This is a genomic window from Pseudoalteromonas sp. 20-92, assembly GCF_030847595.1.
Lineage (GTDB): Bacteria > Pseudomonadota > Gammaproteobacteria > Enterobacterales > Alteromonadaceae > Pseudoalteromonas > Pseudoalteromonas fuliginea.
This window is the reverse complement of record NZ_JANJGQ010000005.1, coordinates 173,014-230,684: the sequence shown is the minus strand read 5'-3', so window position 1 is coordinate 230,684 and position 57,671 is coordinate 173,014. Positions and strand designations below refer to the sequence as shown.

Annotated in this window: 47 protein-coding genes and 1 CRISPR repeat array (2 of these 48 only partly in view); of the genes, 13 read left to right on the top strand and 34 right to left on the bottom strand. The window is 37.6% G+C overall.

Annotated elements, in window-relative coordinates; genetic code table 11:
* The 14 genes from NRL14_RS07535 to NRL14_RS07470 form a co-directional block, all read right to left on the bottom strand.
* A protein-coding gene (locus NRL14_RS07535) for a sigma-54 dependent transcriptional regulator (RefSeq protein ID WP_306724359.1) crosses the window boundary here: on the bottom strand, positions 1-1,371 show its 5' portion. It extends 30 nt beyond the left edge of the window; 1,371 of the gene's 1,401 nt are visible here — the first part of the coding sequence; it begins with the start codon at positions 1,369-1,371; the stop codon falls past the left edge of the window.
* Between the two features lie 79 nt (positions 1,372-1,450).
* A complete protein-coding gene (locus NRL14_RS07530; protein ID WP_008135518.1) occupies positions 1,451-2,911 on the bottom strand; it encodes a SpoIIE family protein phosphatase in 1,461 nt (486 codons plus the stop codon).
* Between the two features lie 7 nt (positions 2,912-2,918).
* Entirely contained in the window at positions 2,919-3,623 is a 705-nt protein-coding gene (locus NRL14_RS07525) for a ParA family protein (RefSeq protein WP_149606307.1), read from the bottom strand.
* The gene (locus tag NRL14_RS07520; protein WP_008135516.1) at positions 3,620-5,701 is read right to left on the bottom strand and encodes an SLBB domain-containing protein; all 2,082 of its coding nucleotides are present in this window, start codon (positions 5,699-5,701) and stop codon (positions 3,620-3,622) included. The genes NRL14_RS07525 and NRL14_RS07520 overlap by 4 nt, the downstream gene beginning before the upstream one ends.
* A gap of 3 nt (positions 5,702-5,704) precedes the next feature.
* Complete coding sequence (locus NRL14_RS07515) at positions 5,705-6,559, bottom strand: OmpA family protein (protein ID WP_306724358.1); 855 nt, start codon at positions 6,557-6,559, stop codon at positions 5,705-5,707.
* Between the two features lie 16 nt (positions 6,560-6,575).
* Positions 6,576-6,884, bottom strand: a complete 309-nt coding sequence (locus tag NRL14_RS07510; protein WP_007375204.1) for an STAS domain-containing protein — start codon at positions 6,882-6,884, stop codon at positions 6,576-6,578.
* A 166-nt stretch (positions 6,885-7,050) separates the two neighbouring features.
* Positions 7,051-8,856: a sugar transferase gene (locus NRL14_RS07505; RefSeq protein ID WP_306724357.1), complete on the bottom strand. Its 1,806-nt coding sequence runs from the start codon at positions 8,854-8,856 to the stop codon at positions 7,051-7,053.
* Between the two features lie 10 nt (positions 8,857-8,866).
* Positions 8,867-9,943 carry a glycosyltransferase gene (locus NRL14_RS07500; RefSeq protein WP_306724356.1) on the bottom strand — a complete coding sequence of 359 codons (1,077 nt, stop codon included), beginning with the start codon at positions 9,941-9,943 and terminating at the stop codon, positions 8,867-8,869.
* 1 nt (position 9,944) lies between these two features.
* Complete coding sequence (locus tag NRL14_RS07495; RefSeq protein ID WP_007375207.1) at positions 9,945-11,438, bottom strand: hypothetical protein; 1,494 nt, start codon at positions 11,436-11,438, stop codon at positions 9,945-9,947.
* Positions 11,439-11,569: 131 nt separating this feature from the next.
* The gene (locus NRL14_RS07490; protein WP_007375208.1) at positions 11,570-12,706 is read right to left on the bottom strand and encodes a glycosyltransferase; all 1,137 of its coding nucleotides are present in this window, start codon (positions 12,704-12,706) and stop codon (positions 11,570-11,572) included.
* A 4-nt stretch (positions 12,707-12,710) separates the two neighbouring features.
* Positions 12,711-13,415, bottom strand: a complete 705-nt coding sequence (locus NRL14_RS07485; RefSeq protein ID WP_306724355.1) for an acyltransferase — start codon at positions 13,413-13,415, stop codon at positions 12,711-12,713.
* Between the two features lies 1 nt (position 13,416).
* Positions 13,417-14,772 (bottom strand): O-antigen ligase, encoded by a 1,356-nt coding sequence (locus NRL14_RS07480; RefSeq protein WP_306724354.1) that lies wholly within the window; start codon positions 14,770-14,772, stop codon positions 13,417-13,419.
* Positions 14,765-16,177, bottom strand: coding sequence for a lipopolysaccharide biosynthesis protein (locus NRL14_RS07475; RefSeq protein WP_033030596.1), 1,413 nt, complete (start codon positions 16,175-16,177; stop codon positions 14,765-14,767). Before NRL14_RS07475 ends, NRL14_RS07480 begins: the two co-directional genes overlap by 8 nt.
* A gap of 8 nt (positions 16,178-16,185) precedes the next feature.
* Positions 16,186-17,337 (bottom strand): glycosyltransferase, encoded by a 1,152-nt coding sequence (locus NRL14_RS07470; RefSeq protein ID WP_306724353.1) that lies wholly within the window; start codon positions 17,335-17,337, stop codon positions 16,186-16,188.
* Between the two features lie 204 nt (positions 17,338-17,541).
* Here NRL14_RS07470 and NRL14_RS07465 point away from each other — a divergent pair, with 204 nt between their 5' ends.
* Positions 17,542-18,462: a glycosyltransferase family 2 protein gene (locus NRL14_RS07465; RefSeq protein WP_096793286.1), complete on the top strand. Its 921-nt coding sequence runs from the start codon at positions 17,542-17,544 to the stop codon at positions 18,460-18,462.
* Positions 18,463-18,546: 84 nt separating this feature from the next.
* On the opposite strand, the gene NRL14_RS07460 is transcribed toward NRL14_RS07465, so the two are convergent.
* Genes NRL14_RS07460 through NRL14_RS07450 form a run of 3 tightly spaced genes read right to left on the bottom strand, consistent with a single transcriptional unit; the run spans position 18,547 to position 22,177 of the window.
* Positions 18,547-19,497: an endonuclease/exonuclease/phosphatase family protein gene (locus tag NRL14_RS07460; RefSeq protein ID WP_306724352.1), complete on the bottom strand. Its 951-nt coding sequence runs from the start codon at positions 19,495-19,497 to the stop codon at positions 18,547-18,549.
* 35 nt (positions 19,498-19,532) lie between these two features.
* Positions 19,533-19,985, bottom strand: coding sequence for a hypothetical protein (locus tag NRL14_RS07455; protein WP_306724351.1), 453 nt, complete (start codon positions 19,983-19,985; stop codon positions 19,533-19,535).
* Complete coding sequence (locus NRL14_RS07450) at positions 19,985-22,177, bottom strand: LruC domain-containing protein (RefSeq protein WP_306724350.1); 2,193 nt, start codon at positions 22,175-22,177, stop codon at positions 19,985-19,987. The genes NRL14_RS07455 and NRL14_RS07450 overlap by 1 nt, the downstream gene beginning before the upstream one ends.
* Before the next feature lie 429 nt (positions 22,178-22,606).
* On the opposite strand from NRL14_RS07450, the gene NRL14_RS07445 reads away from it, so the two are divergent.
* Both NRL14_RS07445 and NRL14_RS07440 read left to right on the top strand, forming a co-directional pair.
* On the top strand, positions 22,607-24,097 hold the full coding sequence (locus tag NRL14_RS07445; RefSeq protein WP_306724349.1) for a SulP family inorganic anion transporter: 1,491 nt from the start codon (positions 22,607-22,609) through the stop codon (positions 24,095-24,097).
* Positions 24,098-24,107: 10 nt separating this feature from the next.
* Positions 24,108-24,959, top strand: a complete 852-nt coding sequence (locus NRL14_RS07440; RefSeq protein WP_306724348.1) for a universal stress protein — start codon at positions 24,108-24,110, stop codon at positions 24,957-24,959.
* Between the two features lie 59 nt (positions 24,960-25,018).
* Here the strand turns inward: NRL14_RS07440 and NRL14_RS07435 are convergent, their stop codons facing one another.
* Positions 25,019-25,924 carry a LysR family transcriptional regulator gene (locus NRL14_RS07435; RefSeq protein WP_306724347.1) on the bottom strand — a complete coding sequence of 302 codons (906 nt, stop codon included), beginning with the start codon at positions 25,922-25,924 and terminating at the stop codon, positions 25,019-25,021.
* A gap of 117 nt (positions 25,925-26,041) precedes the next feature.
* Here NRL14_RS07435 and NRL14_RS07430 point away from each other — a divergent pair, with 117 nt between their 5' ends.
* The 4 genes from NRL14_RS07430 (at position 26,042) to NRL14_RS07415 (ending at position 28,633) form a co-directional block, all read left to right on the top strand.
* Positions 26,042-26,665: a glutathione S-transferase gene (locus NRL14_RS07430; RefSeq protein WP_306724346.1), complete on the top strand. Its 624-nt coding sequence runs from the start codon at positions 26,042-26,044 to the stop codon at positions 26,663-26,665.
* 222 nt (positions 26,666-26,887) lie between these two features.
* Positions 26,888-27,922: a TOPRIM nucleotidyl transferase/hydrolase domain-containing protein gene (locus NRL14_RS07425; protein ID WP_306724345.1), complete on the top strand. Its 1,035-nt coding sequence runs from the start codon at positions 26,888-26,890 to the stop codon at positions 27,920-27,922.
* Between the two features lie 133 nt (positions 27,923-28,055).
* A complete protein-coding gene (locus NRL14_RS07420) occupies positions 28,056-28,226 on the top strand; it encodes a hypothetical protein (RefSeq protein ID WP_007375222.1) in 171 nt (56 codons plus the stop codon).
* Positions 28,226-28,633 carry a type II toxin-antitoxin system death-on-curing family toxin gene (locus NRL14_RS07415; RefSeq protein ID WP_008135481.1) on the top strand — a complete coding sequence of 136 codons (408 nt, stop codon included), beginning with the start codon at positions 28,226-28,228 and terminating at the stop codon, positions 28,631-28,633. The genes NRL14_RS07420 and NRL14_RS07415 overlap by 1 nt, the downstream gene beginning before the upstream one ends.
* Positions 28,634-28,739: 106 nt before the next feature.
* On the opposite strand, the gene NRL14_RS07410 is transcribed toward NRL14_RS07415, so the two are convergent.
* Positions 28,740-30,869 carry a pyridoxamine 5'-phosphate oxidase family protein gene (locus NRL14_RS07410; protein WP_306724344.1) on the bottom strand — a complete coding sequence of 710 codons (2,130 nt, stop codon included), beginning with the start codon at positions 30,867-30,869 and terminating at the stop codon, positions 28,740-28,742.
* Positions 30,870-31,263: 394 nt separating this feature from the next.
* Between NRL14_RS07410 and nirB the strand changes: the two genes are divergently transcribed.
* The 4 genes from nirB (at position 31,264) to NRL14_RS07390 (ending at position 36,587) form a co-directional block, all read left to right on the top strand.
* The gene (nirB, locus tag NRL14_RS07405; protein WP_306724343.1) at positions 31,264-33,837 is read left to right on the top strand and encodes a nitrite reductase large subunit NirB; all 2,574 of its coding nucleotides are present in this window, start codon (positions 31,264-31,266) and stop codon (positions 33,835-33,837) included.
* Positions 33,824-34,177, top strand: coding sequence for a nitrite reductase small subunit NirD (gene nirD, locus NRL14_RS07400; protein ID WP_306724342.1), 354 nt, complete (start codon positions 33,824-33,826; stop codon positions 34,175-34,177). The genes nirB and nirD overlap by 14 nt, the downstream gene beginning before the upstream one ends.
* A 9-nt stretch (positions 34,178-34,186) precedes the next feature.
* Positions 34,187-35,050, top strand: a complete 864-nt coding sequence (cobA, locus tag NRL14_RS07395; protein ID WP_306724341.1) for a uroporphyrinogen-III C-methyltransferase — start codon at positions 34,187-34,189, stop codon at positions 35,048-35,050.
* 274 nt (positions 35,051-35,324) lie between these two features.
* The gene (locus tag NRL14_RS07390; protein ID WP_306724340.1) at positions 35,325-36,587 is read left to right on the top strand and encodes a nitrate- and nitrite sensing domain-containing protein; all 1,263 of its coding nucleotides are present in this window, start codon (positions 35,325-35,327) and stop codon (positions 36,585-36,587) included.
* Positions 36,588-36,767: 180 nt separating this feature from the next.
* Positions 36,768-39,248: a CRISPR direct-repeat array (repeat unit 28 nt; unit sequence TTTCTAAGCTGCCTGTGTGGCAGTGAAC).
* Between the two features lie 128 nt (positions 39,249-39,376).
* Here the strand turns inward: NRL14_RS07390 and cas6f are convergent.
* The 7 genes from cas6f to NRL14_RS07355 form a co-directional block, all read right to left on the bottom strand.
* A complete protein-coding gene (gene cas6f / locus NRL14_RS07385) occupies positions 39,377-40,015 on the bottom strand; it encodes a type I-F CRISPR-associated endoribonuclease Cas6/Csy4 (protein ID WP_306724339.1) in 639 nt (212 codons plus the stop codon).
* A 6-nt stretch (positions 40,016-40,021) separates the two neighbouring features.
* Positions 40,022-41,002: a type I-F CRISPR-associated protein Csy3 gene (gene csy3 / locus NRL14_RS07380; protein WP_306724338.1), complete on the bottom strand. Its 981-nt coding sequence runs from the start codon at positions 41,000-41,002 to the stop codon at positions 40,022-40,024.
* A 50-nt stretch (positions 41,003-41,052) separates the two neighbouring features.
* Positions 41,053-42,033 carry a type I-F CRISPR-associated protein Csy2 gene (csy2, locus tag NRL14_RS07375; RefSeq protein ID WP_306724337.1) on the bottom strand — a complete coding sequence of 327 codons (981 nt, stop codon included), beginning with the start codon at positions 42,031-42,033 and terminating at the stop codon, positions 41,053-41,055.
* A 2-nt stretch (positions 42,034-42,035) separates the two neighbouring features.
* Entirely contained in the window at positions 42,036-43,391 is a 1,356-nt protein-coding gene (gene csy1, locus NRL14_RS07370) for a type I-F CRISPR-associated protein Csy1 (RefSeq protein WP_306724336.1), read from the bottom strand.
* 11 nt (positions 43,392-43,402) lie between these two features.
* A complete protein-coding gene (gene cas3f, locus NRL14_RS07365; RefSeq protein ID WP_306724335.1) occupies positions 43,403-46,846 on the bottom strand; it encodes a type I-F CRISPR-associated helicase Cas3f in 3,444 nt (1,147 codons plus the stop codon).
* Positions 46,843-47,811, bottom strand: a complete 969-nt coding sequence (cas1f, locus tag NRL14_RS07360; RefSeq protein WP_008135456.1) for a type I-F CRISPR-associated endonuclease Cas1f — start codon at positions 47,809-47,811, stop codon at positions 46,843-46,845. The genes cas3f and cas1f overlap by 4 nt, the downstream gene beginning before the upstream one ends.
* 132 nt (positions 47,812-47,943) lie before the next feature.
* Positions 47,944-48,786 (bottom strand): WYL domain-containing protein, encoded by an 843-nt coding sequence (locus NRL14_RS07355; RefSeq protein WP_306724334.1) that lies wholly within the window; start codon positions 48,784-48,786, stop codon positions 47,944-47,946.
* Between the two features lie 587 nt (positions 48,787-49,373).
* Between NRL14_RS07355 and NRL14_RS07350 the strand changes: the two genes are divergently transcribed.
* Entirely contained in the window at positions 49,374-50,885 is a 1,512-nt protein-coding gene (locus NRL14_RS07350; protein WP_306724333.1) for an ATP-binding protein, read from the top strand.
* A gap of 63 nt (positions 50,886-50,948) precedes the next feature.
* Positions 50,949-52,664: a GGDEF domain-containing response regulator gene (locus NRL14_RS07345; RefSeq protein WP_306724332.1), complete on the top strand. Its 1,716-nt coding sequence runs from the start codon at positions 50,949-50,951 to the stop codon at positions 52,662-52,664.
* A gap of 126 nt (positions 52,665-52,790) precedes the next feature.
* On the opposite strand, the gene NRL14_RS07340 is transcribed toward NRL14_RS07345, so the two are convergent.
* The 8 genes from NRL14_RS07340 to NRL14_RS07305 all read right to left on the bottom strand — a co-directional run.
* Positions 52,791-53,237, bottom strand: a complete 447-nt coding sequence (locus NRL14_RS07340) for a response regulator (RefSeq protein ID WP_306724331.1) — start codon at positions 53,235-53,237, stop codon at positions 52,791-52,793.
* Positions 53,234-54,688: an ATP-binding protein gene (locus tag NRL14_RS07335; protein WP_306724330.1), complete on the bottom strand. Its 1,455-nt coding sequence runs from the start codon at positions 54,686-54,688 to the stop codon at positions 53,234-53,236. The genes NRL14_RS07340 and NRL14_RS07335 overlap by 4 nt, the downstream gene beginning before the upstream one ends.
* Before the next feature lie 166 nt (positions 54,689-54,854).
* Entirely contained in the window at positions 54,855-55,517 is a 663-nt protein-coding gene (locus tag NRL14_RS07330) for an MOSC domain-containing protein (protein WP_149606334.1), read from the bottom strand.
* A complete protein-coding gene (moaE, locus tag NRL14_RS07325) occupies positions 55,517-55,975 on the bottom strand; it encodes a molybdopterin synthase catalytic subunit MoaE (protein ID WP_149606335.1) in 459 nt (152 codons plus the stop codon). The genes NRL14_RS07330 and moaE overlap by 1 nt, the downstream gene beginning before the upstream one ends.
* Positions 55,975-56,274 (bottom strand): MoaD/ThiS family protein, encoded by a 300-nt coding sequence (locus NRL14_RS07320; protein ID WP_149606336.1) that lies wholly within the window; start codon positions 56,272-56,274, stop codon positions 55,975-55,977. The genes moaE and NRL14_RS07320 overlap by 1 nt, the downstream gene beginning before the upstream one ends.
* A complete protein-coding gene (moaC, locus tag NRL14_RS07315) occupies positions 56,252-56,722 on the bottom strand; it encodes a cyclic pyranopterin monophosphate synthase MoaC (protein WP_007375236.1) in 471 nt (156 codons plus the stop codon). Before moaC ends, NRL14_RS07320 begins: the two co-directional genes overlap by 23 nt.
* Before the next feature lies 1 nt (position 56,723).
* Positions 56,724-57,263 carry a molybdenum cofactor biosynthesis protein B gene (gene moaB / locus NRL14_RS07310; protein WP_149606337.1) on the bottom strand — a complete coding sequence of 180 codons (540 nt, stop codon included), beginning with the start codon at positions 57,261-57,263 and terminating at the stop codon, positions 56,724-56,726.
* A protein-coding gene (locus tag NRL14_RS07305) for a molybdenum cofactor guanylyltransferase (RefSeq protein ID WP_306724329.1) crosses the window boundary here: on the bottom strand, positions 57,260-57,671 show its 3' portion. The gene runs 269 nt beyond the window's last position; 412 of the gene's 681 nt are visible here — the last part of the coding sequence; its start codon lies off the right edge, out of view — the gene reads right to left on this strand; its stop codon occupies positions 57,260-57,262. Before NRL14_RS07305 ends, moaB begins: the two co-directional genes overlap by 4 nt.

Genomic DNA, 57,671 nt, shown 5'->3' with positions numbered 1-57,671 from the left:
TCGATAAAGTGTCGATGGGCTAACATCAAGTAGTGAAGCGGCTTTAGGTATATTTGATGAACATATTTTTATTACACGTTCAATATATTCTTTTTCAGCTAACCATAATGCTTTAACATCATTTTGTGTATTTGGTAAATCGTCAATTAATATATTCGCAGGTTTAGTTTGAAGATTCATTGGTGCTGGTTCAATCGCTTTTTTTGAATTTTCAGGTAAAGCGGGAAGCATATCAATATCTATAAATGCCTCAGGATGGAGTACCAATACATTACGAATCACATTTTCTAACTGCCTTACATTACCAGGCCAACTATATTGCATAAGTAATTGCTTAACCCCCCCTGCCATGCCTTTATATGGATGACCTTCGTCTTTCGCTATTTTAACAAATAAAGCTTCAGCAATTTCTATAATATCTTGGCCGCGCTCTCTTAGTGGCGGTAATTCAATAGGTATAACATGTAATCTATAATATAAATCTTCTCTAAACCGGCCACTTTCCACTTCAACTAATGGATCTCTATTTGTTGCACACACAAATCTAACATCTACTTTTACAACTTTCTCACTGCCAACTTGTTGATAGCTACCTGTTTGTATAAAGCGAAGTAATTTACTTTGTAGGTTAATGTCCATTTCACAAAGTTCATCTAAAAATAATGTTCCACCATCGGCTTGACCTGCAGCGCCAACGCGATTCGCAATTGCCCCCGTAAAAGCACCTTTTAAATGACCAAAAATTTCACTCTCAATTAAATCTTTAGGGATAGCCGCGCAGTTTAGTGCAACAAAAGGTTTATCAGCGCGATTTGAAGCTTGATGAACTGCACGAGCACATAGCTCTTTTCCCGTACCACTTTCACCTGTAATAAATGCAGTGGCTTTACTGGCGGAAGCAGAACTTATAATTTGATAAACAGATTGCATCTGTTTTGAACTACCAATCAAATCAAAGTATTTTCCGTTTTCGTATTTGTTTTTGTATTGGCTAACCGTTTGTTTTAAGTTTTTAATTTTTAACGCATTATTAACTGTAATCCGAAAACGGTCGGCTTCTATTGGTTTTTCTAGGAAGTCACATGCACCTAGCTTTATTGACTGAATCGCTATTTCTTTTGTAGCATGCCCTGTTAATACAACAACTTGTGGACAGTTTTCTGGATCAAATGTAGCAAGAATGTCTAATCCATTCATATCCGGTAGCATTACGTCGAGCACGATTAGATCAGGCTGCACCTTATTAATAATCGCTATTGCAGTTGCACCATCACTTGCCACGAGTGTATTTACTCCTGTCGGTAATAAATATGATTGGTACATCATTGCAAGAGATTGAGTATCTTCGACAATTAACACTGTTGGTGGCATAGTTAATTCCTTGTTAGCAAGCCAAAAAGAAGCTGTGAATCTGTAATGATTTAACTATAAAAGGTTAATTAAAGCAAATTCAATTAATTACAATAAGCGAAGCATCATCAATTTCTTTTGAAAGCGTAACCTGTGAGTTTTCCCATAACGTGTTAGCAAACTCAGCATGAGCGTGTTTATCTAACGGTATAATTTTAGTTAATTCACATATTTCATCTTTATCGGTAAAGCGGTTTTCAGTCCAGCCATCCGTGTATAGTAAAATATGTTCAACGTTATCAAGCGCTGCTTCATAAAGTGTATAACTATGATCTTGAGCGAGACCAAGCAGTGGACCGGTGCCTTTTAATTGACAAATTTCGCCTGTTTTTCGCAAAACGACAGGTGGAGGATGACCTGCATTTAACCAATATATTTTATTATTTTTTAAGAAAAATATGACAAGCGTAACTAAACTAGATTTACATAGCTGTTGTTTATAGATCGCGTTATTTAAAGCCACTAACATTTTTTGATAAGGAAGACCGGTTGCCAAAAAGCCACTTATAAAACCTTTAATAGCAAAGCTTTCTTTTAATGCTTGTAATCCGTGTCCCATCATATCACCTAGAATAAAAGCACTGCATTCATCATTAATGGGCATAAAAAAATCACCGCCGTTACCCAAACTAATTGAACCAAAAATATGAGCGGTTTTCTCATCTTGTAAATGAATTTTAGAAGGCGCTGACTCAAAAGTAGTTTGATAAGACAAGTAAGCAAAACGATGAGTTACACGTTCGATGCTTTGTAGTAACTTATTTTTTTTAATCGGTTTAATTAAATAATCGTCAACACCTAAGCGATTTATTTTATGTATCACTTCATCACTGTCATCGCCAGTTAACATAACAACTGATAGTTGCGACTTTAAATTAGACTTATTAAGTTTTTCTAATAAGGGCTCACATGTCCCATTTTTTAATTTATGATCCAGTAATAAAATACTTGCGTCAGCGGTTAAAATTGCCTGCCATCCTGATTCTATACTTTCACAGGCAATCACTTGAAATTTATCATTTAGATAAGCGCTCATGAGGGCAAGCTGAGTGACATCATCATCAACGTAGATAATCGTTGGACGCCTATCTATTTGCTCTAAAGGGAATGAAAAAAAGTTTTTGCCATTTTTCGTTATATAATCTGCGTCCTTAAAATAATAACGAATTAACTCAACTCCCATTCCTCCTTCAACGAGTTTTCCAGAGTCTATTTTCCACGATGAATTGTTGTTTTTAAAAAGGTTATATGGGGCTAGCTCATCAATGAATGTTAATATGTAGCTGTCGCTACTAGGCTGGCTAATACGTAATAAAATTTGATGCTCAGAACCTTGGTTGTGTCTAATTAGATTTGTTAAATACTCTGTAGTAACTAAGCCTGCGGCATCCACCTCATCCTTTTTTACATTGAGCGCTCTTAAAACGTGCTTTAGAATGAGGCGAATCTCAGTCAATGTTGGCCATAGTAGTTCAAAGCGTCTTTCAAATAATATATCCATTGCACCCTCAATGATGTTCAAACAACCATCTTTGTTTATTAATTCTTGCTTTAAGAGTAGTACATAACTTTGGCCATTTTTTCGTATGCTTTTCTAAAAGTTTAACTATACGCTCACCTAATGGCGCAAAATTATGTTGGCTTATCAATATTTTGATATTGCTATGCCCTGCTTGCTTTAATTCTCTCACACCTTTGCAAAGCGACTCTTCATCGTTAACCCCCAGCCCCACGGTAACGAAGGTTAATTCACTGCATAAACTTAAGGAATGCAGTGGCACATTATTCCTGTTCAATTTTAACACCGGTGACATGTCAATTAATATATAATCGTATTCTTGCTTTAGCCGATCAACTGCGTCATTTAGTACATGTTTGTTCTTCGCCGGTTCAATCCTAGCTAGGTTTTTAATGGTTAATAAACTGATACCTTCATAATTAGTCACGCCTAATTGACAAGAAATATCATCAAAGCACCATGGTTTAGAAATTGTTGGTAACTTATCATCTGAGCAAAATGTATTGATTGGGTTTAAATCAATTATTAGCACTGATTTAAGTTGGCTTTGTAATCGCTTAGCAACACTAACACATGCACTAGATGACCCTTCTGAACCTGATAAAGAGATAAAAGTGATACAACGAGCTGAATTATCAATCATCGTGTTACATATAACTTCCAGCTCATAATACTGTTTTGGTATTAATTTCATAAGCCCACCACTAATGCAAGAATAGTAATAACATCTAAAAAGTTATCTTTAAATTGACTAAGTAAATCCTGCCCTTTCTCTGGTATGTAAAGCGTATCACCCGCTCTTAATACTGGAATATTTACTGAATTTGGTGATTTAATAAACGCCTCTAAATCAAATACACGAGACTGTTCTTTACAACATGAATGATTAACAACAACTATTTTATCTATCAATGCTGAGTTAGAAGGGCCGCCTGCTTCAGCTAATACATCTAAAATGGACATTGTATCGTCAAAATTGTATCGACCCGGTTTTTGCACAGCCCCCATTATACGTACTACCCGTTCTTTAGGTGTACGGAGCCAATCTTTGTCTTTTTCAGGTACAAAAATGGTGTCTCCTGGTAATACATTAGGAAACAAAGTTTCATCGCCTGTTTCAAAGTACATGGCGAGATCTAATTTACTTACTTTAGCTCGATTACCATTACGGTGAGTGATTCTAATATTACGAATATCTGCCGTCGCTGTTGGGCCGTCTGCTGCGGCTAAAATATCAATAAAGTGCATGTTTTCGTTAAACGAGTAACGACCTGGCGAACCTATTTGCCCCATAATATAAATAGACTTACTCGACTCTTGGCGGATCCATTGGGATTTATTATCCGACGGATCAACTGGTAGCTCTTCAAATATAACTGTATCACCCGCAACTAAATTTGGCAGCGGTGTGTCGCCATTAGTAATAGTATACTTTTCAAGATCAAAGCGTTGTGTAACATCACCATTACGCAGTATTTTTATATCATTGATATTAGCGCTTTTTGTAGGCCCCCCTGCATGAGCTATTAAGTCTGTAAAATCCATTTCATTACTCCATTCGTATCGACCTGGAGAATGTATGGCACCAATTATTTTGATAGCTCGTTTAGTCGGAATTTTAAGCCAGCTTTTTTCGTTAACATCTGTTTTTTCAGGTACAAAGATTACATCGCCAGGGTTTAAATCTGGTACTTTGGTTGTTACACTGCCTTCGCTATAACGCTGTAAATCAAATAAAATACTGTCACCTTCTGGCGTTAATATTTTGATATGGCGAGTTTCAGCAAATCGTGTTGGTCCGCCTGCATTGGCTAAAATATCTAAAAAGTTTGTGCTATCGGCCGCTTCGTACGCGCCTGGTTTTTGCACTTCTCCCATAATATAAACCGTACGTGACGTTGTGTTTACGTCATCAACCATAATAGGCACATACACTGTAGAACCAGGTTTTAGCAGTTGCATAGTGCTATTTGAGGGTTTATCTAGGTACCCTTTCAAATCAAAAATAACAGGTGTTTTATCAACAATGACTCTTATTTTAGTTACATCAGCATAACGAGTGACCCCTTCTGCGCGCATCAGTGCATCTAAAATACTCATATTTTCTTTAAAGGAAAAACTCCCTGGATTATGTACTTCACCTAGAATAGTTATCGCGCTGCTATCACTGGCATCCCCTGTTGCACTGAGTGTTTGCGCATCAAAGTCTATTTGCACATTACCAAGCAAAGGCGATACCGGCACAAACACAGTATCTTTGCTTTTTAGAGAAGGTAACAGGCTAATATTTCCTGTATCTAAATATGATTTATAATCAAATTCAATTACCTCATTACCACGCCTTATCTGTATTCTATCTAGCTGAGCACCAGGTTTTAAACCGTTTGCTTTAGAGATAACCATTTGAATATTGCCATCATCAGGAATACTCACTTGCGATGGTGTCACTACATAACCAAGTACATTAATAAGAATATCTCTGCTGTGGATCGCTACATAAAAATCATCCATTGCAACAAATAGTTCAGCAAGTACGGGGGTTAACTCACTTTCAATTTGCATAGTCGTTTTGTCAGCCACATTAAATTGGCCTATTTCTGGGAGGTTAATTTGTCCTCTTTTATCCACTTCAAACGTTGTATCAAATTCTGCTTCACCTGGAATATATAGAAAAAGCTTATTTCCCACTTGCACTATGGCATTACTTTCATCAGAAGCTGAGTAAACATTGAATGATAAAATAAACACCGCAATCGCGAATATATATTTCATAGTTTACTCCTCTTTGCTTTTAATAATTTTTGTCCAATTAACAAGTGCTTCAGCGTTATCATCTTGCATATTATTATTGCTTGCATTGAGGACTATCGCTTCAACTCGCCTATCAGAATGGCGGACACTTTCCGTTGGGGATTGCTTGCTATAGGGCTTTAAGCTTCCTTGTGTAAGTGTGGTAATACTTTGAGTTTTAACACCATAAACGACGAGCCAATGTTTTACTGTTTCAGCTCTTTTTAATGCAAGCTCATAATTATTATTCCCTTCACCAACTGAATCAGTATGACCCACTAACAAAATTGAAATACTATCTAGTTGCTTAGCTAAATCAGCCGCTTGAGCAAGCCTTGCTGCATATTTAGGGGTTATTTCAAACGCATTAAATGCAAATTGATTATCACTATTTAGTAAATCCGCTACTTGTTTTTTAACACTAGATACAGTCGTTTCTGAAGTGGTATTAACTGCACAATGAGTGAGCTTTTGAACCGTGTCAAAATGGTTTGTTAGTTGATTGAGCCCATGGTAGTGAATCAGTAAGTCATGCTCTGCATCTTCCCACATTTGCGCAGCTATAAGCCTTCGAATACGATTTTCGTAAATTTGAGCTTTTAAAAGCTGTGCTGGCATACATGCTTTTATATCTTGTGACTTTAAAAGTTCTAATTTAAAAACAAGGTGTTCAAATTCACTTCTCACCACATCTTCGGGTTGTGTAAAGTTATTATCTGTTTGCTCATCATTTAATGGATAGTTTTGATATTTTTCGGCCCAACCCCCTTGCCCCTCATCAGGCCAAGAAGCACACCCACTTAAAAGCAAGGTTATGATGAAAAAAATGTGTGCTTTCATATCGCTCTCCTTATCGTTAAAGCGAATCAATAAATGGAATGGTTTTATCCACTCTTAGAAGATTCATTAGCTTAAACGGCTGCCCAGTTACATTGAGTAATGACAATTTATGGCTTCTTTTTTCTATTCTTTTATAAAGAAAGACAATCGCGCCAATACCCGAAGAGTCAATAAACTCAGTCTTTGAAAAATCCAAGATAATAAAGTCTGTACCTGTATCAACTAGCTCTTCAAATTCATCTTTAAATCCATCAACAGTAAAACCTGAAAAGTCATTTGGAAGCGATACTATTTTATGTTCATTTTCACTGGTTAAATTTATCATCGTAGTTACCTATTAAATATTAAATTCAATATAACTATTACAAGAAACGAACCAACTTTAAGGTGTTGATAATTAATGGCTTTTCATTTGTCGGTGGGAGCAATTGAGGATAGTAAAGCATAATGCAATTCCCTTTTAAAAGTAGGATTGCATTATGCAAAAATAATTATTGCCCTTTTCCAGTAAATATAACAACGAGTGTTTTCAAAAAAATAGTCAATTCCATATAAAACCAACTACGTGGAGATGATGTACTTAACATATAAGCATAATCCCAACCTATTTTTTTCCTTGCATCATCAATACTTTCATCATATCCATTCATTACTTGAGCAAGCCCCGATATACCTGGCTTTATACCGTAGGTACGCTGAGAGAAATAAGGAATATCTTTTTCAAGCTTGGAGTAAAATACAGGTCGCTCTGGTCGAGGACCAATGAGTGACATATCGCCTACCAGCACATTCCATAATTGAGGTAATTCATCTAAGCGCGTTTTACGAATGAAACGCCCTATAGGTGTAATTCTAGGGTCGTCCTTACTTGCCCATACCGCGCCACTTGCTACTTCAGCATCAACCACCATCGAGCGAAATTTAAGGACATTAAAAAGGGCAACAAAGTTATCATTACTCTCTCCCACTCTAAGTTGATTAAACAGTACCGGTCCACGTGAACTTACTTTAATTGTTGCAGCCACTAAAAGCATGATCGGAGACAGTAAAGTTAGTCCTACCACAGAGCCAACAATATCAATTATGCGTTTTATAACTTTAATGCTGACGTTTGGTTCAGCTTCTCTATCATGAACCCTTTCCCAGTGTTTTTTATAATCACCACGTTCAAATTTAATAATGCCCCATAACGCTAAAAAATAAGCATTAAGAATATAATTAACTTTATCAACGATAGGGATCTTGGCCTTAATGTTGAGGGTACTTTTAACCACAAAGAGACTATGGACGGCTACAATCACGCAACACAACAACTTAACTAACAATAAGTTCGAGAAAAATGCCATTGAAAACAGTAAAATATAAATTAAAGCAAGCAATATTGGCATTACGCCACGCAAAACTTTATGTGAAATAAAGTTAAAACTAACCCACCCTAATCTAGGATTGAATAGCTCAAATAATATTTTAATTTGTTGCCAATTGCCTGCTCCTAATCTCACTCTTCTAGCATAGTCATGGCTTTGCTCATCGCACTCTCTTTCAATAATGTTAATATCGCTATTTACGACCGCTTTGCCGCCATTTTTTAAGGCTTTCATAGACAATATAAAATCATCATTTATTGTATTTTCATCCAATATATCTGTGTATTTTGAACGAATAGCAAACATGGCTCCTGGTACACCAATCACCGCACCAAGTGATGATTCCATGCTTTTTACATTATTTTGATATTGCCAATAGTGCTGTTGCTCTGGGGTTGCGTGTTCATCTAGAACATAAACACCTGTAATGACCTTAATATCAGGATCTTTAAAATCAATATCAATTTTATTTAATACATCAATACTTAATAAGGCACTCACATCGGTAAACAGCAAGACGTCGTAATTTGATTTAGTTAGTGTAATTAACTCGTTAATACCATGTGCTTTGCCTTGGTTTTGTTTATTATAATGCAAGTGGCACACTACGTTTTGCTTAGCAAGATGTGATTGAGCCAACATCGCTTCTTCGTATGTGTTATCTGTACATCCATCTAAATAAACATGAATGGCATAAAGCTCAGTGTTATAGAGCATAGCGCCGAGGTTATGTAATTTTTCTTTAATGTGTTCTTGCTCATTAAAAGCACACACCAAAATACCAAATCGATTATTTTTTCTTATATTTCCCTCTGGGAATATACGTTTATGAGCCCGTCGACTAACCAACTTTAACAGCGCTAAATAGCCAACGTGATGGTACACAACGGTTATAATCAACACCATGAGAACAATTATTAAATAAGTCATGATTTTCCCCTTACGATGGTAAGCCATTATAAAAATGGTCGTACTCTTCACTCATTTTATTAGCATCAGCGATTGAAAAAATATGCTCCCTTATACATTCTCCCTGTTTCATATTAATCGCTTTAATAACCGCAAGTTTAAGCCCCATTTCATCGCCTGGTTTAACCAATACACCTTGCTTATGGGTTAATACTTCGCTGATCCCCCCAACATCAGTGGCAACAATAGCTTTACCACACGCCATAGATTCCAAAATTGATAGCGGTAACCCCTCTCTTTGTGAGTAAAGACACATTACATTAATTGCAGAGTAAAATAATTGCATGCTTTGTACATTGCCTAAAAAATGCACTCGCTCTGAAACACCCAATGAGCTAGCATAATCAACAAGTTTTCTGCGTAAGCTACCACTGCCAGCAAACACTAATTCGATGTTTGCTGGCAATGAAGATAAAACTCTTATAAGCGGAAAATGCCCTTTCCCTAGCTCTAAACGAGCAGAACAACCAATCAAACTCACCTTTTTAGGTAAATTTAATTTATGCCGAGCGTCCAACTCATTGGTACTAAAAAACTGTTTAAAATCGACTCCATTTAGGATTGTTCTATCGGTTCTAATTGCTGTTTCGGTATAAAAATCTTTCGCCACAACTTGTGCATCCGCAACCCAGTGTATTTTTGTTAGCTTATTTAATAATTTAGTTATTAAACGTTGCTTAAAACTTTTTAAATACCACGCGTCATGGATAGTCGAAACGTGCTTTATCTGACGATTTTTTAAACTTACAATACTTGCATAAAGCATTGGCCCTATATGATGGCTATGGATGACATCTATATTGTGTTTTTTTAAAAGAGCTGACAGTTTTCGAACTGTATTTAGATCAAATTTTTCAGCCTTATTTAGGCAAATTAATCTGTGCTCAAACGCAGCTAGCTGCGGCCAGTCTCTAACTGCTTCACTAAAACTTCCTTCGAGTGAAACAAAAACACTCGTATCAGAAAATTGACTTTTTTGCATTAGTGTCGCGGCCATTTTCTCAAGGCCACCTATTTTGAAATGTTGAACCAAATGTAATACATTCATGTTATTTCCTCTGATCAATAGAGTTCACTGATGAATTGAAAACCAAATCCACAGGTGTATTTCTAACAATGGGTAAAATAGTCACGACCTCAAGAGCTGAGAGCTTCTCTATGGTTTGAATATCCTTAAGGTGGCTATCGAATAAAGTCGCAACAAACACTATTGTGCTACTTGTAAAGATACCTAAAATGATGCCTACAATAATTGATACGGCAAAAGATGTGTTGATAGGTTGTGTCGGACTATATGCACGCTCGATGTTTTTTACTTTATCTGGGCCTTCATATTTAACTAACTTTCCTGTTACCTTCGCCATTTCGTAACGGCTTAACATATCTTTATATAATGATTGCTTAACATCGTAATCACGTTCTAATTTTCTTAATTGCTTTTCAATATCACTTGTCACTAAAAGTCTTTCGCTTACTGTATTAACTTGCTGTTCGAGCATGCTGTATTCTTGCTGGTGCTGAGTAACTGAGTTTTTTGCTTCTTCTAAATTAAGAATTTGAGAGACAAGTACACTGCTTTCGTTATCCCCGCCACTGGGTAAGGTATTGGCCATCTGCCAAAGCTGATCAAGGTTAGTAAGGTCAAGCTCCTTGCTACTTTCAATTAATGACTGTTGACGATTTCTTATACTTTGCATCTCTCTTTTTTTTGAAATTACCTTACTGTGCTTTTCTGTATAACGTGTTTTTAAAAAGCTAAGTTCAGACTCTACTGCAATAATTTTTTCTTCAATACGCCCTAGGATTGGATTGGCTTGTCCCATTTTTGTTGTCAACGCTTTAAGCTTGGCTTGCGCACCCGATAAAACGATAGATTTTTGCTGTTGGTCACTCAATAACTTATCGAATGTTTGTCGGTTACTGTGTAAAACGGCAGGCAAAGTATTGCTATTTTTAGCTTTGAACATAGCCAGTGATTCTTCCGATACCTCAAGCTCATCCCGAAGACTGACTAGTTGCTGATAAAAAAACTGTTCCGATGTATCAAGTGATGCTCTTGTTGGGGCTAATAAACTTTCAATAAATTTTTCGACCACTTTCTCCAACACCATCTTCATTTTTGTCTGGTCATGCCATATGAAGTTCACACGAACAAGTTCATCGCCAACAAGTGATAAAGAAAGTGCTTGAGAAAGCTCTTGGTGGATTTTTTCTATCTCAGCTGAGGTAGCCGTTTCAGAAATCAAGCCTGTTTCTTTTGCAACAGCTATTAGTACTTTTCGGCTAATTACAAGTGTTCTAAGTGCCGCCATTCGATTTGATAAATCGAAAGAAAAAGATAAATCATCTAGGTATGGATTAAGTAACGAAGACTCTTCAATTAAAATAGTTGCATGGTTTGTGTATTGCTTTTGCGCAGTCACAGCCAAGATAATCACGACTGAAGGAACAATCAAAAGTGGTAAAATGAATAGCTTTGCCCTTGTATAAACGCTATACAAGGTTAAATAAAGTAACCTTTTTATTTGCTCTCTTACTAACATAAACCCTACCTATACATTTGCATATTGCTATGCGAAATTTAGCTGCTATTTGCATAATAAAAATTTAAGCTGCAAATAGCGTACTTTAATAAGGTAGTTGCACAGGCTGCGCCAATATTATCGTTTACTGCCTAAGGCGCTTTATTTAACATTAAAATATCATGTTGAACGAGCAATGCTTTTGACTCCCAACTATGATCTTTAGCGATGTCCTGTTGCGCTGACTTAAGAGAGCTTAACTGCTCTTTATCTAAGGCAATTGCCTGATCTATTTTATTTATAAAATCGAATTGATTTTTTGCTATGTAAATATTCGACTTATAACGTGTTACGGCTGGAAAGTCCGTGGCAACAATCGGGCTTCCTGCGGCTAAATACTCTTTTAACTTTAACGGATCACATGCTCTAATTTGCTCATTATCTACAAATGGTAAAATAGACACATCCCAATGTGCCGAAAACTCCACTAAACGCTCGTGATCAACAGCTGGCACATGTGTAACGTTTTTAAACTGCATTAGCTCAGATGTGCAAGCAACAATATCTCCGACCAAAAGCAGTTGATAATTTGGTCGCTCCGCAACAAGCGCTGTTAATAAACTGATATCTAACCACTGATTAATACTTCCATAAAACCCAATTACTGGTCCATTTAAAACATCTATTTCTGGGGCTCTCTTTACATCAGACGTAAATAAATCATAACTCACACCATGGGGAAGTAGCTTTGTTTTATGAGCCGGCATTTTATTGTTTAAAAAATCACTCACAACATAAATTAGGTCGGCTTTCTTAATTAAATTTTTCTCAAAGGATGACACTAAATTAGGATCGACACCTGCCAATGCATTAAAATCGTCACCACAGTAGTAAATAAGGGTGTCTTGTGCTTTTTTAGTGAAAAAGTATTCTGCGGTAGGCACACTTAACCAATACGTTAACGGGCCATTACTTTGAATATCTTTAAAATAAAAAGAAAAAACCCACCTATTATAACGCCTCACAAAGCGATTATCGTGCCATGGCAAGACTGGTAATCGGTAAACTTGCATCGTCGAAGGTGTTTTAATTGCCGTATTTTCAGGTTTACTAAAAAGCTGCTTAAACTTTCCCCAAACTCGTTTTATATCGTGTAATTTAAAGCGAGGTTTTCGCATACCTATTGAGTTAACCCAATGTATTTCATGATTTTTAGCCAATTGAGAAAATAAATGTTGCGTACTACTCGGGTGACTTGCCCAATCTTCGCCAAAAACGATAAATTTCATATTATTATTCCTTGATGTGTTTGACCACTTTAGCCGGATTACCTGCTGCAATAGTAAAAGGCGGAATACTTTTCGTAACAACGCTTCCTGCGCCTATAATAGCCCCCTCGCCTATAGTAACGCCAGCAAGAACAGTCACTCCAGTACCAAGCCACGCACCACGTTTAATAGTAATGTCGCCAATTTGAGACTCATCATCACTCTCCCCAAGTGCTCTTCGTTCACAATCAACTGGATGGCCAGGAAAACCGGCTAAAAAAATACGTCCCGCGAGCCGCACATCATCTTCTAACGTAATATTTCGACCTACCGAAAATGCATTCTGCCAACCTATATCTACATTATTACCAATAACTAAAGTTGGCGTGGTAACGCTACCCATCCGCCCACAAAAAGTCGATATACCCGACATCCGTACATTATCGCTGCACTCAATTTTAAGCTCCCCCAAAACTTGTGGCATACCTGAGTAAAGAAACAACTGTTTTTTACTCCCTTTTATCTGACTTTTAAACAGTGGGGTGTAATAAAGTATTCTTAGTAATTCATGGGAAAATGTTTTTAAAAATTGATGTAGGTAATAGAATCCAGAGTGAAATAACGGAATAACCACCATTTGTGGATTGCGAAGATAAGTTGCAAAATAAAACAGCGATTTCGCAACAGGATGAGGGCTATTCTTAAGCCAGTATTTAAAATGTATTAACATACTACGATTCCTTATTGCTTTGTATTGTGAGCTTTTCTAGCGCAATTGTTAGTGCCAGAATAATATATAAAGGCCAAGTAAATGCTTGTGTTAGGAATGTACCAGCAACCATAAACCCAATAATGCCAGCCTTTAATGCATTAGCATTAACAACAACTTGGTGGTTATAGTTAAGTTTATTAATGCAATAAACTCTCGAAAGACTTCGGTAAATACTGGCAATTAAAACCAGAAATATACATATTCCAACAAAACCTGTTTCACCTAAAACCTGAAACCAGGTGCTATGTACTGCATGATTCTTGCCATCCCAATGAGGACTGAAAAAGTAATAATTTACAAAAAAGTTATCTACACCAACGCCTGTTAAGGGGTTCGACAGCGCCATATTAATTGCCGCTTGCCACGCGTATATTCGCCCCATTGCAGATTCATCAACCCCATCTTCTGCAGCTCCACCGCTTTGCCTATCGCTTATACCAGCAAAAACCATCATAGCTAACATCGCAACACCTGCACACATTGCAACAACGACAGGATTTTTTACTTTTTGATATAAAAAGAAGCTTAAGATAGCCGCAATTCCGAGTACCCCACCGCGACTTTGCGTAGCAATAACACCAGAAATAGTAAAAATTAAACCGATTCCTGCAAATATTCGACGGTATTTATTAACTTGTGAATTGAATAACTCAGCGGCTAAAAAAGAAACCGGAAACATTAACACTAAAGATAAATCGTTTGGATCACCCAGTTGTGAGCGATACTCACGAGAAATAGTCACCCGAGTACCCTCAATTAGACCAATGCCATTAATTTTGTTGTTTAAAGCAACCAATGCAACAGCAACACCAGAGATCATGATCCCCATGCGAACAAAACTAAAATGAGAGAACCGTGTTAGCCACCAGCTGATAGCAAACACCATAATAAATACCTTAACCAGTACCCCTATCCAATACTCTATTGCCAGCCCTTTGTTTGTTGCACTAAACACACACACCGTAAGCCAAGCAAACCAAATAACAAAAATCAGATGTGTTGAGCTCCAATGTGGCTTTAAGGTTTTTGAAATAAACAAATGCCATGTAATTCCTAACAGCGAGGCGAGCGCCAACATTTTAGGTATTTTGAGGGGCATTAAAAAAACAAAGGCTTCGTGTAATCTAAAATAACTAAATAGAATAAAAAAAATAATAAATACAGTACTTATCTTAACCGCTAAGTATCCTGCAAATGGCAGCAGTAATAATGCAAATGCAGCAATAGGACCAAATAAAATATACAGCACAAGCGTTAGCGCTGTAATAAGCAACCCATTTATAATTAAACAATGTTTTTTATACCAATTAATCATGCACTCTGCCCTTCAATATGTGATGAATGACATTGCTAATTATTTGATTATATTTATGACAAAGGATCATTAAAAAACAGATAAATGTGATGAGTTGGCAGATTACATATTGTGGAAAGTCAAAAGCACTCATCATATAAATGACTAAAAAACATCCCCAGCTCGGCACAAGGTTTTTTACACTAAACGATAAATATTCAAGCTTTTGACTTATAACAAAAAAAAGTATTGCTTTTAATAACTGGGCTGCCATTAAAGCAATAACAGCACCCAGTACAGCTAATTCAGACACCAAAAAGAAAAGCAGTATCAGTGCTGTTAAAGCACTAATAACATTCACTACAGTGACAAAAAAACCGTTGAATTTGGTATAACAACCAATATTTAATAAATCACTGTGGTGTCTTAGTACCACAATCACAATTAAACTCGGTAACAGCCATATATTTAATTGATAGCTATCGGGTAATACTACGGCTAAAAGATGAGGCGCCACTATCGTCATAGACGCACAAAGTAATATGCCAATATCCAAACTAAGTTCGCATAAAAACACATAACGAGTACGATCTTGTGCTAACTCATTAAAACGACGAGAAAACCACCACATTCTAATCGGTTCAAAAGTAAACGACGCCATTAATGCAAACTGCACTGCAACGTAGTATTGAGCTAGTTTTTCTTTACCTACACTTGCTACAATAAACCAGTTTTCAGCACCGTTATTTGCGTATACAAACAATGAAGAGATAATAATGCTTAATAAGAACAGACTATTTTTATAGCTAATATTCCAAGGAATATATTTAAAGCCGATGCTAATCTGCTGAAAAACAACTGATAATGCTATAAATAATACACAAGCACTCGATACAACACCCGACACCATCACACCGGTTACCCCATAGCCTAAATAAAGCAATACAAGCGTACACACAGTTTGGACAATGCCCTGTAGTATAGCTAAAATACAAAACTGCTTAGCCATCTCGTAATATCTAAAGTAACAAAATAAAATTGAAAGCAGCGATGATAGTGCTAAATTAACAGCCAACAGTTTTATATCTATCAAAGTTAATGAAACAGGCAATAACGCGCTAAACGGCTCTACAAAGTAAACACATACACACACAAAGATACTGCTGAAAAAACCACATAAAATAAATGCATCTCTAAATAATGCTCGCTTTTTTTGAGGGTTGTTTATTTGTTGCTTAAAAAGTAATTCCGGTAAGCCTAAACATAAAAGTAACGACATAACCGCTGATATTGACACTAAAAAAGTTAGCTCACCAAACTCAGTTTGACTCAAAATACGTGTAGAAATAGGTAATAAAGCAAACCCCAGCACTTTAAGTGATAAGGTAGATAAACCAAAATATGCAATTTGCTTAATTCCATTCATAGTTTCACCTACACAGTTTGAATCCAGTTAGATAGCTTTTTAGCTTGCGAATTTGCATCAAACTTTTTAGTCACTAATTTTTTAGCATTTAGTCCTTTTTCGTATCTTTCATACGGGCTAAGATCACAAAATTCAGTTAAAATTCTTTCGAGACCACCAATACTAGAAGGCTCACATTTAAACCCAACGGAGTCATTAACAATTTCTTTTGCTCCCATCAGTTCTGTCGTTATTACAGGAATGCCACTGGCCATCGCCTCTTTTAAAACCACAGGACCGGTATCACGGTCACCATTACTAGACACACAAAAAGGAGCCACTAAGGCAGAGTAATCACTGGTGTTTTTTGCTAACCATGTGGGGCTTTTTGCACCTAAAAACTTAACTTCAGTAACAATATTAAGTTCTTCACATAAATAAATTAGATCATTTAATAAAGGCCCTTCCCCTACAATATCTAGCGAAATAGAGTATTTTTTATTTAACTTTTTTATTGCTGGTAATAGAAATTGCAGACCTTTTTTTTCAACTAATCGCCCTATAAATAAGAGCTTTACTGACTCATTTAGACGACTTGGTTTGGCGTTAAACATACTTAAATCGATACCACAGTGCAGTAATTGAACCTTACCTGCGCTGTAATTATTTAGCTTTATCTGCATGTCTTTACATACCGCAACTGAGAAATCACACAGTGATAATTTAAGTTTTAAATCAGAATCGTTCACGTAAACATCGTGACCGTGCCCTATTGAGGACACGCTAACACCTGCAATTTTGCTGGCAACTATTGAATATGTGAGCGGGGCATGCATGAAATGGCAATGTATATGAGAGATTTTACGAGAATGAATTATCTCAGCAATATTCAGTCCATAACCCATTAGCGATACAAGAGAGATAGCGCTAAATTTACTGGCCAATATGCTACTTTTAAGTGCCATAACAGGGTGTTGTAATGCAAAACTAATAGCAGACTGAGTCGATTTTTTTATAACAATAATACGAACGCTATTATCTAAATTGATGCACTCATTCAAGTTTTCGAACGTCAGCACACTTACTTTATGTCCTGCTTTAACTAAAGCATTGATTTCAGTAACGACAAACGTTTCTGATGGAATGTGAAAGCTGGGGACAACAATACCAATATGTTTCATTTTAAAAACTCCAGATAAACTTAATGTTACTTCGCAAGAACTATGCCCTGCAAAAAACGGCTTAAATGAGCATTAAAAAATCAATATGCGAAGATAAATCGCAATATGCAAACCATTAAACAAAAAATCGCCCCGAAGCGTATTAAAATCGTTGGCGCTTATCTTGCGTAGTCTAACTACCTGAGAAAATGAAGGTTACTTAATATGAGCATTGAAGTAAGCGTTATTATTCCTAATTACAACTGTAAACCCTATTTAGCAAAGGCAATATCAAGCATTGTTAGACAAGAGAATATTAGCTACGAAATACTCGTCGTCGATGATGGTTCAACTGACGGCAGTGTCGAATGGTTAGAAAATCTTCAAAAAACACTGCCTGAAATTAGAGTCATTGCACAACCAAATACAGGGGTTGTAAAAGCGAGAAACAGAGCAATATCTGAGGCTAAAGGCGATTACATTGCCTTTTTAGACGCCGATGATTACTGGACAGACGACAAGTTATCCAATCAAATTAACTATATGAAACAAAATAGTGACTGTGTTTTAAGTTTTACTAATTACATGCATGTAAATGAAAAATATGAACCAATTATTGATTGTTTCTCTTATTGGCCGGAGTTCTCAAAATTTATAGATAAAAATAGCACAGGGTATCAAAACCTTAAATCACCTATGGACTTACTCCTATTTGCTAATGTGATAGGCACGTCTTCTGTGGTGGTAAAAAAATCAGCAATCAGCTTCGTTGGAAAGTTTGATACTTCACTCAATAGCGCAAGTGATTGGGATTGTTGGTTAAAATTAGCTCGAATTGGTGATGTTGCATTTTCACTTCAAACATCAATGGGCTATTTAATGAGGGCAGGCTCAATCACAGCAAATAGAAAAAATAGACTTAATGCAATGAAAGTAATCATTTCTCGATGCAAAAACGATACTGGATTTGATACAAAGCTTAAAGCTAAAGCGAGAATGTTAGAGTGTTATGGTGAGTACTACAGGGAAATCGGGCTTAAATTTAAAGCCTTACGTATTACAGCGGCTGCTTTTATGTTATTTCCTCACAAACGAAATTTTCAGCACCTATTACATGATATAAAACAGACGATTAAACCATCGTGAGCAATTTTTATATACCAAAGCCCATTAAATAGCTTACGCAAACCGACTTTTAAAGGCTCAGCATAAAATCCTGAGCCTTTAAGGTTAATCAATGATTAAATCATAACTAAGCATTCTATGATCACTGCCTTTAAAGTCACTCACTGTTAATCTTTGCAAATTAATGCCTTCACTCATTATACAATGATCTATGGCTAAGCCTGTAAAAATAGATCGCCCACGTTCAAAAGGCATAAAGCTCACATACCGCTCACTTTCTCCGTAACACGTTTTACTATCATCCCAATTAAAGTATTGAGACCAAGGGACAATATTTAAGTCACCAGCGATTACCCAAACGCCCTTTTCATTATGTGCTGCCGTGTTTAGTGCTGCTAATAACGTATTTCTATTTTGCCAATGTTGTCTTGACCGTGGGGAAGGAGGATGAGCTACAAAAACCGTGACAATGCGATCTATAAATAAAAACTTCAATTTAATGTAACCTAATCTATCAGCATCCAGTTTAACTTGATGCTTATACACCATAGGTATTCGTGATAAAACAACTATGCCATAGGGAATTCCTTCTATCTCTTCATAGCCAAACATATCAGTTGTACTTAAAAATTGGTTCAGTAAATTACGATTTTTGTCGCTGAATTCTTGTAAAATCAACACATCCCATTTTTTTTGCAACAACGTTGCTAAATGAGTTTCTATATATTTATTACTATAGTTTAAGTTTATTTGCTTAACAGATAATACCGGCCCACTGTAGGATGTTGAGCTAGATAGATTAAATAACACAGGGGTAACCCCTACAATACACACAAGTAGTAATGTGGCTCCTAATTTAAATAGTTTGAGGATAATTAATAGCAGCGCACACACTAACGCAGCTGACAATAATTGTAAGCGCAGAGACACAAACACATCTGCATAAAAATGCCCTAAAGGATTATACGCAAGTGCAATAAATAACAATGCGGCTAACAAAAGAATAATCCGCAAAAAAAATCGTTGCGGATTATTAATACCTAAGGCTCTAAACATAAATTTTTGACCCCGCGAGTGAAAACTTTCAAAGGTTATCGCATTATAAATAACTGTTGTTGTTCGCCTGAATTATATTTCCATGAATATGAAAGTGGCTGAGTAGAGCTATCGTAAAACCAAATTTCGGCTATTAACTCAATATCTTCGCGACTCAACGTAAGCTGTTTTTCAAGCATACTATTGGCCAATGGCCCTCTATAAACGCAGTTATTATAATCTGCCCGCTGTGCTGATATTTTCTTTTGGCATACATTTAAATACGCTCTAACATCTCCCAGTCCAAGATCAACATCAAGATTAAGTGAGTATTTAGTGGAAAGGTTAAATTGTTCATCAATTTGTAAAGCTGCTATTCCTGCAGGTTCATTTGAACTTTCCAAAGGTGGAGATACCGCTGCCTCAGGAGCTTTTGATTCTTCTGAACCCGAGCCGCCACATGCAATTAAACCTAGTGATAACATTGAAATTATAATAGCGTTATTCATTATTGATCCCCTTTTACAACATTATTAATACTGTAATCATTAAACCATTTTGTTTTTTGCGCACCCGATGACTCTGCAAATTCGGCAAAGCTGCCATAGGCATCAGTTATATCAACACCCTCAAGTGGATGAAGCCATTGCATACCAACTTCCATTGCCCAAGGTAAGCCACTTTCACTAAGGAAATACAAACCTTTACTCGGATCGCTCACATCATCAGAGCCAACATAGTTATAAAATGAGGAGTCAAACGCTTCAGTCGGCGTTTGATTTTTGATATGCACTTCCCAGCTTCTGGATTCTTTTCCTACCAAAAAGTCTCCATGATAAAAACCATCTGTTGCAAAAATAAAGGGGTCAAGAAGCGTACCTGGAGAGGCTGTAATTGCTTTTGGTAATTTTAATGGAATGGTCATGCTAAATGTGACTTTAACGTTATCATCACAGTTATTTTCTGTTCTAAAGTATTCACAACCGGACTGTTTAGAAACATACTCCCACGTATCTTGCATAAAAATTAGAATAGCTTCATCGCGGTTTTCTTCTAAATAACGGCCATTTTGCAATTGCCCATCAATAACCAAAGAAATAGCACTCTCATCAACTTCATTTCTTAAAATTGAGAGTGGATTACCATTTACCGTTTCCTTTAGCCTCACAGCAAAGCCATTATGATAGGTCGCACCAATACCTATAAGTTGACCATCTATTTTGTAGCCAACTACACTGCTCCCTTCTATTAACTGAGTCGTTCTGTAATTTAGTACGACATCATTAAAATCGTAATCACCTGCAAACGGCCATTTATCTTCGTAAGCAAGCGTTACCCAATCACTCTCACCTGGATACACAGCACTGGCAAATGTAGTTACTTCGTAATCTTCAACTTCGCCGCCAAGTACTCCCCCTGTTGCGGTGATAAGCGAGGCTTCGGTACCATCAGTTACTCTAAATCGAGCCCATGTTTGGCCTGATTTTGTATTACTAGGAACACTGACCAGAATACTGTTATCACCCTCATTAAGCTGAAGTTTGGTGACCGTTCGTTCATCTTCACTAAATGCTCCGTTTTGATCCCAATCAAACCATGCATATAAAAAGCTAGTCGCTGATGCCCTAACTATGATTTGGCTATCTTGACCTGCAGATATTGCAGTTACAAAACTAACCCCATCATCCGATCCATCAATCGGAAAATTAACTAAATCAGCTTCTGTATTTATATTTTCGCCATCAACAGAATCTCCTAGATAAATTAACTCACTGCCAGTGCTATTAGGATCGAACAGATGCCTAGCGCCACTTTTTTCAAGACTAGTGTTATAAGGTGCTGGTGCATCACCAAAATCAATTGAGCTATCGGTGACTTTAACTTCAGCTATGGCACAACGTGCCCCATCGTTTTGGCTTGATTTAGGGCCTGATGTAAATACGTTAGCAACCGGCGTATAGTCAACAACTGGGCTAATGCTTAAATCAACCTTATGAATTTTACCGCTTTTGTTATTACTGAAATAAAATTGCCCATTAATATCAAAGTATGCAGCTCCAAAAGCCCCAGTATCATCACCAATGTCTACTTGAGTAATAAATCGAGCGGTATTAGCTGCTATGTCTATTTCATGCAAGTCACCATTAGATTCTACAGCGTATAATAAATTACTCTTTGGGTGAAAAGCGAAATCAAATATACCTAGCTTCCATGTATCTGAATCAGGTAGAAGTGTGGCCGTAATAGAGGCATCTAAATCACCATCTAGGTTGATAGAATAAAGACCAAAATTTGGAGTATAAACATAATATGAAGCGCTCTGAGTTCCTTCATCTTCAATGACTTGAATATCACCAACGTAAAAATTTGTTGCAGGAAGACCCACAACATCTAAGCGTTTCATTTCAAAATCATCACCGATTTGCACAACACTACTTGGTAATTGCTTACTAAACCCGTATAAATATTGATCTTTATAATTAAAGCCTATTGCGTTAACACTTTCATTATTAGCCTCATTTGCAAATGTCAGCTCTGTCGTTAAAACGGTAGGTTTAGCAGACACTAAATCTATTCCATACAGTTGTGCTTTTGAGTTTTGCATTAAAAAAGCCTGACTTGGACATTCATCAAATGGCTGACTTAAAACAGCACACGGAACTAGTGATAAAAGTGCTGTGGATAATTGGGTTAATTTCATAATTAGTTGCCCTTATTTATTAAGTAAATAAATCAGTGCAGACTTCATTCCAAAATTTAGTACATTGAATTCTTTATAAAAAAATAAAATAGAGCGATTTCTATGCATGTTGCAACTCTATTAATTTGCATTATGCGAATTAATACCGTGTTTATAAAATAGATATGACGGAAAAAGTTCTAAGCATAAGAGGTGTTAAAATCATTAGTATCGCAAATAATCCAGCTAGCTTATGAATTCTATAAATACCAAGATCTTAACTTTTCATCTAACCATAGGTGCTTTTTAAAATTAAAATGCCCTTAGGTAATCTATCTTCCTTGTTTGTCAGCGCTTTATCTGTAAGCTTTATTAGGTGTGCGAGAATCACTGTTATTTAAATAAAATATTCCCTTATACTTTGGGAAACTAACTCATTAGGTTATTTACATGTTTGATCACGTAAAAAGAGATTGGCTCTCTAATGTTCGTGGCGATGTGCTTGCTGGTATTGTTGTGGCGCTTGCCCTAATACCTGAAGCGATTGCCTTTTCTATTATTGCCGGTGTTGATCCAAAAGTAGGTTTATACGCCTCATTTTGTATCGCCGTTATTATTGCCTTTGTAGGCGGACGTCCTGGCATGATATCGGCGGCCACCGGTGCAATGGCACTGTTAATGGTGACGCTAGTTAAAGATCATGGTTTGGAATACTTACTGGTTGCTACCTTACTCACTGGTGTACTACAAATATTTGCAGGCTTTTTAAAGCTCGGTGAATTAATGCGGTTTGTATCGCGCTCTGTTGTAACAGGGTTTGTAAACGCGCTGGCGATTTTAATATTTATGGCGCAGTTACCTGAGCTGACTAATGTTACTTGGCATGTCTATGCGATGACCACAGCGGGCTTAGGTATTATTTACTTATTCCCATATATTCCAACTATTGGAAAAATACTTCCCTCTCCTTTAGTGTGTATTGTTGTTATTACACTGGTTTCAATATTTTTGAGTCTTGATATAAGAACCGTTGGCGACATGGGCGAACTGCCAGACACTCTACCTATATTCTTATGGCCCGATGTACCGCTAACACTCGAAACACTGCAAATTGTTTTACCGTATTCAATTGGTCTTGCTGTTGTCGGCTTACTTGAGTCAATGATGACCGCCACTATTGTTGATGACTTAACTGATACAACGAGCGATCGTAATAAAGAATGTAAAGGCCAAGGTATTGCTAATATTGGCGCAGGCTTATTTGGTGGTATGGCGGGTTGCGCTATGATTGGGCAATCAATTATTAACGTTAAATCGGGGGGGCGCGGCAGGCTTTCTACCTTTATTGCAGGCTCTTTTTTAATCATCATGGTGGTGTTTTTAGATGAGTGGCTGCGTTTAATTCCTATGGCTGCCCTAGTTGCCGTAATGATTATGGTATCGATTGGTACGTTTTCGTGGACCTCTGTTAAGGATTTAAAAAAGAACCCGCTTTCATCAAACATAGTGATGATTTCCACCGTTATTGTAGTGGTTGCCACGCATAACCTAGCCATTGGCGTTTTAGTTGGTGTGTTGTTAGCTACGTTGTTTTTTGCCAATAAAATTGGTCGCTTTATGGTGGTTAAAACCAAGCATGATGAAAGCAACGATAAAATAACCTATGAAGTCGTTGGCCAAGTATTTTTTGCCTCAGCTGAGCAATTTATTGCATCGTTCGATTTTAAAAATGCAGTTTCTAACGTCGTAATTGATTTAACCCATGCACATTTTTGGGATATAACTGGTGTATCGTCACTCGACAAGGTGGTTATTAAATTTAGACGTGAAGGCGCAACGGTTAATATTATTGGTATGAATAGCGCAACCGAAACTGTAATTGATAAATTTGGTGTGCATAACAACCCTGAAGAAGTCGAAAAACTACTTGGCGGACATTAAGGAGAATGCAATGACTAAAATAATTACCTATGTAGATGGCTCAGCCATTACTAAAAATGTAACCGACGCTGCTATTTGGGCTTCAAAAAAGCTAAATAAACCAATTAGCTTTGTACATACAATTGAAAAAACGCAGCGAACAAATGTTGGTGACTACTCTGGTAGTATTGGGCTTGGTGCACAGTCAACACTTCTTGATGAAATGACTAAGCTTGATGAACAACGCTGCAAAGTAAATTTAAAAATGGCTGACGAATTATTAAACTCAGTAAGTGAGCATGCTAAATCGGCAGGTATTACTAATTTTGAATTAATGAAGCGCCACGGTGATTTGCTCGATACCGTTATAGACTTAAAAGACGACACACGCCTTATTGTTATTGGCCAAAATGGTGCTGGACATAGTAATAGCTTTGCGGTGCTGGGCTCACATATAGAAACCTTAGTGCGTAATGCAACACAACCTATTTTGCTTATTCCAGAAACATTTAAACAACCTAAATCATTTATGATTGCGTACGACGGCCGCGAAACAGCCGACAAAGCGCTACAACAAGTGATTGATGGCGGCTTGTTACATGGTTTGCATTGCCATTTAGTGAGTATTAAAAACAACGAAAAAGACCTTGAAGAAAAATTTGTTAATGCACAGCACAAGCTTATCAGTATGGACTTTGAAGTGTCGGCAAGCTTTTTAGAGGGCAATATTTTTGACTCGTTAATGCAATATAAAGAGCAAAATAATGTAGAACTAATTGTAATGGGTGCATTTGGGCACTCTAAACTAAGGCAGTTTTTTGTGGGCAGTAACACCATTAAAATGCTCGAAAACAGCGATGTGCCTGTGGTTATTTTAAAATAAGTAGCTATTTTAAATAAGTTTAAAATCAATCTTAAAAGCCTAAAATCACTTAACTGATTTTAGGTTTTTGTTTTTGGCTTAGCTTCAAACTTTTCAAATAAAAACTGAATAAACGACGTGACCTTTTGAGCCACAAACTTTCTATGCGGATAAATAGCAAATAAGCCAAACTCAAAGGTTTTATAGCCTTGCATAACCTGCACAAGCTTGCCCGATGCAATATCGTCTCTCACCACTATTTCAGGGATTAAGCCAATACCGCCACCCGCTACAACCACCTCTTTTACTGCTTGCGGGTTATTAACCGAAACACGCGAGTTTACGTTTGCCGTTAATGCCTCACCAGTAGGTGAAACAAGTGGCCAATGGCGACCTATTTTAAAGTTGCTATCAATCACCGTAGCGTGCTGCTCAAGCTCTTCAACACTCGCTGGTGCGCCAAAACGCTGAATGTATTCGGCTGATGCACATAAAATTAAAGGGTAACTGGTAATTTGCCGTGCAATTAAATTAGAGTCAGACACACTGCCAATTCTTATTGCTAAATCAACCCCCTCTTCTAGCAAATCAATTGTTTTGTCTGAAAGCACTAAATCAATACTTAAATCAGGATAACGGCTCAGTAATTCAGGCATTAACGGCGCAAGGTTTGATTCACCAAACGACACCGGCGCACTCACCCGAAGTTTGCCGCTGGCAAGTGCTGTTTGACCCGATAAGTTATCGAGCATTTCGCTGTAGCTTTCAATTACAGGCACTACGCTTGTGTAATAACTTTGCCCCGCTTCGGTAATTGAAATTCTGCGCGTGGAGCGGTTAAATAATCTAACCCCTAAGTCTTCCTCTACAATGCCCACATATTTACTTACCAGTGCCTTTGAAAGCCCTAGCCTGTCGCCTGCGGCTGTAAAAGAGCCTGTTTCAACAACCGCGATGATTGTTTTAATGCCAATAATAGTATCCATGATTGTCAATATAGCATTGACATTTATTCCTTACTAGCTCGGTTTTTCAAAACCCATAATGATGAAAGAATAGCGTTATTAAAAATCACTATTCAAATTAAAAAAACAGGACAACCCATGAGCAATCTAACGCTATACCGTTTTACTTTATCTGGTCATTCACATCGTGCAGAGCTATTTACATCGCTTTTAAAGCTTAATGTAAATATGGTTGATGTTGCATTGCAAAACGGCGCACAAAAGCACGCTGACTTTTTAAATATGAATATTTTTGGACAAGTACCCGTACTTAAACATAACGATGACGTAATTAACGATTCAAACGCTATTTTAATGTACTTAGCACAAAAGTTTGATGCTAACAGAACTTGGTATCCAGAAGATATTACTGTTCAAGCGCAAATTCAGCGCTGGTTGAGTGTTGCAGCGGGGCTTGTGGCGTCAGGTCCGTGTTCGGCGCGTTTAGTTACTGTATTTGGCGCAAAGCTTGATCATCAAAACGCGATAAACATTGCCCACACATTATTTAAAACAATGGATGCACACTTACAAAACCGTGAATACTTAGTAGGCACTCAGCCTACTATTGCCGACATTGCCAACTTTTCATACATAGCACACGCACCAGAGGGCGGTGTATCACTTGAACAATACCCAAATATTTTAAGATGGCTAAACAACGTTCGTAAACTTGACGGCTTTATAGCAATGCCTGAAACAAAAGCAGGTTTACTCGCTTAGTTTTAAGTTTTTAATACTGTTTTAAAAGAGGCTATTGAGCCTCTTTTTTTGTGCTTGTTTAAGTGATATTTGAGATTCAGTGATAATATTTATAATTGGTAATAGGTTACGGGATTTGCTATTAATACATATTCACAATATAGGGACATTGTCATGTGAAAATTAGAGAAATGTCCTTTGATAAACGGTTAGATATTCAGTTCAATCATCAAAGAGCTATTTATGAATCACGTAGAAGAATATAAAAAGTGGAACCATGTTCCCAATGATGCTGAACCAAAATGGTTTAGAAATAGAGGCTTCTCTTTTGAGGCTATATTGAAAGAGTGCTTACTAGAACAGGGGTTAGAGCCACGCTCTGGTTACAAAACCGAGGGAGAGCAAATTGATGGTTCTTTTTTCTTAGATGGTAGTATTTTTCTACTTGAAGCTAAATGGCATAAAGATCCTCTTCCTGCATCATCAATTTATCAGTTTAAGGGAAAAGTTGACGGAAAGCTTTTTGGGACATTAGGTATATTTATATCCATGTCAGGCTATTCTAAAGATGCTGTAGATGCGCTGACGTTAGGGAAGTCCTTAAATATAATTCTATTTGGTAAAGAAGATATAGATGCAGCTATTTTAGGAACGAGAGGTTTCAGAAACATTCTAAAAGAAAAGTTACGAATAGCGGCAGAAAAAGGAATTGTTTATCATTCAAGCGAAGTGGAATTAGTTTCGAAAGATGGTCACACCACTATCGATTCTTTTACTTATGACAACACGTCTTCAAACATAGTAAAACAAGATTTAAATTTTGATTTAACATCAGATTTAGTTGTTATTTGTGAAGGTAATTCAGATCGAGAATTGATATCAATACTTATAACAAGGATACTCAATCAATATGCTCTTTCAAAAAAAGTAAATATCATTGTTGCAATGGGTAAAATGATTATCCCCAGAGTTGCAAACGCAAGCTCCAATATCATGACTAAAGCACCTGTTTTAATTATAACTGACTCTGATAATGAACATGACAGAACTTTAGATATGCTTAACCGAGGTGTCGAATTAGATAGCTGGCAATATTCAATTCCGGACCCTTCAATTGAAACGTGGATTGGAGTAGATCGAAAAGAGTTTATGCGTAGCTATAAAGGTGATGAAAGAAAGGTTATGCTGCATAAACTCGCTAATAATATAAATCTAGACGAATTGGCTTCTAAAGATAATTCATTCAGATCTTTCTATGAATGGGTTAAAAATGCCTAACAGGATATGAGCAATTACAAAATGTCGTTTTATAGTTAATTTCAGCTGTTAGAGTTATTCTACAACCTTGCCATGTTTTCTTTCATAATATAGATGTATACTCAACTTAATACGTTATCAAAAGGTGATTGTGATGAATAAGAAAGTAGAAGCTTACGGCGTTTCAGCAGTTGCTAGACCTAAGATTAAAGCAACTAAAATTTTAGATTTATCTGGGGAATCAGGTAAGCAAATTGTAAAATCTGAAGCTAAACTAGCTATAAGAACGCACAGAAAAACATTTACTAAATTGGCTCATATGTAATGGAAATAATTTGCTTTCCATTTGAAAGGGTTATTGAAATTAATGCTTTTATTTTAGAAAGTGAACCCGGTATGAAAGGTGCTGTCGACATTCCTAAATTACAGGGTGCTTTAGGGCGAATAGATAATGCAATTATCTACGATGGATTGGATGATGTATTTGAAATAGCAGCTAAATATACAGCAAGTATAGCTATAGCTCATGCATTGCCTGACGCAAATAAACGAACAGGGCTAGTTGTTGGTCTAGAGTACTTGTCATTAAATGAATACGAATTAACTAGCGATAACGATTTAATAGCTGATGCTGTAAAAGATTTAGTTATCGGTGAAATTAGTGAAAATGATTTTGCTGATGTATTGTATGCACAGTATTTTCAAGAAAACCCTACCAATAAAAATACATAATCGGATAGCTAAATAGTCATTAACTAAAACAGTATTAATTCCATTTTGGGCTTCGCAAATTTTTACACCTCAAGTGCAATTTTATCCCATAGCTCTATATTAATAACTACAGCTCTAAATCAAGCTCCTCGATGCCTTTAGCAGGTACGGCGCAGCAAATTAGCGCTTGCCCTGCCTCTACTGGGTAACTTACGTTATTACGATATACCACAGCGCCTGCGTTTATTTTTACGGCGCAACTGCCGCAGCTGCCGTTTCGACAGCCAAACTCAGGTTCTAAACCATGGGATTCGGCTACATTAAGTATAGTGTTGTCGCCTTTGTTCCAGCGCTGTTCAAAGCCCGATTTACTGAATTTAATTACGGTGTTGTCAGCTTCCTCAGTGCTAATTTCTTTGCTTTTATTAGGCGCTTCGTTTGTGTTAAGTACTTTGCGCTTAATACTGGAGGGTCCAAATGCTTCAGCAAATATGTTTTTATCTTGCACACCGAGCAATAACAGTTCGTTATATACGTGCTGCATAAACGCATCAGGTCCGCATAAAAAGAACTCGTAATCATCAAGTGGTAAATAGTATCTAAACACATCCGCATTTATGCGCCCTTTTAAATGAAAGCTCTCATCTTTTAAATTAGAGCCACCGCCTTGTTTTTCATCAAGCTCAGGCTGCGATAAAAGTGAGTAGTAATCAATTGCCCCGCCACTCGTATCTGCAAGCGTTTTTAGCTCGTTATAAAACGCACGCTGTTGGGTATTTTTAGCACTATGGAAAATATGCAAAGGGCGTGTATAGCGGGTTCTTAACCCTTCATTGGCAATGTATTTAGCCATTGAGATCATAGGTGTAATACCTATTCCACCACCAATGAGTACCGCAGGTTTAGTATTGGTTGAGTCAATAAAAAATTGCCCTTGTGGGTATTTAGCTAAAATAACGCTCCCGAGTTTTACATTATTATGAAAGTAGTTAGAAACCTCGCCATTTAGCTCTTTTTTAATCGATAACCGATAAAATAGTTCATGAGGGCTTGATGAAACGGTGTAGGTTCTAATAACGACTTTGCTATTACTGTTATTACCACTACTTTTACTTTGTATTTGTACGGTTAAATGCTGCCCAGCTTTAAATGGTAACAAGGTTGTATTGTTATGCCCTTCTAAATAAAAGGAGATAATTACATTACTTTCTTTAATTATTTTAGTTACTTTTAAAGGCTGCCAAGTATGTTTTAGTTTTTCGGCTTGTTTGTTTTTATCAGCCTCAAGCCACGTGCCCGTCATTTTAGTGTTAGGGGAATAAGCATCAAATTTAGCACTAAACGGGAGTAAGTTTTTAAGCCACATTCCTTTAGTGAGGGTAAATTTCCAGCCTCGGTCTGCGCCAATAAAGCCCTCTAACTCTGGATGCCCGTCCCATAAAATTTCAACGCTGCCGGTAAGCATTAATACATTACCCGTGTCAAAATCAGGAAATAACAAACCTGCTTTTGGGTTTAATAAAAAGTTACCCAAGGTATTAAAAAAATTGTTACCTGCGTAATCAGGAATCGTTAATGTATTGCCTTCTCGCTTTACAAAGCCCGGCAACCCACCACGGTGAGAAACATCAACCCCTTCAATTTTTGGATTGTTTTTTGCAGTTATAAAGCTTGAAACAAAAAATGTATCGGTGGTGTCAATTAACGCAACTGCTGCGTTATCAAGTGTATTAAATTCAACTTTTTGTACTGCACTACTTTTAACTAAAGGATCTCTATTAAACGTTAAGTCGCGCGTTTGAATATACTGCGGGCAATTTCCAAAGGATTGATCAACATTAAAACTCACTTTATTATCACTAATTACCTCACCTACGCGCACATTTAAACGATTACGCCTACGCGTGCTTAGCTCAATGCCTAATAAACCAATTGGCGAGCCGGCAATATTTAACGTGCCATGTAAGGGGTCGTTTTTATCAACCGCGTGGGTCATTAATAACGACCTAGGTGTGGGGGCGCTTAAAAAGCCTGACTGTCCTGAAACAATAGATACCCACACATCGGCGTTTTCATCAACACTGCCTGCAACCACGAACGGTAACTGCTCAAAAAATGCTTGATGCTGCTCTGGCATAAATGAGCGCACGGCACGTTTGCCAAATGTTGCCATTATTTCTCGTTTACCGAGTTTGTCTTGTATTGCCAGCTCGCCTTCGTGAAACGGTGAAGCATCTATTGAGTTTGTGTTTATCATTTTGCTCGTAATTCGTGTGCGTATTTTATGGGTTAAATTTAACGCAATACACACTCAATGATAATGAGTGTTTTATTGACTGATAATGCACAAAACAATGACAATACTTGCACCCTCTTAGTGCTAGGCGCGCACCAAAATATAACAAAACGGGTTTTATCCTCACTCTAAAAATACATTAAATACTATTTAAACAATAACTTAAAAAACTGGCTGTATTTTTGCAAACATTCTATTAACAAGCCCGTTTTACTTACGGCAAAAATTTAGGTTGTGAGCACAATAGCTATTAGCAACCACCGGCAAAGAAGCCCGCACACAGTTATGCATAATGCGTATTTGTGGCGGGCTTTTTTGTTAATTGTATTTAAACCGTCACTTTAAGGAATGCCCTATGCAAACCTCGCAAAAAATACTCATTATTGGTAATGGTATGGTCGGACACCACTTTGTTGAGCAAATGCGCCAAAGCGATGCCAACGCAGACATTACTGTACTTTGCGGAGAAGCAAATCTTGCATACGATCGCGTGTACTTATCAAGTGTATTTGATGGCAAAACAGCTGCCGATTTAGCACTTACCACTCACGACAACTACAAACAGCTTAATATTAATGTGCATACCAGCCAGTGGGTTGAAGGCATTGATAGAACAGCAAAAATAGTGACCACATTAACCGGTGAGCAATACCCATACGACAAACTGATACTCGCGACAGGTTCATTTCCGTTTGTGCCGCCTATAAAAGGGAACGACCAACCCCATTGTTTGGTGTATCGCACATTAGAAGATTTAGAACAAATAAAAGCCAGTGCCGCTGTAAGCAAAAGCGGTGTTGTTATTGGTGGTGGTTTGCTGGGGCTTGAAGCCGCAAACGCAATTAAGCAACTAGGGCTTGATACCCACGTAGTTGAATTTGCGCCGCAACTTATGGCTGTTCAACTTGATGGACAAGGCGGTACGCTACTAAAAAATAAAATAGAAAAACTCGGCGTAACGGTACACACATCAAAAGCGACCAGCGAAATAGTAAAAGGCGAAACCAGTCGCTTTAGATTAAATTTTTCGGATGAGTCATTTTTAGAAACAGATCTGATTTTGTTCTCTGCCGGTATTCGCCCGTATGATCAGCTAGGTAAAATTGCTGATTTAGAACTGGGTGAGCGCGGCGGTATTATTATTAATAACCAATGCCAAACGTCAGATCCTGATATTTTAGCCATTGGTGAATGTGCCCTGTGGGACAAAAAACTATTTGGCTTAGTAGCACCGGGTTACAACATGGCGCGCGTTGCAGCGAGTCAATTAAGTGGCGGCGAGCTTGAGTTTTTAGGTGCTGATATGAGCACAAAACTTAAGTTACTAGGCGTAGAAGTAGGCTCAATTGGAGACGCTCATGCAAAAACGCCAGACTGTAAAGAACTTATATACCAAGACGCTATTCGCGGCTGCTATAAAAAAATTATACTAAGTGAAAAAGGCGATAAATTACTGGGCGCTGTACTAGTTGGCGATACCAGCGATTACGATACTTTATTGCAGTACATGCTTAACGACATGGACTTACCAGAAAACCCTGAGTGTTTAATTTTACCAGACAGCGGCGGCGCGCCGTCGTTATCGGGCAGTGCCCTACCCGATACCGCCACTATTTGTTCGTGTCACAATGTGAGTAAAGGCGACATTGTAGGTGCAATTGATGGCGGCTCATGCAATTTAGCCTCTGTAAAATCATGTACTAAAGCAGCAAGTGGCTGTGGTGGTTGTGCAGCGTTATTAAAATCTGTTGTTGATAACGAATTAGCAAGTCGCGGTGTTGAAGTAAACAACCATGTATGTGAGCACTTTGCATATTCACGCCAAGAACTACTGCACATGGTAAAAGTTGAAAGCATTAAAAGCTTTGATGACTTACTAACTAAACACGGCAACGGTCATGGCTGTGAAATATGTAAACCTGCCATTGGCTCTATTTTAGCCTCAACATGGAACGACTTTATTTTAGAACCCGCTCATGTTGGCTTACAAGACACTAACGATACGTACCTAGCGAACATGCAAAAAGATGGTTCGTACTCTGTAGTACCGCGTATTGCTGGCGGCGAAATTACCCCCGACAAACTCATTATAATAGGACAAGTAGCAAAAGACTTTAACCTGTACTGCAAAGTCACTGGTGGTCAGCGTATTGATTTATTTGGTGCGCGCTTAGAAGAGCTTCCTGTTATTTGGGAGCGACTTATAGAAGCCGGATTTGAGACAGGTCATGCTTATGGTAAGTCTCTTAGAACCGTTAAATCGTGTGTGGGTAGTACGTGGTGTCGTTATGGTGTGCAAGACAGCGTTGGACACGCAATAGAAATAGAAAACCGCTACAAAGGGTTACGTGCGCCGCATAAATTTAAAATGGCGGTATCGGGTTGTACCCGCGAATGCGCCGAAGCACAAAGTAAAGATATTGGCATTATAGCTACCGAAAACGGCTGGAACTTATACGTGTGTGGTAATGGCGGTATGCGCCCTCGCCACGCCGATTTATTTGCAACCGATTTAGACACGCCAACACTGATTAAATACATTGACCGCGTAATTATGTTTTACATTAAAACAGCTGACAAATTACAGCGTACGTCGGTATGGATGGAAAATCTTGAAGGCGGTTTAGACTACCTTAAAAGCGTAGTCATTGACGACAGCTTAGGCATTTGCGACGAGCTAGAAGCGCAAATGGAGTTAATTACACAAACCTATGCGTGTGAGTGGAAAAAAGCGATTGAAAGCCCAGATGCAGCCAAACGATTCCGCCAGTTTGTTAATAGCCCCGAAACCGACGACAACATATTATTTGTGCAAGAGCGTAACCAAATTCGCCCAGCTACAGAAGCCGAAAAACGTGAGCAACGTAATACACAAAACCGTATTCCAGTAATGGAAGTTGAAGAGGAGCAAGCTGATGTCTTGGCATAATATTGGAACAATCGACAACCTAGTGGCTAATAGCGGTGTATGCGCATTAGTTAATAATCAGCAAGTGGCTATTTTTTACATTCCACAAAATCCAACGGCTGTGTTTGCCATTAGCAACTACGACCCGATTGGCAAAGCCAATGTATTATCGCGTGGCATTATTGGCTCAATCGACAATAAATTAGTTGTTGCATCGCCTTTATATAAGCAACACTTTTGCCTAGAAACAGGCGAATGTTTAGAAGCACAAGCAATACACTTACCGGTTTTTAGTGCAAAAATTGAAGACGGCAGTGTATTTATAAGCTCTGTACCAAAAGTTACAACAGCTGTGGCTTAGGGGAATAGTATGAGTGTATTGTCTTATTTTTCGGGTATTGAAAACGTGTGGCTAAATAAGCTTGTTACTAAGTTAACAAGCTCAAATGATCGCAGCGTCAAAAGCGGCAACGTTTATATAATTGGTGCGGGCCCAGGAGACGCAGAGCTAATTACTGTAAAAGCGCAGCGTTTAATTAATACCGCCGATGTTGTTTTATATGATTGGTTAGTAAGCGATGATTTATTAAAAACGCTTCCTAAAAAAGCACAGCGAGTATTTGTAGGTAAACGTGCGGGTAAGCATTCGATGACCCAAGCTAACATTTGCGAACTACTGGTTAAATACGCGCAACAAGGCTTAAATGTAGTGCGTTTAAAAGGCGGCGATCCGAGTATATTTGCACGTATTAACGAAGAAGCCGATGCGCTTAGTAAGCATAATATTAATTTTGCTATTGTTCCGGGTGTCACAACGGCTTGTGCTACTTCCGCTTATACGGGTATTCCGCTCACTGCACGCGATGTAGCACGCAGTGTTACGTTTTTAACGGCGCAGTTTGCCGATCCTAACAAGCAACCTCATTGGCAAAATTACGCGTTTATGCCTGGAAACAACAACCCCACTTTAGTGGTTTATATGGGGCTTTCGCGCTTACAAACGCTAAGTAATGGTTTGCAATCAGTGGGCTGGCCAAGCAATACACCCATTGCACTAATAGAGAACGCTACTACCACTAAGCAAAAGGTAATTACTAGTACGCTTGAACTGATAGTAAATGAGCATGCTAAACACAACCTTCAAGGCCCTACCCTTATTATGATTGGTGAAGTAATAAATCATAAAATGGCAATTAGTCCTGAGTTATTAAACAGTATAAATGTTAACGCATGATACAAAATGAATAATGCACTTTTCGCGCTTACTATCTCCCCAGGAGTAAGCGCTTTTTTTGTTTTTAATTTGGGTTCAAGTTGTGTGCAATAACATGTTTAAATGCACCAAATAAGTTAAAAGTAATGGTAAGTTAAATTATAGAAACACAGTGACAAACAAAAATAACACTTTAAGTAATTGTATTAGCTTGATTTTAAATTCAATGATGAAATTTCTTAATGATTGGAACAATGGTTGCACTTTAAAAACAAAAAAGTGTGGAATAATACCAATGGCGACAAGCAATCCTCTCACAAAACAGTTTTTATTAGCGGCTAAATATCAAGAAATACACGCGCTAAAGCAATTACAAAACAGTTGTGCCTCGCTTACTAAATTAGGCGATTTTGTACATCAGTTACAAAAAGAGCGCGCGATGAGTAATATATTTTTAGCCTCAAATCGTGAACGTTTTAAAACCCAGTTACAAGAGCAAATTCCTTTAAGCAACAGCGCACAAACTGCATTTTATGATTCTCTTAAACAAACATTTATAAAAGACAACGCCGATACTGGTCATACTCGGTTATTTAATTTAATTACCTATAGCCTGCAAACACTTGAGGCATTGCCCGTACTACGCAACCAAATAGCACACCAAAACATTAGTGCAGTGCATGCTACGCAGTCGTTCACGCAGTTAATTGCTAGTTTACTCAATATTATTTTAGAAGCCGCAGACGGCGCAAGCGATCCTAAAATAACCCGCCTATTAGTTGCATTTTTTAACTTTATGCAAGGCAAAGAATACGCAGGACAAGAGCGAGCATGTGGTGCACAAGCATTTGCAGCGAGTAAATTTACCACTGAGCAAAAACAACAACTCGCGCATTTTGTACAAGAACAAAACCACAGTTTTGACTTTTTTAATGAGTACGCCGATGCGCACCTTTTAAAATGCTTTGCCACGTTAACAACACATCAGGTTAATAATCAGGTAGAGCAACTTAGAAGTTTACTGCAAAAACTCGATGACGAGAACGCCCAACCGCTCTCACAACTGAGTGAAGTATGGTACGAAGTAACCACCACGCGCATAGATATAATGCACAAAATTGAACAAAATATAGCAGATCAATTAATTGATACCGCAGCAATGCAAATAGCCTGTGCTCAACGCAGTTTAAATACCAATAAGCAGGTACTTAACAATATGGCAGAGCAACACATAGCCCCGACTTTTGGGCAATTAGCCATTAAGCAACCAGAGCCAGAAGTAAGCCAAAATATAGCGGCCGATAAGCTCAATAGTAATAAAAGTATGTATGATTTAATTATCGAGCAAAGCCAGCATATTAAACAAATAAACCAAGCGTTACTTGACGCTAAAAAAGTTATTAGTGAGCAAAAGGTCATTCACCAAGCCAAGTACATACTTATTGAGCAATTAAAACTCACTGAAGAACAAGCCCATAAACAACTTCAAAAGCAAGCGATGAATTCACATAAAACGTTATACAGCGTAGCGCAAACAATTGTGGAACTGAGTGATTGAAAAACGTCTCTGATACCAATCCGCAATAAATAATTAAGCGAATTTGTATAGGAGCATAATAGATTAAAGAAACTTCGTATAATTTATACTTCCCTGACCTAAAGTTAGCGACGTAATTAAGTAACCCTTCATTTTGACAACCATAAACGATTTACTCATGCAATTTCCTAACTCCATAACTTTTTAAGCTGCCTGCGTGGCAGTGAACAAATGGCTTTGCAATCTTTCGTTATATCGCTGTTTCTAAGCTGCCTGCGTGGCAGTGAACGTTGTAACCACTTTATAAGGAGCCTTCAAAATTTTCTAAGCTGCCTGCGTGGCAGTGAACTTAATAACGGTCAAAACCAAGCTTCTAGGGTATTTCTAAGCTGCCTGCGTGGCAGTGAACACATATACAACATCGTTTCACGGCTCAGTACCTTTCTAAGCTGCCTGCGTGGCAGTGAACTTGAGGGTAATGGTTTGATGGACTACTTTAGCTTTCTAAGCTGCCTGCGTGGCAGTGAACGCATCCTCCATAGCTAATTTTATTTTGTACTTTTTCTAAGCTGCCTGCGTGGCAGTGAACCAGAAAAAACAACGCGGGCCGTTTGCTTTTTATTTCTAAGGCAGTGAACGAAGAATTGGAGCTTTTAGCTGTTGTTTCAATTTTCTAAGCTGCCTGTGTGGCAGTGAACATTTAGAGAGCACCAACCGTACATTTACAACTTTTCTAAGCTGCCTGTGCGGCAGTGAACGTTATTGATAATCGCGGTTTGGTTTATTGGTTTTTCTAAGCTGCCTGTGTGGCAGTGAACCCATACAAGCTGCTATTTACGCTTAGCATGGATTTCTAAGCTGCCTGTGTGGCAGTGAACTCATCGGCGGCGACGATAACGGCGGTGGCGGTTTTCTAAGCTGCCTGTGTGGCAGTGAACAAGCATAGCAGCGGCGGCAAAGGTGTGAATATTTTCTAAGCTGCCTGTGTGGCAGTGAACCGGTAATGCGTGGCGCGGTATTCAAGTTATTTTTTCTAAGCTGCCTGTGTGGCAGTGAACCCAGTTGCCGTGTTTAATAAAATTCTGCAAATTTTCTAAGCTGCCTGTGTGGCAGTGAACCAGATCTATTTATTCCGTTAGCCGCATCTTCTTTTCTAAGCTGCCTGTGTGGCAGTGAACACCGGCTTGAAAATCAAGAAACACCGCGACAGTTTCTAAGCTGCCTGTGTGGCAGTGAACATAACTAAGCCATCAAGTGACGATCATATTAATTTCTAAGCTGCCTGTGTGGCAGTGAACACTGATAGTTGCCGAGCTTTGGTGTTGCTGTATTTCTAAGCTGCCTGTGTGGCAGTGAACATATCTCAGGTGTTACCGCCAACTATTCGAGATTTCTAAGCTGCCTGTGTGGCAGTGAACGAAGGCAGTCGTTTCAATGGTGGTCGCTTTACTTTTCTAAGCTGCCTGTGTGGCAGTGAACCTATAAGCGGGGCTTAACGCTTCAATTGCACCTTTCTAAGCTGCCTGTGTGGCAGTGAACGTAAATATCTGTGGGGTTGTTTCTAATATTATTTTTCTAAGCTGCCTGTGTGGCAGTGAACACCTGCAACACTGCGTCCACGTAAGCACCACTTTTCTAAGCTGCCTGTGTGGCAGTGAACTGGACACAGCTCAATTAACAATCCCTACAACGTTTCTAAGCTGCCTGTGTGGCAGTGAACAGCTAGCCATTCGCCAAACACTTCGTTTTCAATTTCTAAGCTGCCTGTGTGGCAGTGAACTGTAGCTAATAACCAAGATGATTGGCTAGCATGTTTCTAAGCTGCCTGTGTGGCAGTGAACTTTTGCTAGTTCGGCGCGTACTTTTGCCCACTTTTCTAAGCTGCCTGTGTGGCAGTGAACGATACTGTAAATAATGTTCTTTTCTTGAAAATTTTCTAAGCTGCCTGTGTGGCAGTGAACTAAAGATATGACGCTAGCTAAGGCCACTAAGCTTTTCTAAGCTGCCTGTGTGGCAGTGAACTGTTAATTTTCGCTCCCCCCCTATTAGTATACTTTCTAAGCTGCCTGTGTGGCAGTGAACTATGTAAAGAAAGTACTTCTTCAGCTTATAATTTTCTAAGCTGCCTGTGTGGCAGTGAACCAAAGTGTATTTTGTCATACGTCAAATTTACTTTTCTAAGCTGCCTGTGTGGCAGTGAACAAGTAAGTTTTTGCAGGGTTTAAAAGGTATCGTTTCTAAGCTGCCTGTGTGGCAGTGAACCCCTAAGTTATTGATCAGTCCAACCCTATAAGTTTCTAAGCTGCCTGTGTGGCAGTGAACTTATAATAGAAAGAGCGGCAGAAGCGCAAAATTTTCTAAGCTGCCTGTGTGGCAGTGAACCCCCACTCAAAACCCTGCGCTATTTCGCTCATTTTCTAAGCTGCCTGTGTGGCAGTGAACCCGAGCCAAACGCCAACCCAAACACCGCCAGCTTTCTAAGCTGCCTGTGTGGCAGTGAACATCAGCGAGGCAGCATACTACCTTTCTTTAAATTTCTAAGCTGCCTGTGTGGCAGTGAACATAGCCACGTATGCGAACCATCAATTCAATACTTTCTAAGCTGCCTGTGTGGCAGTGAACACAGCTTTAAGGTGCGTACTAAAAATTTATCATTTCTAAGCTGCCTGTGTGGCAGTGAACAATAGAATACCGATAAAAAAATAAGTTACAACAATCAAATAGGTTATTTTTGGCAATTTAACCTAAAATTTTTGATGGTTTGTAACTTATTGTTTTTAAATTATATTTTTAAAGAGCAAAAATAAGGGTTAAAAGTGCGGTACGCTTACCCAGTTACTTATATCTTTATGGTTTGCGTTTAAACCATAACAATTTACATGTCCTTTTTGCGGGTTCTCAAGCTCTATTCTTTTAATAAATAAAGGAAACTTTATATTTTGCGCAGGATCACGTTGTTTTGTTTTTTGGCTTTCTAACCATATAAAAGGGCGTGTTGACCTTGCTTTAGGCTTACTTTTTTCAAGTGATAATAAGCATTCTTCCAAAGGTTGCCCTGATTTTTCAGACCAGTATTTCGCTTTAGCTTGCATCTTTTTTTCAATACTGGCCTCCCCTTTTACATGCTCTCGAATAAAACACACATGCGTTATTTTCTCTGGTACTGGTTTAATCGACTTAATGTGTACGTAATCTTTAAATCGACTTAGCCAAGTTGATATATTTAGCTCATTTAACTGTATTTCAGTTTTAGCAAATAACCTTAACTGATCCCCTAATGGAAATAACTTTTCGCCATAGCGAGAAAATGCCACAGCAACGGCCGATTCATTTTCTCCTATTTTGTTATCAACAAGTGCAATATGAATTTGCTGATATATTTTTTGCCAAAGGAACCCCAAATTTGCTTCAGCATCGGGGAGAAGCGTTATTTCGAGATAATATTTCATATTAATTTATTCCCCAAATACGCCACCACGAATTAACATCGCCATAATATAGTGTTGCTGTTCAATCGCTGGCTCTTTACCTTTGATCATCCAAGCATCAAGTAAATTATAAAAATCTGTTTTTTCTTTTGGTTGACGATACGCTGCACCACGGTTTGTTACTGAGCCGTATGGTTCAACAGCAATTGGACCTACCTCGTCAACAGCTGGATGCCAAGTATCGATTGTGCGTAAGGCATTACCAATTTTTTGAGAGTGCATTGCGGCTTGTCCATCAAGCTGATATAAAAATTTACTTTTATCGCCTTTACCACCGCCCATTACTAATTCTTGTGATGGATACACAGCTTGGCCTTCACCTAATTGGCTATACGCTTGGACTTTTATAAGTACATGATTATCGGTTAAGCCCTGTTGAATAAAGTGTGCAAGTTGAGTGATTTTTGCGTCACTTGAAAATTCACGTAATAAATAATCTTGACTATTAAATTCAATAATTTCATTTGCCACGGTTACAATAATTTTTACGTTCTCGGCACCTACACGGTTTCTCCATAAGAAACGGGCACTGGCAATATTAAAAGCGTAACGTTTTGACAACTCCTCAAAACTTACATCTGTTTGGTACTGCGTTATCTTGTTAGCCAGTTCAGCTTGGTAATCGGGATTATTACAGGTTGATGGTATTTCCAAACCGCTTAATACACGCAAGGTAAAAACAACTTTCAACGTATCTGTTTTGTGCGTTAATGCAGCTATATCAACTGTTTGAGGGTTAGCGTTTACAATAGCAGCATTAATTGCTAGCGGATCATTAGCTTTACCTTTTAAACGATTTGAAATTGTACCTCGTACTGCTTTTTCACCCACTTGTATTGCTTGCCATGCTTGCTGCTCCCAGTTACCTGCAAACATGAGTGCGTCTGATGGTACTAACTTAGCTTCAAATGCTAATACTGAGGGTGTTTTTAATTTAATTTCAGCCATTTTTATTACTCCATTGATAAAATATTTGGGTTAATTTTTATTAAACGTTTTTAAAAGTTCATTGCTTCATCATGATCAAAACTATCAGGTTCAATAATTTCATCTTCGAAAGGGCTTGTTTTAGCAACATACCAAGGGTATTGATGTTCATAACGCCAAACGGCTACTTCAATGTTTTTTATGTTATGCACACTTTTCCATTCACCGACGCTATAAGCACTTTCAGCAAAGGCAGTCGGCACCGTTGCATCTCTTACATTGCTCACTTCACCCGCTTCATAAACTGGAGAGATTGCACAATACCCCGTATTAATTGGCACTAAATAGCCACTTTGAGGTTTTGCTACATAATGCCAATTGGCTTTTTGTTTTACGCTTTCAAGGGCGTCGGTTTCTTGTTCATCTTTACTTGTTATTTTTTCAGCTTTAAATTTAAGCTTGGCAAAATCACACCATGCATCAAATAAACAAGCGTTATCGTTTATGCTTTTTTGCTGTTGAAAATACTCAGCTAAATAATCACTGCGATCAATTAAGGCAAAACCTGGCATTAATTTACGCAGTGTTTTTTGTTCTTTATTTAACGGGGTTAACTCAATATTTTCTACGTGCGTAATTTGACCGCCTGCTAAACGTAGCGTTGGCACTTTTTGTTTTACCTGTTCAATTAATTGTTCTGCTGTTTCTGTATCACCGGCAATCAAACCATTAACTTCAATCAACAAAGATATTTGCATATGCATGCGCCCTTCTTCATTAATGGGTGCCGTCTTGCCTTGGTGAGTTAGCGGGTTACGGGATAATGCAAAAACATAGTCGCCCCACCCTTTAGGTTGCCTTGCGTGTACTGTGTTTTTATGGCTAATTACAGCAACGCCACCTAAATTAACGGCTAACGTTTCAGGTAATTTACGTGATAATGCATGGGTAAAACCCAAGAAATTAGTTATGGCAGGAAAACCATACGTTAAACCAGCAATAGCATTGGCATTTTGTACCGATACTTTTTTAAGTAATAAATATTGGCTCATGATTACTGCTCCGCTAATTTTGGTGTGTTGTGTTCAAAACGTTTTAACTGATGCAAACAAACTTTAGAAAAATAAGCATGTTCGATATCACCCAAGCGATATTTTTCGTCATCTTTTAATTGTTTAATTAACCAACTGGCAAAATCAGCCGCTATCACAGCTTGCCAGTCGAGCTTTTCACGCTCACGTTTAAAGCCCTCATGTGGGTTATAAACATCAAGCCATAAAGCATGGGCGTGTTTTAGTTTGCAATGTGATTCACTTGCCCAGCCTGCTGGTAATGTTTGAATGTTGGCTGCGTGGATCATTAGTTGATCGAGTATGGGTAAAATAAAGTGATAATCGCGCTTGTAGCGCACTTTAAAGTTATTTTCTTCGGGGTTTAATTTACTTAAAAAGGCTTTAAAGTCTCGCAAGTACCCCGATATTTTGTATGTTAGTTGTCGGTTAAATAAGCTGGTATTATTTATAGGCGGCTTAACTTGTGCTGTGAACGTAGGAGGAGCTGTATTTAATAAAAAATTCTGACCATAACGCTCACTATTTAGTTGTGAAATGTTTTGTGGCTTTGAACCACCAAAGCTCTGCACGGCGGTATTTGGAAAGCTTATATCCATTCGTTCATCATACTTATTGGCTCTGCGGGCATCTCGAATATCTTTTGAATCACCAAAGCGCGTATCGGTGACTTTTTTATGTAAATTATGCGCCAGTGCCGATGAGAATAGCGGGCATAATAAATGATACCCAACATCATCATTTTCTGATTTAACCGGAAAATAAACCTGTTTACTTAAATTATGTGAGCTTAGTTTCTCATCGGCTAATGCTAATTTAAAACCATCAATCCAAGTTTGTAATAATTCGGCATTATCAGTAAAAGCACTTAACGCTTGTGCATGATTTTGTTGCAATTGCGTAATAAGGCTTTCACCATTGACCGTTATATTTAGCAGCTTTGCAACATCTAATGCTGCCGCATTACCTACAGCATCAATTGCTTTATTTGTTAAGCTTGTTGTAACAAGGTATTGATTATTTATAGTTTGACTATCTGTACATGACTGACTTACTAAAATACTGCTCGCTTTGGCATCACTATGAGTAAATTTTGCCGCATGGGTTGCTAAACTGATTTGTTTTGCTCGCCTAGCTGCATCAGTTAACCACACTACAGCTTTATAACCTTCTTCAATAGGTGCCGATTTTTCTGCGTATTCTGCTTTAGCTGTCGCTATTTCTGTTTCGTTTTCACTTTTTTCTAACACTTTATTTAGTGCTTTTTGAAAAGGTTCCAACTTAGCTTGTTTGCGCTGCTCTATATAATCAGCTAGCGCTTGCGTTAATGTTGCTTCCATCGTTTTTCCTTTTACTTATTATCAAAAACACCTAGCTGTTCATGCCAGTGCCAATTTAATTCTTGATCTTTACTCGGCTCTCTTATGCCAATTACACCAAAGGTTTCACTTACTTGTTGCAAGCTTTTATCTACTTTATCTGCAAAAATTTGATAGGTTTCTTCAACGCTTAAGTTAAACCACCAATGGTTGCCTTGGGCTAATTCAATTGATTGGTTTTCATCTATAAAGCGATTGCTTTGCTCTAAATACACTGGTGGGTAGCGGGTATCGTCAATTTGACTCCACGTTAATGTTTCACTTTCTTCTAAGCGTAAAATAAATTCTTCTTGTGGTTGTGATTTTCTAAACTCAGTTTGACGAATAAATTCAGCACTCCAATCAATTGCGGAGCTTTCATTCCACCAAAGTGATGCGGGTTTATCTGAGTTGTAAAATAAATCTTTTTTCTTTCCCCCAATAACATCCAATGTGACTCTTAATGATCTGTGCTCTTGAATTGCAAACGACTTAATTGAATTAGCCGTTTCTCTTTTATGACTTCCTATCGGAGCTTTAGCAAAATCACCTTGGCTCATTTGAGGCTCTACGATTCTTGGTATTGCTGAAATATTGTCTAATTCTGTTGTTAACAATTCATTCAAGTCTTTACTGTTAAGGGGAAGTTCTGGGGTTTCAAAACCTGGTTTACAATAAGCTACTTTTTCACCTTTTAATGCCCGTATGTTTTGGTTAAGCATCACCACGTTTGCAACAGTAGGCGGTACTTGCCTATGCCGTTGTATACGCCCCGCTAACTGTATAATTGAGCGCAGCGAGCTAGGCTCTGCAATTGCCCAATCGTAGTCATGGTCACGCCCTACTTCTACTACAGATGTGCCCACTACAATAAACACATGATTGCCTGCCGATGTTTTATTTAGTCTGTCAGCTTTTAACATGTTGGCAATTTCAGGTTGTTGCCAAAGCGCTTGTTCATCATAGCGAGTTAAGGTTTTATCTAAGCGGGATTCTTTGTAGGAGCGTAACGCTAGCGGAAACTGCGAATGATAAATACAAAAATGAAATTGATAGTTAGCCCTTGGCGGCATAGCTAACAGTATTTTTGTAACCGCAATCATCGGGTTAATGTTAGCCATTCTAACCACACCAATAGATACTTTTTTGCCGCTGCTATGTGTTACATGGTGTTGGTTATGTAATTCATAAATTTGTTGGTGAATGGTATCTGCCACATTTTGAAAAACCTGCTTATTTTTCTCATCTATATTTTGACCTGTTAAATTTTGATCTGCTGAGTCACTATTATCCGTGTCAGGCAACTCAATATTAACGATCTTTCCTTTACGTAATACTTTGCTGTTCGCCGTTAATTTTTTTAATCGTGATTCAATAAATATGTTATTTTTTTGTTTGAATCCCTCTTTATTATTTATTAATTCAACTTCACTTTTGTTTTCATCAAACCAAGCACAAACAATACCTGTATTGCTATTATGTGGAAAATTAGCTTGGTTATAATGTTTACGGCCTGCTACATAAGCGTCGTACAAAGCACTGATAAGCGCAGGTGGTAACGTTGCCGATGATAATAAAACCCGAGAGCCTAACATACCTGCCCAGTTAACTAATCGGCATAATGCGGGTAGGTCTTCTAATCCAAAATCGTCGGGTTCATCTAAAATCAAGTCTGACGTTAATAACCGCAGCATAGGCGCGATTTGTTTACCGCCTCGTTTACTTTCTGTAGCTGGCATTAAATGATCGATTGTACTGACCAAAATAGGCGCACTGATTAACTGCTCTAATTTGGGATTGCCCTTTAACCAATGCTTTAAACGTCCGTCGTAAATTTGCCCTTCGTAACTGACATATAATTGTTCAAAAAAGTCTTGTGCTGATTCACTGCCATGATCGGGCTTTGCTAATTTCCCGTCCTCTTTATTTAACTGATGTAGTAATTTAACAGCATTAGAACCAATTAAAACGGCGAGTTCATCATCACCTAATTTGAGTAAATCTCGATATGCATCACCCGTTTGTAAGGTTAGAGTACGTAAACCTAAAGCAACTGAGAATCGGCAACCTTCGCGCTCATTTGCTAGGGCATACATAACTCGTGCATTTGCCATGGTTTTACCACACCCTGTTGATGCCATGTTAATACCAAAAAAGCCCTGTTTTTCACTGGTTTTAGCAAACTCTTTTGACGCTTTAAACGCTTTGTCTTGCCATTGGTATTTACGGTCTTTAGCACTTTGTGAAAAAAGTCTATGTTGGGCTAATGCTGGTAAGGTGTATTTTAAAGCAGGCAAGTTTTTAGCAAATAAAAAAGCGTTATGAGCAACCCCAATATTGTGTTCATCTAATTTTTGTTTTAACTGATTTGTTTTTCTATCTGTATTTGCGTTAGCTTGATAGCTATTATCTCGCCATTTCATTTTTGAATCTTTTAACTCAAGAGATGAATAATAATGATCCGCTAACATGAGTGATAATCTTGATAAATGGCTAACAAAACGTTGATTTAGCCAATCTGTTTTTTTAGATAATTTATGATAACTCAATGCTCGTTTTGCAATTTCACTTGCTTTGTTTTGCCATGTTTTACTCAACAGCGGCGTGCCATGAGTAAAACGCCAATTAGCATTAATTACTGATGGTTCTATATCAGTCAAATTTTCTGCATTTTTAGAATTCCAATGACAATCAAAGCACTTGGTTAGCCAGTGTTCAGCTTCGTCTAACTTAACTGGGTTAACTTGCGGGTAAGGTAAACGATGGTGCGAGACAATTAACCACGCAACTAGCTTTCCAAACTGTGTATTATCGCCAAAAGAATTAAATGGGTTTTGATGTTTTCCGTTATCTTTAAATAATATTTTGTGTATTTTATTTTCAGCCTGAATAGCATTTGATTGCTGATTAATTTTTAGTAGCTTTGTTAACCACTCTTGGTCGGTTAACTCTTTAATAAAGGCTTCAAACAATCTTAACGATACCCACTCATGACGATATGGTTCAGATTTTGATTGTGTTTTACCAGCCAACTTTTGTTGAAATAAATCATTTGCTTTACCAAAATCATGAAATAAACCAGCAAGGCTTGAGGCCAACATTATTGCTTCGTTTAATTCCCAGCCGTTTTCCCATTCTTTATGAGAAAGCTCTAGCTTAGTATAATTTACCGGCACAATACCCTGCGCATTAAATTTTAATTTATTCCCCACTACCCATAAAAGCTGACTTCTCGACCTTGAGCGTATCCAATGGCAGCTCACTGCGGTGCTTTTACTGGCGGTTTGGCGTAGCATTTTTTTTACAGTGAATAAGCCATCTTCTGTGATGAGGGTTTGCCACGTGTTGTCGCCTATACGATTTGCGAATGCGTCGAGTACACGGCGCGTTTTTTTTAAGGCGTTTTTTTCACATTGGCTAACAAAAGTGACCATCATTGGTTTTCACCTGTTTTGTGCTCTGTTTGCAGTGCTGCTTTTTTTACTTCATCAAACATAAAGTCGAGTGCTTTGTTGTCGGTAAAGGCTTGTAAAATTTGTTGTCTAAATTCTTGTTCGGTGGCGTTTTCTTGTGCGCAAATAAATGCCCAAGGCAGTACAATGGCGTCTTTAATTAGGTCGGCAATATCAAATACAAGCGCTCCGCGTCTGGTTTTACCATGCATTACAGCAAAACCATGGGGAATACCCAGCACCCACAAACAACTGGCGGCTAAGCCATACGCTAAATAATTACCATGATTTAAAAAGTCGTTCGCAAGGTCGGTTGAGGTGTGTTGGCGCGTAAAGCCTTCTGCCTTGGTTATATTGGCGGCAAACTTATACAAAGCTTTGGTAAGCTGTGCTTCAGTTAATAGCAGTTCAGATTGCTTTGTTGCAACGAGCATCCGCTCGTTGAAGCGTGTTAAGGCCGTTTCAATGCTGTTATTTTGGGTTGTAAAGCCTTCACTTTTTAAACTGCGGTCTTTATTCCAAATTTTGTTGAGGTATTCTATGCGTGCTTGCTGAAATTGTTTGGCTACGGCTAAGCGCTTTTTATCGTCAAACCAAAAGCTCATCCAACCTTGCAAATACTCAGTTGGGCGGTACTCACTTTGGGGCGTTAACCATTCTATGTTGTTACCCATATAAAGCGGTGTGCCTCCGCCACCACTAAACCCAACGAGTACTCCCGCTTGCGCCAGCATGCGCATGGCGGCTTGGGTTATTGATGTGCCGTTGCCTAACAGTAAAACTGTGGTGTTAGCAATAGGAATATTAAAATACTGATTTTCGTTTTTAGCTTCTGTGAGGTATAAAACACGCCCGTCTTTTTGCATTACTCGGCAATATTCTAGGTAATACATGTTGGCACGTTTTGAGTGCAAAATTGTTTTTAAATTGCTTGGGCTAAAATCGTCCATGTGTCTATCCTTTTTTTTCATTCCGTTAAATTTATAGTTTGTTTAGCTTTTGAGCAACACTGTGTATTTATCACCTGTCGCGTTTTTAGGCAGGTTTTTAATAAGAAAATTATGGTTAAATTTTGTTTTATATTAAGGCATATAAGGCTGTAGCTGGGCTAAACAATACGGGCTTAATATAATTTGCTGAGCCTCTGGGTTTGCTTGATAACTATCTACACGCAGTTGTTTTAAAAGGTAAAGCAATAAGGCTGCGCGCGTTTTAATAACACGCTTGTATTGCCCACTAGGGTGTTCAACCATTTGGTGATCAAGTGCTATTATGCGAGCTTTATTGGGGGTTAGTCGTGGATCTGGCTCTATGCTTACGTGTAATATTTTTTGCCATAATGTGTCGTTTTTTTGGTCAAACTCTGCACGGCCTTCTATATCGCATTCACCGTTAAACCGTGTTAGTACAAAGTCTCTAAAGTCACGATTTTTTTCACAATATGCACGAACATGCCAACGTGTTCCATCAAATACTAAACTGTGCGGGCTTATTATACGTGATTCAAATTCAGGACTGGATACCGAGGCGTACCCTACATCAATCCGATATTTATGCTTAAGTGCATTTAAAATCCCTGATACTTTACTAGGCTCTATAGAAGCAAGTGGCGATACCATGGCGGTGAAGTTATTATAAAAATGGCTGGTCATGCTTTGCTGAGTCACTTTTAAGTAAGTGCCTAAGTCATTTAAACCATGTTTTGAAACAAACTTATTACTTGCTTCATACCCTTTTTTTGAACTGTTATAGATTAAGAAGTTAGGAAAAAACGTTAGATAATCTTGAATGTATTTTGAGGCGCTTGAACGGCTTATTTGAAAGTGTTGTTGTATATGGTTTGTTGTTAAACGACCCTCCCAGTAAATAATAAGTTCTATAAAATGAAAACGCTGAATTGCGTCGTAAGTAAATTGAATTGACATCTTTTTCCTTAAATCAGTAATTCCACTTTTATACATTACAATTAATAAAGCAATGAATCACTCACTTTATTAAACCGTATATTAAAATGCCTGTGTAACTGCTTTTAAAAACCTAAAGCACGGTGTATTTAAATTAGGTAAGCTTTTAATTTAAAAAGTTAATTTATAAAATAGATTATTTAAGCAAACTCATAATAATCAACTACAATAAGTTAATTGCTTGTTACATAGCGTTTTAATGTGAGGGTATTTTATATTAAGGCCTGTTCATCTTTCGAGGTTTAATTGGCAGCAAACTGTTTGGTATTTAAGCAAGTTAGAGCCTATGTAGTGTGGTTACTCCCCAAAAATAGGCGATAACGCAGGATAAATGCCAAATATGCGCTACCTAAGGGTGATTGACTCTTTGTTGCTCGGTTTTTACTTATTCTTACAATGGTGTAAGCCATTAGAGTACGCAGGAGCAGTTGCCGAGCCCACTAGGTTACAAACCTCGCGCCACGATTAAACAGCTCTTAGATTGAACGAATTTCAATCATAAAAGTTCAACAGGTACTAGTTAAGTGATTAGATTGAAGGAAGTGTTAATGCCTAATGTAGGACGCTATATTGAGAATATATTACCAACAGATTCGAATTTTTTTGTTGATAACGACATTCAAAAAAACTTAGAGCACATTGTTGAACTAATCTTAAATGTTTTTGATGCTACGGCATGCTCTATTATTGCAAATTCACCACAGGGTCAAATTGAGTTGTACCAATATGGTTCGAAAATAGCCATAACCACAGAAGCGCTAAATAGTGAAGTATTTAATGAATCTATTATCGAGGGTAACTCAAAAAGCACTTCAAATACTCCCTTAAATGTAAACTCCAAAATGCGTAGGGTTATATCACTCATTATTTTACCATCGAACTTAAAATTGGGTTGGTTGATATTTGAACGAAAAAGTGAATCCGCATTTACAGAAAAAGATAAAACGATATTAGCCACCATACAAAAAAATATTGTAAATCAATTACTCCAACTTAATTTTATATTTAAAAAAGAAAAAGATGCTGAACTTCATTCAATGATTTCTGAGCTAAATAGAGATTTTGTTTTTATAAAGGACGAGAACTTTAAAATTGTATACGCAAATGATGCCTTCAAAAATAGTTATCCAAAAGAAATGCAAAACAAAATAATCGGCTTTACTACAATTGAACACTACGAAGAAGATGCGGCTACTGCATTTTTAGCGCAAGACAAAATTGCTTTAGATTGCGGCATTAGTAAAACAGTCGAAAATTTAGCAATGCCTAATGGCATGCAGATTACTGTAGAAACTATAAAACAACGCTTTGAAGATAAGTCTGGTAAACATTATATTTTAGGTGTGTGCAGAGACATAGCTGAAAAAGAAAATTTAATATCTAAATTACAAAAAGCAAACAGTGAACTTGACGAGTTTACCAGTATTGCTTCTCACGATTTAAAATCGCCATTAAATGCAATTAAACGTTTACTTGAGTGGATTTCGGATGACTGTAAAGATCTGCTTCCTGAAGAGCATTTAGAAAACTTTCAGTTAGTAATTAATCGCACTAATAGAATGCAGGTATTACTAGAAGATTTACTGAGCTATTCGAGAGTAGATCGCTGTGATTCTACCCGATCTGACTTGTCTTTAGAAAATGTCTATCTTGAAATCGCTGAATGTTTAGAGATCCCAGAAACAGTAACTGTTCATATAGATGCAAATGATAAATTATTAAACATACCTGTAGTCCCCTTCAAAACAGTCATTTTAAACCTTATTAGTAATGCTATAAAACATAACGATAAAGAGCTTGGTGTTATACACGTTTCTTTGCGGCCTTCTCATCATTATTATCTTATTGAAATAACAGATAATGGCCCTGGAATAGATCCAAAGTATTTTTCACTCATTTTTAAATTGTTTCAAACTCTGCGATCTCGTGATGACGTAGAAGGTAGTGGTATTGGCCTTTGTGTAGCAAAAAAACTCATTATTAATTATGGCGGTAAGATTGAAGTAGCATCTGATGGGAAGCTTGGCAGTAAATTTACTATTTTTTGGCCAAAAATTTAGCAATAAAATTGTTTTATTAATTAAAGATGAGTATTGGCATAGTGCTAAACCCTTAAGGAACTTATGTATATTTTAATAGTTGATGATGACTTAGTAGATCGTAAATTAATTAAAAAGATGCTTATTTCAGATGGCTCTCAACTTCATGATATTACTGAAGTAACATGTGTTACCGAAGGTTTAAACGCTATTGAAAGTTCGCATTTTGACATAATACTACTCGATTATAATATGCCTAAAGAAGATGGTATCGAAATGCTTCTTGAGATGCGAGCAAAGCCAAAACTTGGTAATACTGCAATAATTATGATTAGTTCATCAGAGAACTCAACCCTCGCAATTGAGTGTATAGAAGCCGGTGCACAAGATTTTTTACCTAAGGGTGATATTACACGTAGTAGTTTAAATAAAGCACTTATATACGCTAAAAAACGCTTTGAAGCTGAACAACGCATGCATGACAGTTACCTCGCTGTAAAGCATATGGCAGAAAGGGATCAGCTAACGGGTTTGTCAAACCGATACCATTTTGAAGAAATATTAAAAGTAATGATTGCCAATAATAAACGGACTAAAAATAGTGTCGCGCTTTTGGCATTGGATTTAGATAATTTCAAACATATAAACGACACATTAGGGCATAATGTTGGCGATCAGATTTTAATACAAACTGTAACAAGAATTAACCACTGCCTAAGAAGAGACGAAGGGTTTGCTCGATTAGGGGGAGATGAATTTGCTGTTATTATTGGTAGTATAAGTAATATTAATCAAATAGGTATGATAGCAAATAGGATCCTAGCTAATGTTTCTGAGCCATTTTTACATAATGGTAGAACGATTAACTGTAGTGTGAGTATTGGCAGTGCTATATATCCTCAAGATGCGACGGAGTCACATGAACTGCTTAAATGTGCTGATATTGCAATGTATCGCTCTAAGCAAAACGGTAAAGCAAAAATTAGTTTTTATAAAGAACAATATCAATACGAGTTTAGTCGTCGCGTTGATATTCAAAACAAAATTAAAGAAAATTTAGAACAAGAAAATTTTCGAATATTTTACCAACCTGTTTATTGCTCTAAACGGCAAAAAATATCAGGTGTAGAAGCTTTAATTCGCTGGCCAGATTCCGATATTAGTTATACTCCTGATGAATTTATACCCATTGCGGAAGAATGCCGATTAATTGTGACGCTTGGCGAGTGGATTATTTCAACAGCTCTACAGCAATTATCATTATGGCAAACTCGTTTTAAAATTCCGCTAAATTTATCAATAAACATTTCCCCGATACAACTTCAGAGTGAAGGATTGCTCGCTTATTTACTCGCAGCTGTAAAGCAATATGATGTGAATGTTAATAGTATAATTTTAGAAATAACTGAAACAGCCTTTATCAAAGATAACGAAGAAGTTACTGATATATTAACCACCTTATCTAATAATGGCTTTAGAATTGCTTTGGACGATTTTGGTATGGGCTATTCATCTATATCTCATCTTATATCTTACCCCATTGATATTGTTAAGTTAGATAAAAGCATGCAATCATCTGATGGTGAAAAAGGGAAACGACTAAGAGTAATTGAAGGGTTGTCTCTGATGCTTAAAAAGTTAGATTTTGATATTGTCGCCGAAGGTATTGAAACCCAAGCACAGCACAATTTATGTAAACAATTAGAGATAGACTATTTGCAAGGCTTTTTATTTTCAAGGCCCATGCCTGCAAACGACATAGACTTATTACTCACTAAGAACGCCGACGATTCAATCTAGAAATATTACCTATATTGAAATCGTCAAAATAAAATAACAGAGGCTGTATTTTGCTAAACCGAAAAACACCTAAAACTCTATTTTCACTCAATATAAACTCAGAATATATTGAGATCGTAATAATTTTTAATCTCCCTGTATTCGCGCTCCAATGACAGACAGTACCTTCTCTTTTAGATCTTCAGCTTTAAAAGTTCCCTTAACTAAATAGCCTTTAACAAAATCATGCGCCATAATAATTTTTTTCTCTTCTTCTCGTTCTGATGAGCTGAACATCATAACTACGCAAGAACTTATTTCAATGACTTTCCTGAGCTTGGCAAACTCGTCTAAAAATTGAATACCATTAACTCTGGGCATATTAATGTCTAAAAAAATCAATATTGGGGGAAAGCCATCTGGGTGTTCTTTTTTATTCGCTTCATAATTTTCGAGAAATTCTAACGCCTCTTGACCATCTTTTTTTTCAAAAATGCTAAGCTCTAAGTTAGCTTCTTTTATTAATCTTTTAAGGATATACCGATCAACTTCATTGTCATCGATAATTAATATAGGTGGTTTTACTTTTTTCATCTTAATTTATCCATAGGTATTGTTATTTTAAATGTTGTACCGCTATTAGAGCTTTGCAATGATATTTCTCCATCTAAATACTCTATATGTTTTTTAACTAGTGCCATACCCAAACCTGAGCCGCTACTCGTCTGAACATGAAATCGCTTGAACATATCAAACACTTCGCTTTGATGCTTATCAGGTATTCCAATCCCATTATCGGTAACTGTAATATTGAACGTCTCTTGTTCGTTAAAAATATCGCAGTGAACATAAGGCGCATCCTTATTTGTGTCGTAATATTTCAACCCATTTGATATCAAATTTTCGATGATTTGAGCAAAACGCGCTTTTTCTGATTTGATAGGTGTCGATAAATTAATATTCGTTGTTAATGTACAAGGATTATCTTTCATTAACCAAGCCAGTCGTTCTTCCATATCAGTAATCAACTGATTAAAGTCAATTAATTCTTCATTTTCATTACCTATATCTGCTTTTGCTAATAATAAAATATCAACAACAAGTGTTTCTAACTTCTCCATTTGTTGGTAAATAATTTTCGCATTTTGACAGGCCTCTTCAATATCACCAGCTTCTATATCTTGAATAACAAATTGAGCCAAAGATTTAGCACCCGATAACGGTGACTTTAAATCATGTGATGCCCGATAAGCAAACTGAGCCAGTTCATCATTTGCCTGCTGCAAAGAAGCTGTTTGGCTGTTTACAATAGCTTTTAGCTCGATACTATTTTCTATGTTTAATAAATCATCTTTGATACGCTGTCTTGCTGCTATTACCAATGCTTTTAATTCACCCGTGGTATTTTTATCAAGTTCGTCATCTAAATTAGTACTATCTTCAGGTTTACTAGTTAAAAGAATGGTTAAATTGCGTATAGAGCTAGATATGGTACGTGACAGGTAACTGATTAAAATAATATTAAAAAGGGATATGATTAAAACAAGTGGTATTAAAGTGATCAATATAAACGACACTGTTTTTCTGATTGGTTCTTCAAACATTTCTGAATGTTGATTGAATCCATCAAGTGCAACATTAAGGTTTAGTAAAAAATCATCTCTACTGAGTTCACCTTTCTTATATTGAGTAACTGACAGTAGTGCTTTATCCGCAATTTCTATATCATTTTCGCAAATAGTTAAAGCTTGATCAGTCTTAATGACTTTCATAATAACACGGTTTAAATAATTAACTTCATCAAGACAATCAATAGGTTGCTGCTTTATAGCCAATATATCAAACTCTATTGTATTTATGTCTACAGGGGTGTCGTTTTTTATTTTTTTTACTGTCTTTGTTAATTGGTTAATATACTTTAAATGAAGAAAATTAAGTTGATGAAACTTAGCGCCTTTAGCTATTTCAAAGGCAGAAAAAACGGTAATACTTACTTCGGCTGTCGTTAAGATTACTATAAGCATCAATTTGTTAGATATATTCATATACGAAGCCTGTTTTCCTATTCGCTATTGGTTAATAACCGTAACACTATATTTATTATGGTTTTTCTAACCTTAGTTATAGCAGGCATTCTTTTTTTTACTAGTTAATGTATAAGTTTTGCGCTTCTTTAGAGAATTTAATTACTGCATAAAAATTGCACAGTATTCATTTGGCCGATTCAACTTTAATAGCAAGTTTCTTTTTTAACTTTTCTTGCCACTCTACAGCAAGCTCTGGCAAAGTTAGGGCCTCTAAAAGTACGTCTTCGTAACCTACGTATTTTTTGTCAAAAAACGCCTGAAACAGCTTTTTAACTGAAATATTATGCGCCGCTTTTTTTTCTATAGTGACTGCGTCGCCTGTTTTGGCAACACCTTGCTCAATGACTCTAAAATATACGCCCGTGCAGTAATACTGCGTGAACAGTTTAAGGCTGTTTTTATTATTAAGGGCGATAGCCAATTTAAAACAGGGTACACGAGGCTGGCTTACTTCAAGTAATGCAGTACCAATTCGAATATGATCGCCTATATGTATATTCGCTTCATCAAGGTCTGAAATCGTGAAGTTTTCACCAAATATGCCACTGGTTAAATCCTCGTTTGCAAGCATTCTCCTCCAATAGTCATAATGATTGTGCGAAAAAGCATATACCGCTTTATCTACGCCGCCGTGGTAAACTAAATCAGCTTGCTCATCACCTATAATACTTAGCTTTTCAATAGTTACCGGTTCGTTAGTAGCCGTTTTAAATATACCTGTTTTGACTTCTTTGCCGTTATGCACAACCGTTTTTATTTTAGAGATATTGGTAGAGATTATTTTCATTAAGACTCCCATTTACCTAATGCTTGTTTGTCACTTTGTTTAAACTCAACCCAGTTTGATGAGTCTTTAAAGTGCTCTTTTTTCCAAAACGTGGCGTGGTTTTTTAAGTAATCCATTATAAATTGTGCGCCTTCGAACGCAGCTTGGCGATGGCGGGACGTTACGCCTACAAATACAATTTGCTCGCCAAGTGCTAAGTAACCAACGCGGTGAACAATGCATATTCGCGCCAGTTGCCAGCGAGTTTGTGCTTGCTCTGCAATAGATTGAAGCAGTTGCTCGGTCATACCAGGGTAGTGCTCCAGCTCAAGTGCAATAACGTTGTCGCCACTGCTGAACTCTCTTACCAAACCTGTAAAGGTGACAACAGCGCCATCGCTTTTGTTATTACTACAAAGCGTATTGTGCTCGTCACCTACATTAAAGTCATTGGTTTGTACTTGAATATGTATGCTCATTAACCACCTGTAACCGGCGGAAAAAAGGCAAGCTCATCCCCTGCTTTCACTATTTCGTCGCTTGATGACATAGTTTGGTTAAGCGCGGCAAGTAGCTCTCGCTCCTCAAGCCACGGTTGCCAGTGCGGGTATTGGCTTACTAATCTTAATTTAAGCTCTGAAATAGTAAGCGGCTGCGTAATCTCAAGGCTTAATTTACTGCACTTTAACCGCTCTTTTAGTTGCCCAAAAAACAACAACTCTACTTTTCCGGCGCTAGATACTGCATCGTTTGAATTAATCTCGCTGCCAACTGCCATTTTTGCCCCCAGCTTTTTGAGTAACGCGCATGCCGCTAATTTCCATTAGTGGGTCGGCTGCTTTACACATATCAAACAAAGTAAGGCTAGCCACAGATACCGCCGTTAGCGCTTCCATTTCAACCCCAGTTTTACCTGCAAGTTTGCAGTAGCTGGTTATTTTAATTTGGCTGTTTGCTTCATCAAGCTCAAAATCGACTGCTACTTTACTAAGTGCAAGCGGATGACAAAGCGGAATTAAATCAGCGCACTTTTTAGCGCCTTGAATACCTGCAATACGTGCCACGCCTAACACATCGCCTTTTTTGTTTTGATTAAGCATTACTTGTTCAAAGGCAAGCTTGCTCATGCTAATAAAGGCTTCAGCTGAAGCATCGCGCAGGGTTACGTCTTTGAGCGATACATCAACCATATTGGCTTGGCCGTTTTCGTCAACGTGGCTCAACATACTATTGCTCACGCGATTCACACTTTTTACCGATGGTAATGTGCGGTACAAAGTTACACGGTTTATGCATTGAGTTAAGTTGATCTTTTATAATGCCTGTCCATGCTGTTTTGCATGCGCCTGTAGAGCCTGGCATACAAAAAATAACGGTGTTGTTAGCAAGCCCTGCCAATGCACGAGACTGAATAGTTGAGTTACCAATTTCACCGTACGATATATGTCTAAATAGCTCACCAAAGCCGTCTACGCTTTTATCAAACAGCGGCGCAAATGCCTCAGGTGTTGAGTCGCGCTCAGTAAAACCTGTACCGCCAGTCACTAAAATAGCATGAATGGTGTCATCGGCTATCCACTGCGATGCAATAGCGCGCATTTGGTAAACATCATCTTTTACAATTTCTTTATCCGCTAAGTGATGACCCGCCTCAGTTAGCGCTTTAATTAAGTAATGACCAGAAGTATCGGTAATCGCATCGCGCGTGTCGCTTACTGTAAGTACGGCAATGTTTAAAGGTATTTGTGACTCAGTTGTGTGGCTCATAATGCTCTTCTTAATTGATTAATGCTTTGGTCAAAATGCTCATTTACAGCTTTAAATTGCGCCGGTGTATTGGTGTTTATTAATGCGTGCGCTTTATTACATAAAAGCGTTTGCACACCAATGCTTTGGGTAAACTGTTTTATTGATTTATGACTGTTAGCGTTTGTGAGTATGTGTTTTAAATGATTTTTTACACTGCTTGTATTACGAATATACAGCGGTAGTGGTTCATTTTCAAAGTGCCAAGCATGTATTTGTGACTGATTTAATTGATTGCTCACACTTTGTACTTTATTTGACTGAGAAGCCAGCACAATTGTGCTTAACAAACTACTTGTAAGTAGAGGCATATCTACCGCAGTAATAAGTAAGTCGTGCTCGGTGGCTATTAATGTTGAGTAAATACCG

Bases quoted from the DNA above. Each gene is read 5' to 3' on its own strand.
- csy3 (WP_306724338.1), bottom strand. From the start codon at position 41,002: ATGGCTGAAATTAAATTAAAAACACCCTCAGTATTAGCATTTGAAGCT.
- NRL14_RS07340 (WP_306724331.1), bottom strand. From the start codon at position 53,237: ATGAAAAAAGTAAAACCACCTATATTAATTATCGATGACAATGAAGTT.
- NRL14_RS07355 (WP_306724334.1), bottom strand. From the start codon at position 48,786: ATGTCAATTCAATTTACTTACGACGCAATTCAGCGTTTTCATTTTATA.
- cas3f (WP_306724335.1), bottom strand. From the start codon at position 46,846: ATGATGGTCACTTTTGTTAGCCAATGTGAAAAAAACGCCTTAAAAAAA.
- NRL14_RS07465 (WP_096793286.1), top strand. From the start codon at position 17,542: ATGAGCATTGAAGTAAGCGTTATTATTCCTAATTACAACTGTAAACCC.
- NRL14_RS07440 (WP_306724348.1), top strand. From the start codon at position 24,108: ATGACTAAAATAATTACCTATGTAGATGGCTCAGCCATTACTAAAAAT.
- NRL14_RS07415 (WP_008135481.1), top strand. From the start codon at position 28,226: ATGGAAATAATTTGCTTTCCATTTGAAAGGGTTATTGAAATTAATGCT.
- moaB (WP_149606337.1), bottom strand. From the start codon at position 57,263: ATGAGCCACACAACTGAGTCACAAATACCTTTAAACATTGCCGTACTT.
- NRL14_RS07495 (WP_007375207.1), bottom strand. From the start codon at position 11,438: ATGTTAGTAAGAGAGCAAATAAAAAGGTTACTTTATTTAACCTTGTAT.
- NRL14_RS07350 (WP_306724333.1), top strand. From the start codon at position 49,374: ATGCCTAATGTAGGACGCTATATTGAGAATATATTACCAACAGATTCG.
- NRL14_RS07320 (WP_149606336.1), bottom strand. From the start codon at position 56,274: ATGGCAGTTGGCAGCGAGATTAATTCAAACGATGCAGTATCTAGCGCC.
- NRL14_RS07390 (WP_306724340.1), top strand. From the start codon at position 35,325: ATGGCGACAAGCAATCCTCTCACAAAACAGTTTTTATTAGCGGCTAAA.
- NRL14_RS07330 (WP_149606334.1), bottom strand. From the start codon at position 55,517: ATGAAAATAATCTCTACCAATATCTCTAAAATAAAAACGGTTGTGCAT.
- csy2 (WP_306724337.1), bottom strand. From the start codon at position 42,033: ATGAGCCAATATTTATTACTTAAAAAAGTATCGGTACAAAATGCCAAT.
- NRL14_RS07425 (WP_306724345.1), top strand. From the start codon at position 26,888: ATGAATCACGTAGAAGAATATAAAAAGTGGAACCATGTTCCCAATGAT.
- NRL14_RS07435 (WP_306724347.1), bottom strand. From the start codon at position 25,924: ATGGATACTATTATTGGCATTAAAACAATCATCGCGGTTGTTGAAACA.
- NRL14_RS07410 (WP_306724344.1), bottom strand. From the start codon at position 30,869: ATGATAAACACAAACTCAATAGATGCTTCACCGTTTCACGAAGGCGAG.
- NRL14_RS07420 (WP_007375222.1), top strand. From the start codon at position 28,056: ATGAATAAGAAAGTAGAAGCTTACGGCGTTTCAGCAGTTGCTAGACCT.
- NRL14_RS07485 (WP_306724355.1), bottom strand. From the start codon at position 13,415: ATGTTAATACATTTTAAATACTGGCTTAAGAATAGCCCTCATCCTGTT.
- nirB (WP_306724343.1), top strand. From the start codon at position 31,264: ATGCAAACCTCGCAAAAAATACTCATTATTGGTAATGGTATGGTCGGA.
- NRL14_RS07455 (WP_306724351.1), bottom strand. From the start codon at position 19,985: ATGAATAACGCTATTATAATTTCAATGTTATCACTAGGTTTAATTGCA.
- csy1 (WP_306724336.1), bottom strand. From the start codon at position 43,391: ATGGAAGCAACATTAACGCAAGCGCTAGCTGATTATATAGAGCAGCGC.
- moaC (WP_007375236.1), bottom strand. From the start codon at position 56,722: ATGTTGAGCCACGTTGACGAAAACGGCCAAGCCAATATGGTTGATGTA.
- NRL14_RS07525 (WP_149606307.1), bottom strand. From the start codon at position 3,623: ATGAAATTAATACCAAAACAGTATTATGAGCTGGAAGTTATATGTAAC.
- NRL14_RS07335 (WP_306724330.1), bottom strand. From the start codon at position 54,688: ATGAATATATCTAACAAATTGATGCTTATAGTAATCTTAACGACAGCC.
- NRL14_RS07480 (WP_306724354.1), bottom strand. From the start codon at position 14,772: ATGATTAATTGGTATAAAAAACATTGTTTAATTATAAATGGGTTGCTT.
- NRL14_RS07505 (WP_306724357.1), bottom strand. From the start codon at position 8,856: ATGACTTATTTAATAATTGTTCTCATGGTGTTGATTATAACCGTTGTG.
- cas1f (WP_008135456.1), bottom strand. From the start codon at position 47,811: ATGGACGATTTTAGCCCAAGCAATTTAAAAACAATTTTGCACTCAAAA.
- NRL14_RS07515 (WP_306724358.1), bottom strand. From the start codon at position 6,559: ATGAAAGCACACATTTTTTTCATCATAACCTTGCTTTTAAGTGGGTGT.
- NRL14_RS07475 (WP_033030596.1), bottom strand. From the start codon at position 16,177: ATGAATGGAATTAAGCAAATTGCATATTTTGGTTTATCTACCTTATCA.
- NRL14_RS07430 (WP_306724346.1), top strand. From the start codon at position 26,042: ATGAGCAATCTAACGCTATACCGTTTTACTTTATCTGGTCATTCACAT.
- NRL14_RS07490 (WP_007375208.1), bottom strand. From the start codon at position 12,706: ATGAAATTTATCGTTTTTGGCGAAGATTGGGCAAGTCACCCGAGTAGT.
- NRL14_RS07450 (WP_306724350.1), bottom strand. From the start codon at position 22,177: ATGAAATTAACCCAATTATCCACAGCACTTTTATCACTAGTTCCGTGT.
- NRL14_RS07500 (WP_306724356.1), bottom strand. From the start codon at position 9,943: ATGAATGTATTACATTTGGTTCAACATTTCAAAATAGGTGGCCTTGAG.
- NRL14_RS07530 (WP_008135518.1), bottom strand. From the start codon at position 2,911: ATGGATATATTATTTGAAAGACGCTTTGAACTACTATGGCCAACATTG.
- NRL14_RS07345 (WP_306724332.1), top strand. From the start codon at position 50,949: ATGTATATTTTAATAGTTGATGATGACTTAGTAGATCGTAAATTAATT.
- NRL14_RS07445 (WP_306724349.1), top strand. From the start codon at position 22,607: ATGTTTGATCACGTAAAAAGAGATTGGCTCTCTAATGTTCGTGGCGAT.
- cobA (WP_306724341.1), top strand. From the start codon at position 34,187: ATGAGTGTATTGTCTTATTTTTCGGGTATTGAAAACGTGTGGCTAAAT.
- moaE (WP_149606335.1), bottom strand. From the start codon at position 55,975: ATGAGCATACATATTCAAGTACAAACCAATGACTTTAATGTAGGTGAC.
- nirD (WP_306724342.1), top strand. From the start codon at position 33,824: ATGTCTTGGCATAATATTGGAACAATCGACAACCTAGTGGCTAATAGC.
- cas6f (WP_306724339.1), bottom strand. From the start codon at position 40,015: ATGAAATATTATCTCGAAATAACGCTTCTCCCCGATGCTGAAGCAAAT.
- NRL14_RS07470 (WP_306724353.1), bottom strand. From the start codon at position 17,337: ATGAAACATATTGGTATTGTTGTCCCCAGCTTTCACATTCCATCAGAA.
- NRL14_RS07510 (WP_007375204.1), bottom strand. From the start codon at position 6,884: ATGATAAATTTAACCAGTGAAAATGAACATAAAATAGTATCGCTTCCA.
- NRL14_RS07520 (WP_008135516.1), bottom strand. From the start codon at position 5,701: ATGAAATATATATTCGCGATTGCGGTGTTTATTTTATCATTCAATGTT.
- NRL14_RS07460 (WP_306724352.1), bottom strand. From the start codon at position 19,497: ATGTTTAGAGCCTTAGGTATTAATAATCCGCAACGATTTTTTTTGCGG.